This window comes from uncultured Halorubrum sp., assembly GCF_937146585.1.
GTDB lineage: Archaea > Halobacteriota > Halobacteria > Halobacteriales > Haloferacaceae > Halorubrum > Halorubrum miltondacostae.
The window spans coordinates 1-54767 of sequence record NZ_CAKZRO010000141.1 but is presented as its reverse complement, the minus strand read 5'-3'; the positions used below and the strand labels follow the sequence as shown (position 1 = coordinate 54767).

Below are 54767 nucleotides of genomic sequence, written 5' to 3'. Positions count from 1 at the left end.
CCAGCGCCACGCCTTCGGCGTGATCGACTCGCCGACCGTGCCGAGCAGGCGGATCGACGAGAGGTCGTGCGACTCGGGGTACTCCGCGCCCCACTTCATGAACGACCGGATCGCCGTCGGCGAGGTGTAGAAGACGCTCACCGCGTTGCGCTCGATCAGGTCCCAGACGCGGTCGCGGTCGGGGTAGTCGGGCGACCCCTCGTACAGCACCGTCGTCGTCCCGGCCGCGAGCGGGCCGTAGACGCCGTAGGAGTGGCCGGTGATCCAGCCGATGTCGGCGGCGCACCAGTAGGTGTCGTCCGGGCGCACGTCGAGGACGTTCCGCGTCGTCCACGCGACGTGCGCGAGGTAGCCCCCCGTCGCGTGCTCGACGCCTTTCGGCCGCCCGGTCGTGCCCGAGGTGTACATCACGAAGAGGAGGTCCGTCGCGTCGCGGGCGACCGGCGCGACCGTCTCACCGTCGTGCGCGCCGACGAGCGCCTCGTACTCGTGCTCGTCGTCGCCGAGCGAGACGGCCAGCTCGTCGCCGAGGCGGTCGACGACGACCGCGGCCGACAGCTCGCTCTCGGCGCGGATCCGGGCGTTGTCCGCCTTCGACTTCTGGTTGAACGCGTCCTCGCGGCGGTAGTACCCGTCGCAGGTGATCAGGTACTCGGAGTCGGCCGCGTCGATCCGGGTCGCGAGCGCCTCCGCGGACAGCCCCGCGAAGACGACGTTGTGCGGCGCGCCGATCCGGGCGCACGCCAGCATCGCGATCGGCAGCTCCGGGACCATCGGCAGGTACAGCGTGACCACGTCGTCCTCCTCGACGCCGAGGTCGCGCAGTCCGGCCGCGAGCGCGTTCACCTCGCGGTGGAGGTCGAGGTAGGTGTACGACCGGCGCTCGCCCCGCTTGCCGAACCACCGGATCGCGAGCTGGTTCCGGCGGTCGTCGAGGTGGCGGTCGACGCAGTTCGCCGACGCGTTCAGCCGCCCGTCCGGGAACCACTCGTAGAAGGGGGGCTGAGAGTCGTCGAGGACGGTCTCGTACTCGCGGTCCCACGTCAGGAGGTCCGCGGCCGCCCGCCACGCTTCCGGGCCCTCGCGGTCGAACCGCTCGTACACCGCGGGGTCGCTCGCGGCGGCGCGATCCCGAAAGTCGGCCGGCGGCGGCACGGCGTCCTCGTCGCCGTCGACGGGCCGGCCGGCGTCCCCGGAGTCGTCCATGGAACCCAATGGCCGGCGCAGAACCGTATACTTTGTCCGGTCACCCGCGGACCGAGCGCCCCCCGTCGAGGGGCGTCGATTCTTCGCGCGGTCCGGCGGTCAGACCGACTCCTCCGGCGGCGACGTCGAGATGTCGGCCGCCTTCGCCCGGGCGCGGGCGACGATGGACGGCTTGGCCTCGAAGTCGACCGTCACCTGGTCGCCGGCGTACGTCTCCTCGGCGACGTACCCGTGGTCGTGGACCCACGAGACGAGGCTCATGGACTCGTCGGAGACGGGGAGGACGAGGCGCTCGCGCTCCCAGTCGGGGAGCGCTGCTTCGACCCGATCGCGGAGCTCGGCCACGCCCGCGCCCGTCTTCGCCGAGACGGCGATCGGGTCGGGCGCGACGCCGGAGAGCGCGGCGCGCTTGTCCGCGAGCGCGCCCGGTTCGAGCCGGTCGATCTTGTTGAACACGGTGACGACCGGCGCCTCGTTGCGCTCGTAGAGGGTGTCGTGGCTCGTGACGAGCTTCTCGCGCATCGCCTCGACCGACTCGCTGGCGTCGACGACGAGGAGGACGAGATCCGCGCGGTACACCGAGTCGAGCGTCGACTCGAACGACTCCACGAGCCAGTGGGGGAGGTCCGCGATGAACCCGACGGTGTCGGTCAGGAGGACGTCGCGCTTCTCCATCTCCGCGCGGCGCGTGGTGGTCCCGAGCGTCGTGAACAGCATGTCCTGCGACTCCGCGGTGGTGTCGAGGTCGCGGTGGCGCTCGGCGTTCTCGTCGACCGCCAGCTCGTCCGCGAGCCGGCGCATCAGCGTCGACTTCCCGGCGTTGGTGTAGCCCGCGAGCGCGACCAGGTCGAAGCCGGAGTCGCGGCGCTGCTCGCGGCGCGCCTCCTCCTTCTCCGCGATCGACGCCAGCTCGTCGCGGATCTCGGAGATCTGCCGTTTGATGTCGCGCTCGACGCTCTCGTCGTACTCGCCGAGCCCCATGAACCCGGGGCGCTCGTCGCGCTTCGCGAGGCTCGCCTTCGCCTCCGCCCGGGGGAGCTCGTAGCGCAGCTCCGCGAGCTCGACCTGGAGCTGCGCCTTCCGCGTGTTGGCGCGCTGGCCGAAGATCTCGAGGATGAGCGTGAACCGGTCGACCACCTCGACGCCCTCGGGGAGCTTCCCGCCGATGTTGAACGTCTGGTACGGCCCCACGTCGTTGTCGATGATCACCGCCTCGGCGTCGGCGCGCCGGACGAGGTCGCGCAGCTCCGCGACCTTCCCCTCGCCGAACATGAACGCGGCGTCCTCGGTGCGGGTCTGGGTGAGCTCGCCGACGACCTCGTAACCCGCCGCCGCCGCTAGCTGGCCGATCTCGGAGAGGTCGGCCGCGCCGGAGTCGACGCGCTTGGCGACGACCGCTCGACGCCCCTCCCCGGTCGGTTCGGAATCGACGCGGACCTCGGCGCCGTCGCTCATCGGAGGAGGTCCCGAGCGGCGTACGCGGCGTGGTGTGCTGCCTGCACTGTCTCGCGCTCGCCTATGCTCTCGACGTATTTAAACTCGGGCTGGAAGCTCAGTCCGACGCGGCTCGCCGGCTCCTCGTAGAACTCGCCGCCCTCCGCGACGATGTGGCCGTCGGGCGGCGTCGGGAGGTCGCCCACGGCGTCCGCGGCGAGCGCGACGATCGCCTCCAGCGTCGGCCCCTCGCGCGCGGCGGCGAACCCGATCCCCTCAACCGAGCGGATCCGCGCGGAGTCGATACGCGCGTGGACCGCGGCCGCGACCATCAGGTACTCGCCGTCCTCCTCGTGGCGGCCGCTGATGTCCACGCCGACGACCTCAGGGGCGGGAGCCGTCCACCACCGTTCGGTCGGGTCGCCCGTCTCCCTCGACCGCTTGCCTGTCCATACCACGCCGTATGCGGCCCGTCGAATTGAACGTTTTCGTGGGTCGCCGCGGGGAGGGGCGCGGCGACCAGAACGCCTCGGTCAGTTCCGGAGGTCGTCGACGACGGCCGCGACGCGGTCGACCGCCTCGTCGACGTCGCCCTCGTCGACGTCGAGGTGCGTGGTGAACCGCGTCGTGTAATCGTCGAACTCGACGCAGCCGACGCCGGCGTCCTTACAGCCCGCGTAGAGCGACTCGGCCGGGATGCCGGCCGCTTCGGTGTCCGCAACGACGATGTTCGTGTCCGGCGCGGGCGCGTCGACGCCGTCGAGCGCGTCGAGGCCGGCCGCGAGCCGCTCCGCGTTTGCGTGGTCCTCCGCGAGGCGGTCGACGTTCTCCAGCGCGCGGAGCGCCGGCGCGGCGATCATCCCGGCCTGGCGCATCCCGCCGCCGAACAGCTTGCGGACCCGGCGGGCGTCCTCGATAAACGCCTCGTCGCCGGCGAGGATCGAGCCGACCGGCGCGCCGAGCCCCTTCGAGAGGCAGAACGTGACGCTGTCGGCGGGGGCGACGACCTCGCTCGCGTCGACGCCGAGCGCGACCGCGGCGTTGAACACGCGCGCGCCGTCGAGGTGGACCGGCACGTCGGCGTCGCGGGCGACATCGGCCGCGGCCGCGATGCGGTCGACGGGGACCGCGACCCCGCCGCGGTAGTTGTGGGTGTTCTCGACGGCGAGGAGGCCGGTCCCGGGGCGGTGGAGGTCCTCGTCGACGAGTCCCTCGCGGACCGCCTCGGGGGTCGGGACGCAGCGCTCGCCCGCGTCTATCGTCCGGGTCTGGACGCCCGAGAGCTTCGCCGCGCCCGCGAGCTCCCAGCGGTAGATGTGCGACTCGCGCTCCAAGAGGAGCTCCTGACCCGGCTCCGTGTGCGCGTGGACCGCGATCTGGTTCGCCATCGTCCCCGAGGGGACGTACAGCGCGGCCTCGGTTCCCACCGCCTCGGCGGCCCGTCGCTCCAGCTCGTTGACCGTCGGGTCGTCGCGGTACACGTCGTCGCCGACCTCGGCGGTCGCGGCCGCGTCGCGCATCTCGTCCGAGGGCGTCGTGACCGTGTCGGACCGCAGGTCGATGAAGTCGTCGTGGGACATCCGTTGTAGGTCCTTCCGCGGCGGCGGGCATATATCCCGCGCTCGGCGAACAGCCGCCGCAGCGAGCGCTGGCGGGGGATCAGGGTTCGACGCTCGGTTCCGCGTCCGGTCCCTTCTTAACGACCGGGATCGATTCGTGACGTATGGCAACGGAAGCCGCGCCAGACGAGTCAGCGAGCGCACCGGACGCCTACGAGGCCCTGCTCGACCGCGTCCAGCGGTGGAATGCGGTCGGCAGCGCCTCCGGGGTCCTCGGGTGGGACCAGCAGGTGATGATGCCCGAGGGCGGTACTCCCGCCCGGTCGAAGCAGCTCTCGGCGCTCTCCTCGGTCCACCACGACATGGTCACCGCCGACGAGACGGGCGAGCTGCTCGACGAGCTCGACGACGCCGACCTCACGGACGAGCAGGCCGCGGTCGTCCGCGAGGTCCGCCGCGAGTACGAGCGCGCCGACGCCGTCCCGGTCGAGCTCGTCGAGGAGATCTCCGAGACCGGCTCCGAGGCGCTCCAGGCGTGGGAGGAGGCGAAGGCGGAGGACGACTTCGATGAGTTCGCCCCCTACCTCGAGAAGCACGTCGAGCTGAAGCGGGAGTACGCCGAGCACATCGACCCCGACCGCGACCCCTACGAGGTCCTCTTCGAGGAGTTCGAGCCGTGCCTGTCGATGGAGCGCGCCGAGTCGATCCTCGCCGAGCTCCGCGAGGCCCTCGTCCCGATGATCGAGGACATCCGCGAGTCGGACGTCGAACTCGCGGTCGACACCTTCGAGGGGACCTTCCCCGAGGACGAGCAGGAGGCGCTGTCGCGCGACGCGCTCGAACTCGTCGGCTACGACTTCGACCGCGGCCGCCTCGACGTCTCCTCGCACCCGTTCACCTCCGGCAACCAGTTCGACTGCCGGGTGACGACCCGGTTCGACGAGACCGACCCGCTCGGCGCTGTCGGCTCAACGGTCCACGAGTTCGGTCACGCCCAGTACAACCTCGGCCTCCCGCAGGAGCACTTCGGCACGCCGCTCGGCACGTCGCGCGACCTCTCCGTCCACGAGTCGCAGTCGCGCCTCTGGGAGAACCACGTCGGGCGCAGCGAGGCGTTCTGGCGGGAGTTCCTCCCCGTCTTCCAAGAGCACTTCCCGCAGACCGAGGAGGCGACGGTCCGCGACGCCTACGAGGCGTTCAACCAGGTGTACGAGGACAACCTCATCCGGGTCGAGGCCGACGAGCTCACCTACCACCTCCACATCGTCATCCGGTTCGAGATCGAGCGCGACCTGGTCCGCGGCGACCTCGACGTCGAGGACGTGCCCGGGGTCTGGAACGACAAGTACGAGGAGTACCTCGGCATCCGCCCCGACACCGACAGCGAGGGCTGCCTCCAGGACATCCACTGGAGCCACGGCAACTTCGGCTACTTCCCCACCTACTCGCTCGGCTCCGTGATGGCCGCGCAGCTGTTCGAGGCCGCCGAGGCCGAGATCGACGACCTCGACGCGAAGATCGCCGAGGGCGAGTTCGACGACCTCCACGACTGGCTCGGCGAGAACGTCCACCGGCACGGCTCCCGCTACGAGACGAACGAGCTCGTCAAGCGCGCGACCGGGGAGGACTTCTCGGCCGACGCCTTCCTCGACTACGTCGACGAGAAGTACGGCGAGCTGTACGGGATCTGAGGCGTCGTCGAACGCTCCGAACCGGCTTTTTCTGCCACCGCGGACGGTTCTCCGCGGGAAGCGTCCGCGCGTCAGAACGACCGATCCGTCGCGGCGGCCTCCGCGTCGAACGCGCCGACCGTCTCGACGGCGGCCGCGCCGGCCTCGTTGCCGATCGTCGCCAGTCGGCGGAGGTCAGACGCGCCGCCGTGTCGCGCGGCGAGGACCGCGCCCGCGAACGCGTCGCCGGCGCCGGCCGTGGTCGCGACGCTCGCCGACGGAGGCGCGACGCTCACGCGCTCCGTGACGGCCCCGTCGTCGATCCGGAGCGCCCGCGTCGCCTCGCCGCCGTCGGTGACGAACGCCGTCGCGGAGTGGTCCGCCGGGAGGAGTTCGAGCAGCCCCGCCGGCGTCGGTTCGACGCCGGCCACCGCGAGGTCGTCCGTCCCGGCGAACAGCAGGTCGCAGCGCGGGAGGACTTCCCCCAGCGCGCCTCGGTACTCGTCCGGGGCCGACCACTGGTTCGGACGCCCGTTGAGATCGAACGCGACGCGAGCGTCGCGCTCCGCGGCCGCCGCGGCGAGGCGACGGACCGCCGTCCGGTTCACCGCGGACGGTAGCGTCACTCCCTCGAGGAGGATCCAGTCGTAGGGGGTCGCGAACGACGCCGGATCGTCCGGCGGGGTGAACCCGTAGCAGCTCCCGGCCACCCACGCGTTCCACGCCTCTTCGCCTGCTCCTCCGGTGTACATCGTCAGCGGCGACGGGGCGTCGACCCGCGCGACGCGCCCCGTGTCGACCGGGCCGCTCGCGAGCCGTCGGGCGGCCGCCGCCCCGAGCACGTCGGTCCCGACGTTCGTGACGAGGTCGACCTCGCAGCCGAGCGCGGCCGCCCACCGGGCGGCGTTCGTCGCCGTGCCGCCGACGTGCCACTCGAAGCCGCTCCCGGGCGCGATCGGTCCGCCGTCCGTCGGGTAGAGATCGACCGTCGTGTCGCCGACGACCGCTATCTCTCGCTCGCCGTCACTCACTGTTTCTCCGTGGATGGAACGCTGTGCCGGTACCGGCATGAATCTACCCACTCGACGTCGCCTCCGAGCGTCGGCCGCGAATCGCCCGTCCGCTGGGTGAGTGGCGTTCGCGTGCGGCTGTGGGATATTTCCGGCCGGAGGGCGTCCCTGATAGACATGACACAGACGCACCCCGAAGTCGACCTCAAGTCGGACCTGACCGACGACGTCGCCCTCGTCACGGGCGCGACCCGCGGCATCGGCGCCGAGATCGCCGCGGGCCTCGCGGAGCTGGGCGCGACCGTGTACGCCGGGGCCAGAGATCCGGCCGACGTCACCGCGGCGGACCAGCGGGCCGTCGAGTTGGACGTGACCGACGACGAGCAGATCCGCGCTGCGGTCGACCGGATCGAACGGGAGCAGGGATCGCTGGACGTGCTGGTGAACAACGCCGGGATCTTCCCGCGGTCGGGGCCGCTCCACGAGATGGACGACGCCGACTTCGACCGGACGATGGCCGTGAACCTCCGCGGGCCGGTCCTGCTGACGAAGGAGGCGCTGCCGCTGCTGTTGGACGGTCCCGGCGGGCGCGTTATCTCCATGTCGTCCGGGCTCGGGCAGTTCACGAAGGGGCAGATGGAGGGCGGCTATCCGCCGTATCGGCTGTCGAAGGTGGGGCTCGGAGGACTCACGGCGTACCTCAACGGCGAGTACGGCGAGCAGGGGCTCGTCGCCAACGCCGTCTCCCCCGGGTGGGTCCGGACGGACATGGGCGGGGACGGCGCGCCCCGCCCGCCGTCGAAGGGGGCCGAGACCCCGGTGTGGCTCGCCCGGTTCGCCCAGGGGAGTCCGGGGGGACTGCTCTGGAAGGACCGGGAGCGGATCCCCTGGTAGGCGCAGCGCGGCTCTCCGGGGGATGCGCGCACCGTCCGCACCCGGCGCTCACCCCAGCCGGAACCCGGTCATCATGACGATGATCGCCAGCATCATCGCCGCCTCGAACAGCCCGACGACGAGGTTCTTCTTCTCGATCGATTCGAGCCGCGAGGCGTCGGGGTCCGGCGACAGCGTCTCGTAGTACGCGCTGAGGTGGAGCCGGTGGGGCACGGCGATCCCGAACGCGAACAGTCCCCAGCCGAGCGCGAGCGCGGCCCCCGACCACGCGCCGCCGAAGCCGTAGCCGAGGCCGAGGTCGGTCGTGAGCAGCACCGTCCCGGACAGCACCGTCGTCAGCGAGAAGCCGACGAGGAAGAAGACGGCCTTCGGCACCAGCGTCGTCGTCACCGCGGCCGACGCCTCCTCGTCCAAGCCGCCGAGCGTCGGGCCGATGACCGCCGGGAAGATCAGCGCGAAGCCGAACCAGATCGCCCCCGCCGCGACGTGGGTGTAAAAGAGGAGCTCGGTGCTCGCGAGCGCGAGGCTCGCCCCGAAGAACGCCAGCGGGACGAGGAGGCTCCCGGCCGCGAACGCCGGGTTCGCGGCTTGGGCGAGGTGTTGGACCCGATCGAGGAACCCCTGCTCGACGACGCGCCGGTCCGCCTCGTTAGCGAATGCCATGACATTAGATCGCAATCAACCACAAAATTCGTTCTGGTCGACACGAACACCGCCGGTTTCGGCCGCGAACGCCGCCGCGCCGCGGGATCACTTCTCGATGATGCTCTCCTCGACGGCCTCGCCGAAGTGGCGCGCGACGTCCTCGTAGTAGACGAGCGCCTCGTCGCCCGGCTCGACCTCGGTGACGGCCTTGCGCCCCTCGCTCGTCGCGATCTTCACGGTCTCGGCGTTCTGGATGAGCGTCTCGATGCGGTCGGTCCCGTCCTCCGTCTCGACCTCGGCCTGGATCCGGAACATCGGGCGCTTCTCGATCTTCACCCGGCCCACGACCGCTTCCCGGGTGTGGCCGTCGGTGTCGACGATCTGGACCTCGTCGCCGCTCGACAGTTCGGCGAGGTAGTTGGTGCCGCCCTCGGAGTTGCGGACGTACGCGTGGACCGCGCCGGCGTTCACGCGGAACGGGCGGGAGGCGACGTACGGCGACTCCGCGGTCTCGGCGTGGACGAAGAACAGTCCCCGCGACATCGACCCCACGAGCATCCCCTCGCTGTCGTCCATCAGCGACCCGGTGTCGATACAGACGCGGTCGGCCATCCCGGTCTGTTCGATCTCGGTCACCGCGGCGTGCCGGAGGTCGAGCGTCTCGCGGTCGGCGGCGTCGCGGGCCTCGACCGCCCCGCGGATCTCGTCGGGCGAGTCGGAATCGAGGAGGACGCCGTCGGCGCCGATCTCCAGCGTCTCGAAGGCGGTCCGGGCCTCCGCGGCCGTCGTCGCGCCCGCGACGAGGTGGGTCTCCTCGCCGACGCGGGCGATGAGGTTCTCCAGCGGGATGATCGACCAGTCCTCGCCGACGATCACCGTGAAGTCGGCGTCGTCGGCCGCGGCCTCCGCGAACGCCTCGTACTCGGTGCCGAGGACGCGCACGTACGCCCCCTGCGCGCGGTCGTCGCGGCGGCGCAGCGTGGTGAGGTCCGCGGAGCCGGAGAACTCCTCGGGCATCGAGATGGTCCCGTCGCCCTCGCCGCCCTTGCCGACGAAGTAGGCGTCCGCCTCGACGTCGCTCTCGGCGTCGTCGATCACGTCGGCGTCGGAGCGGAAGGCGGCGACGTTCACGTCGCCCAGCTCCCGGACGCGGCCGACGTCGCCCTCGTCGACGAGCACCCAGTCCGCGCCGGCCTCGATGGCGGCCGTGACCCGTCGCTTCCGCGCCTCCCAGTCCCCGACGTCGCCGTCGGCCTTGACCCAGACCGTGCGTGTCATTACCGGGAACTCGCGGCGGGGCGGCTTGAAAACTGCGGAAGGGTCGTGTGCTGCGGGCGACCCGACGCGGCGACGACAAAGCACTTATCCTCTTTTCGCAATTGTCAGTCGAATGTCGTCGCCCGCGGATCGCCCCTCGGAAGCCGGGTCCCGCTACGCCGCCGCCCGCGAGTCCCTCCGCGAGCGCGTCGCTCCCCACCTCGGGATCGACCCGCGGGCGCTCGGCGCGTTCCGCATCGGGGTGGCGCTCTTCGTCCTCGCCGACCTGCTCGTCTATCGGCTACCGGCGGTGGGGGCGTTCTACGCGGACGGGGGCGTCCTCCCGCGATCGACGCTGGCCGAGAGCTTCCCGCTGTTGGCGGAGGCGTCGCTGTACGCGATCTCCGGGTCAGCGCGGGTACAGACCGGGCTGCTCGCGGTCGGGGTCCTCGCCGCCGGCTCGATGCTGGTCGGCTACCGCACGCGGGCGGCGACGGGTCTCACCCTGGCCCTGCTCGCGTCGCTGTACGCGCGGAACCCGTACGTGATCAACGGCGGGAACACGATCCTGGTCGTGTTCCTCTTTCTCGGCCTCTTCCTCCCGCTCGACGCGCGCTGGTCGCTCGGCGCTGACTCGCGGAGCGGTCGGGCTGCCCGGGAAGAGACCGAGAGGCGAGGAGACGACGCTCCGGAGAGCGCCCTCGACTCGCGGGTCTGTTCGGTAGGGACGGCGGTCGCGCTCCTGACGCTCGTGTCGATATACGCGGCGAACGCGGTCTCGAAGTACCGGAGCGACGCGTGGATGTCCGGCGTCGCCGTCCCGCGGATCTTCCAGTTGGGCGAGTTCACGGTGGGGCTCGGACCGCTCCTCTCGGAGCGGGCCGCGCTGCTGACGGCGATAAACTGGTCGTGGATCGCGCTCCTCGCGGCGTCCCCCGCGCTGATCGTCGCGACCGGGCGGCGCCGGACCGGCGTCGCCCTCGCGTTCGTCGCCGCGCACCTCGGCATGGCGGCGACGATGCGGCTCGCCGTGTTCCCGTTCGTCATGACCGCGATCCTCCTCCTGTTCCTCCCGCCCGGCGCGTGGGACCGCCTCGAGGCCGTCACGGCGAGGCTCCGCGAGTCGACGCGGCTCGCGGACCCCGTCCGTGCTCACCGGAGCGACGGCGGGACGGAGCCCCGCGCCGTGGACCCGACTCCGTCGCGCGCTCGGCGCGCGATGAAGGTGGGGACGAGCGCGCTGCTCGTGGGGTTCTTCCTCGCGCTCGTCTGGTGGCAGGCGGCGGGCGTCGGTCTCGTCGATCTCCCGGCGTCGGAGACGACCGGCGACCTGTCGGAGGTGAGCTGGTCGTTCTTCGCGCCGAACCCGCCGGACGCCTCGAGCTGGTACGTCGTCCGGGGGACGCCCGAGTCCGGCGATCCGATCGACCTGCGAGACGGCGAGCCGGCCACCTACGACCGGCCGCCCGACGCGGCGGAGACGTATCCGTCGACCCTCTGGCACCAGTTCGGATTCAGGATGAAGCACGCCGGCGAGTCCCGGTACCGCCCGGTCGCGTCGTACCTCTGTGAGCGCGCGGACCGCGACGTGGCGTCCGTGACGGTGTTCCGCGTCGAACAGTCGGTCGACGCGACCGGGCCGGTCGACGAGCCCGAGGCGGAGAAACAGATACGCGTCGCCTGCTGACCCGGACCGGTAACCGACCGGCCTCAGGCCTCGACGAACCCGCCCGCCCGCAGCGCCTCCTCGACGGTGGCGTCGTCGTGGACGATCGCCGACACCGCCCGCGCGATCCCCTCGGGGTCGTCGTGCTGGAAGATCGACCGCCCCATCGACACGCCGGCGGCGTCGCCGTCCATCGCGCCGCGGACCATCTCGACGGTCTCCCGGTCCGTCCCCTTCGAGCCGCCCGCGATGACGACCGGGAGCCGCGTCGACTCCGTGACGCGGGCGAACGAGTCGCCGTCGCCGGAGTAGCCCGTCTTCACCACGTCGGCGCCGAGCTCCTCGGCGAGCCGGACCGCGTGGCCCAGCGACTCGGGATCCGTGCTGTCGACGCTCGGGCCGCGCGCGTACGCCATCGCGAGGACCGGCAGCCCGAGCCGCTCGGCGTCCGCGGTCAGCTCGGCGAGCTCCTCGATCTGCTCCGGCTCGTGCTCCGAGCCGACGTTGATGTGGAACGAGACGGCGTCGGCGCCGGCGCGGACCGCGTCCTCGGCGGTGCCGGTGACGCGCTTGTCGCGCTCGTCGGGGCCGATCGTCGTCGACCCGTTGAGGTGGACGATGTAGCCGGCGTCGTTCTTGTTGTCGTGGACGCGGTCGGCGATCCCGCGCTGCGTGAGCACCGCGTCCGCGCCGCCGCGCGTGACGCCGTCGATCGTCGACTCGATGTCGACGAGCCCCTCGACGGCCCCCATCGTGATCCCGTGGTCCATGGGGACGACGAGGTAGCGGTCGTTCGTGGAGATGCGGTCGAGTCGTGCCGAGAGTCCTGCTGTCATGGTGGGGTGGGTCGTTGTGTGAGAGTGTGGCAATCGGAGGTAAGTCGGTTTCGTTCGGGGACGTATTGGATCGTTTCGGCTCAGGCGGACTCGACGGGCTCGGTCCGCGAGCGGTGCCCGCGCTCCGCGCCCGCTTTCAGCTCGCGGGAGAGCGCCTCCAGTCGGTCCGCGACTTCCGCGGACGAGCGGTCCTCCGCGACCCCCTCGGCGACGATGTCGACGAGCGCCGAGCCGACGATGATCCCGTCGGCGCCGCCCGCGACGATGCGCTCGGCGTGCTCGCCGGTCGAGATGCCGAACCCGACCGCCTTCGGCACGTCGTACTCGCGGAGCCGGTCGAGGCTCTGCGTGGTCTGGTCCGAGACGTCGTCGCGCGCCCCGGTCGTCCCCAGCCGGGCCTGGACGTACACGTACCCCGACACGCGCTCCATGAGGCGGTCGAGACGGTCGTCGCGCGTCGTCGGCGCGACGATGAAGACGAGGTCGAGCCCGAGGTCGTCGCACGCCTCGCGCAGGGGGTCCGCCTCCTCGGCCGGCAGGTCCGGGACGACGAGCCCTTGGATGCCGGCCGCCGCGGCGCGCTCGACGAAGGGGCGCGGCCCCTCGCCCTCGCCGTACTGGTAGATGAGATTGTAGTACGTCATACACACCAGCGCGGCGTCGACGTCGAGCTCCTCCGCGAACTCGAAGAAGCGAGTGGGCGTCATCCCCGCGTCGAGCGACCGGACGAGCGCCTCCTGTATCGTCGACCCCTCGGCGATCGGCTCGGAGAACGGGAGCCCGAGCTCGATCACGTCGGCCCCGCCGCGGTCGAGCGCCTCGACGTACGCCTTCGACGACTCGTAGTCCGGGTCGCCGACGACGAGGTACGGCACGTAGGCGGGGCCGTCGTCGAACGCGGCGGCGACGGCCTCGGAGTTCGCCATCTACATTCCCCCCGTGAACATCGACATGTCGGGCGCGTTCGCCACGTCCCGCTGGTCGGTCTCCTCGATGGCTGCGTCGAGGTCCTTGTCGCCGCGCCCGGAGACGTTGACGACGACGCGGTCGCCAAGCTCCTCGTGGTGCTCCTCGAGGTAGCCGAACGCGTGCGCCGTCTCCAGCGCCGGGATGATCCCCTCCGTGTTCGAGAGGCGGTGGAACCCCTCCAGCGCGGCGTCGTCGTCGACGGCGACCGGGTCGACGCGACCCTCGTCGACGAGGTACGCGAGCTCCGGGCCGACGCCGGCGTAGTCGAGGCCGGAGGAGATGGAGTGGCTCTCCATGATCTGCCCGTCGGAGTCCTGGAGCAGCTTCGTCCGCGCCCCGTGGAGGACGCCCTCGTCGCCGGTGTACAGCGACGCGGAGTTCGGCGCGACGCCCGCCTCCTCGTCGACGTCCAGCGTGGAGCCGCCGGCCTCGACCGCGCGGAGCGCGACGGACTCGTCGTCGACGAAGTCGGCGAACGTGCCCATGGTGTTCGACCCGCCGCCCGCGCAGGCGACCACGTCGGTCGGGAGCCCGCCCGTCTGCTCGATCGTCTGCTCGCGGGCCTCCTCGGAGATGATCGCCTGGAAGTCGCGGACCATCACCGGGAAGGGGTGCGGGCCGACGATGGACCCGATCACGTAGTGGGTGTCCTCGACCGTCTCCGCCCAGTCGCGCATCGTCTCGGAGATGGCCTCCTTGAGGGTGCCGCGGCCGGTCGTGACCGGCTTCACCTCGGAGCCGTTCAGCTTCATCCGGAAGACGTTGGGACGTTGGCGGTTGATGTCGCGCTCCCCCATGTAGATCGTACAGGGCATGTCCAGGTGCGCCGCCGCCATCGCGGTCGCGGTGCCGTGCTGCCCCGCGCCGGTCTCCGCGATGATGCGCTCTTTGCCCATGTACTTCGCCAAGAGGACCTGCCCGAGCGCGTTGTTCAGCTTGTGCGCGCCGCCGTGGAGCAGGTCCTCTCGCTTGAGGTACACCTCCGTGTCGTAGCGCTCCGAGAGCCGGTCCGCCCGCTGGAGCGGCGTCGGCCGCCCGCCGAAGTCGGCGAGGCGCTCCCGGAACTCGTCCACGAAGCCGTCCTCGTTGTCGAGGACGTAGCGCTCGTAGGCGTCGGCCAGCTCCTCGATCGCGGGCATCAGCGCCTCCGGGACGTACTGGCCGCCGTAGCGGCCGAACTTCCCGTCGTCGCGGCCGCGCTCGCGGCCGGGGCGTCGACTCATCTCCTCCGTCGTCCGCGTGTCGGTCTCGCTCATGTGGGTGTCTCCGTCGCGTCGGTGGTATCGCTTTCGCCGCTCGCGCCGCCGTCTCCCGCCTCCGCCCGCACCAGGTCGCGGGTGTTCGCCTCGACGTCGCCGTCCATGATCGCGCTGCCGACGAGCAGGGCGTCGGCGCCCGCCGCCCGCATCCGGCGGACGTCCGCGGGCGCCCCGATGCCGCTCTCGGCGATCAGCGTCACGTCGTCAGGGACGTGGGGCGCCACGGACTCGAAGGTTCCGAGGTCGACGACGAGCTCCGCGAGGTCGCGGTTGTTCACGCCGATCGTCGTCGCGCCCGCGTCGACGGCGCGCTCCAGCTCCGCCCGGTCGTGGACCTCCACGAGGACCTGGAAGCCGCGCTCGCGGGCGGCCGCCAAGAGGCCGGCGAGGTCGTCGCCGACGAACCGGGCGATGAGCAGGACGACGTCGCTCTCGGCGGCGTCCAACTGCGCCTCCTCGACGACGAAGTCCTTCCGGAGCACCGGCACGTCGACCGCGTCGCGCACGCGTTCGAGGGTCTCGACGCTCCCGCCGAAGTGCTCGGGCTCGGTGAGCACGCTCAGGGCGGCCGCCCCGCCGGCGACCATCCCCTCGGCGAGCGCGACCGGGTCGTCCTCGCGGGCCCCCTCGGTGGTCGGGCTCGTCGGTTTCACCTCGGCGATCAGCGGCACGCGCCCGTCCGCCGCCGCCCGCTCGAACGCGGCCGAGAGGTCGCGCGGGGCGACCGAGACGGTCGCCCCCGCCCTCGCGTCGGCGCGGTCCCGGGCGGCGGACAGGATCGATCTGACCGCCGGCGCCAGCTCGTCTGGATCGTCCATTACTATACACTAATGTACGTATCTGTTCATAAGACTTGCGGGGGATCGGGTCGCCTCACGCGCCCACAGAGCGGCGACGCGAGCCGCGCTCGCGGGAGATGTTTTAAGTGAACCACCCGCCCAATGAAGGGTATGAGTATGGCCGGCACGTCCGGCGTCTTCGCCCGGGAGTTCGACGAGATCGACCGGACCGTCCAAGTGGGGTTCGCCGGCGGCCGCGTGATCTCGCTGTCGTTCCCCGCCGAACCGCCGAGCGACGCCGACGGCGACCACGAACTGCTGGACAGGATCGACGTGTACCTCGACGGCGAGCGCGACGAGTTCGCCGAGGTGGCGCTCGGCCTCACCGTGCCGACTGACCAGCGGGAGGTGCTGGAGGCCCTCCGGAGCGTCCCCTACGGCGAGGAGGTCTCCGTGAGCCGGCTCGCGCGGCTCGCCGGGTTCGACCCCGACGACGCGGACGACTTAGAGACCGTCACCGGCGCGCTCGCCGACAATCCGGTCCCCGTCCTGCTCCCCGACCACCGGGTGAGCGGCGGCCCGTACGCGACGCCGGGCGGCGTGCGGGGCGAGCTGCGCCGCGTCGAAGGGCTCTCTCGGTGAGGTCGGGCCGCTCCGAGCGCGCGGACCGGAAGAACCCGGCAAAATAATCCTTTGCTATCGTTCGGTACCGATACACGACCGAGCCAGGTCTAAGACGGCCGCGCCCCGCCAGTTCCGACTGTGGTTGGTGATTCGACATGAACGGTGAGAAGCGCACGGAGGCGGAGAGCGACGGACCGACGGGCGGGATGCCGCGGCGCGGCGCGCTGCGGTTCCTCGGCGTCGCCGGGTTCGCCGGGGTGTCGAGCGCGACCGCGAGCGCGAAGGGAGCCGACGGAAACGGGGGCGGAAACGGGAACGGGCCCGACGCCAGCGCGGAGATCAACGTCCTGACGAACCCGAACTTCATTACGGACGCGGCGGGAGAGACGGCGCCGTTCGCCCCGGCCACGGAGCTGTTCGACCCCGGTCCGGTGTCCATCCCGCTCGACGAGATCATCGAGGGGAGCGACGAGTACGACTCGACGCTCGGCCGCCCGCTGAACGACGGGAAACACCAGGTCGTCCGCCCGCCGGAAGGGTACGACCGCGACGCCGGCTACGACGAGCCCTGGGTCCCGGTGACGTGGGGCGAGTACAGCGACGTCGGCGGCACGGCGACGGTCGGGGGCGTCAAACCCGCCGGGGGTTCTAACGGGAACGGCAAGGGCGGAGCTACGGGGACGCGCGTCAACATCAACGTCCGCGGCGCCCTGCCGAACGGCCAGTACACGATCTGGGTCGTCAAGTTCGCGGCGCTCGCGGACGACAGCGAGCTCGGCCCGGAGGACCCGTTCGTCACGCCGGCGGGGAACGGGCTGGTCGGGTTCCACAACCTCGGGCAGAAGTCCGGCGACGACGGCGACTCGGAGAACGACTTCGTCGTCGACGAGAGCGGCGACGGCGGCATCCGCGTTTTCAACGAGGGAGGAGCGCTGACCGGGATCCCGGGGTTCGAAGAGCCGGGGTACCCGTTCGTCGGCGAGGCGGACGACTACGAGCAGAGCGCCAGTCGCCTGAGCGAGGTCGCCAACGACCTGCGCGAGGAGGACGAGATCCACTTCGTCGGCGCGTTCCACTACGACGACCAGGTGTGGGGCGTCTACCCGGGGCCCTGGCACGTCAACCACTTCAGCGCCGTCTTCCGGTTCTGACGGCGGCGACCGGCCGTCGGTCGCGGCCGCTCAGATCTCGAAGTCGGGCGTGTCGAACGCGCCCTCGTCGTCGTCGACGTCGTAGCGCTCGATCCCGGTGAGCGCGAGGTCGAGCGTCGCCTCGGCGTCCCACCGCCCCGTGTTGATGACCAGGTCGTAGATGGAGCGGTCCGACAGGTCGATCCCGTAGTAGGACTTGTAGCGCTGCTCTTCGATCACCTCGCGGACCTGCATCTCGGAGGTCATCTCCTCGCGGTCGACCGTGCGGTCCGCGCGGACCTCGTCCGGCGCGTCGAGCCAGATCCGGATGTCGGCGCGGTTGCCGGCGATCCAGCCCGCCAGCCGCGACTCCAGCACGAACGCCTTGTTGGCGGTCCCCCACTTCTCGGCGATGCGGCGGAGCCGCTCGTCGAGCGCGCGGTCGATCTCCTCGGACTCGCCGGTCTCGGCGATGAGCTGCGAGAGGCTCATGTCGCGCTCGGCGGCGATCTCGCGGAACAGCTCCCCCCCGGAGACGTAGCCGCAGTCGAGCGATTCGGCGATCCCCTCGACGAGGGTCGTGGCCCCGCACCCCGGCGGCCCCGAGACGGTGACGAACAGGTTGCGGTCGATCCCTCGGTCGGGCTCCGGCGAGGTGCCGCTCATGCGTGTGGCGACACGAAAGCGCGGGGGATAAACGGGTCGGTCGCGCGAAGTTCCGCGGGGCCGACGGACGACGGGTCGGTCGCGCGAAGTTCCGCGGGGCCGACGGACGACGGGTCGGTCGCGCGAAGTTCCGCGGGGCCGACGCAACCGATTTCCCTGCCCGAGCCCTCGTAGAGTTCGTGAGCGAGACCACGGACCGCGGCGAGGAGGCCGCCGCGCGGGCGCTCCTCCGGGACGCGATCGATCGGGGCGCGATCGAGGCCCCCGAGTTCGACCCAGAGACGGTCCCGATCGCGGACGCCGACGTCCTCGCTCGGCTCTCGCCGCCGGTCCGGCGCTGGTGGGTCGAGCGGTTCGGCGCGTACGTCGGCGAGAACGGCGGCTTCTTCACGCCGCCGCAGCGCGAGGCGATCCCCCACGTCGACGGCGGCCGGAACTGCCTCGTCGCGGCGCCGACCGGCAGCGGGAAGACGCTCGCCTCGTTCCTCGCGGTCCTCGACGACCTCTTCGCCCGCGACCGCGACGGCGAGCTGGAGAACTCCGTCTACTGCCTCTACGTCTCGCCGCTGAAGTCGCTCGCGAACGACATCGAGCGCAACCTCGAGACCCCGCTCAACGGGATCGGCGAGGCGGTCGCCGCCGCGGAGGCGGAGAGCGCGCCCCACGACGCGGAAGGGGACGCCGAGGCGGCCCTGGGCGACGCCTACGACCCCGGCGTCAGGCAGGCGATCCGCCACGGCGACACCTCGAAGGCGGACCGGCAGGCGATGCTCTCGGAGACGCCGCACGTCCTCAACACCACGCCCGAGACGCTGGCGATCCTGCTCAACTCGCCGAAGTTCAAGGAGAAGCTCCGCACCGTCGAGTACGTGATCGTCGACGAGATCCACTCGCTGGCGGCGAACAAGCGCGGCACGCACCTCTCGGTGTCGTTGGAGCGGCTGACAGAGCTGACGCGCAACGAGGGTCCTGACGCGGACGACGCGGGCAACGGTCCGGAGCCGCACGCGCCCGGCGATATCACCCGGATCGGCTGCTCGGCGACCGTCGAGCCGCTCGACGGGATCGCCTCGTTCCTCGTGGGGCGCGAGCGCGCCGCGGGCGCGGTCGGCGAGTTCGAGGGGTTCGAGACGCGGCCCTGCGAGGTGGTCGACGCCCGGTTCGCCCGCGAGTTCGACCTCGAACTCCGGACGCCCGCGGCCGACCTCGTCCACACGCCGCGCTCGACGGTGACCGACCGCTTCTACGAGTCGCTTCACGACCTCGTCGAGGGCCACGAGAACACGCTCGTGTTCACCAACTCCCGGTCGGGGGCCGAGCGCACGCTCCAGGAGCTCCGCCAGCGGTTCGGCTACGACGAGTCGGACTCGGGCGTCCACCACGGGAGCCTCGGCGAGGCGCAGCGGACGCGCGTCGAGGAGGGGCTGAAGTCGGGCGAGCTCGACGTGGTCACCACCTCGACGAGCCTCGAGCTCGGCATCGACATGCCGCACCTCGATCTGGTCGTCCAGGTCGGCTCGCCGAAGTCGGTCGCGGCGCTGCTCCAGCGCGTCGGCCGCGCTGGCCACAGCCCGGGCGAGACAGTCGAGGGCCGGGTGTTCGCCCTGGACCGCGACGAGCTGATCGAGTGCGCGACGCTGCTCGCGCGCGCCGAGGACGGGTTCGTCGACCGGGTGTTCCCGCCCGAGGGGGCGTACGACGTGGCCGCGCAACACGTCTACGGGATGGCCATCAACCGGATCCGTCCCGACCGCGAGATCCGGGAGGTCCTGCGCCGCGCGCACCCGTACCGCGGCTTCGACGACGAGGCGTACGAGCGGCTGTTCAGGTACCTCACCGGCGACTACGACGGGTTGGAGGAGAAGAACGTCTACCCGAAGGTGTGGCGCGACGGCAACGACCCGCCCGACGGCGAGCACCACCACGCCGAGTTCCCGGTCGGCGAGACGCTCGTCGGGAAGCGCGGGCGGCTCGCGCGCGTCATCTACATGACGAACGTGGGGACGATCCCCGACTCGTTCACCTGCGACGTGTTCACGCGGAACGACGAGTGGGTCGGCACGCTGGACGAGTCGTACCTCGACACGCTGGAGTCGGGCGACGTGTTCGCGCTGGGCGGCGAGCGGTTCGCGTTCCGCTACCGCCGCGGCTCGAAGGTGTACGCCGACCGGACGAGCGAGCGCCCGACAGTTCCCTCGTGGTTCGCCGAGCGCCTCCCGCTGTCCGCGGACCTCGCCCGGGAGGTGTTGGCGTTCCAGGCCGATCTCCTCGACCGGCTGGCCGGCGACGACCCGAGCGCCGGTCCCGCGGCGGTCCGCGCGTGGCTCCGCGGGTTCCCCCTCGACGGGAACGCCGTCCGCGCGCTCGCCCGGATGTACGACGAGCAGGTCCAGTACGCCGGCCCCGAGTCCGTCTCGACGCCCGACCGCCTCGTCGTCGAGGAGGAGCTCGACCGCAGCGAGTACAAGCGCCGCTTCTACGTCCACTCGACGTACGGGCGGCGGTTCAACGACGGCCTCTCGCGGCTCGTCGCGGCGGCGGTGGCGAACCGGACCGACGCCAACGTCGCGGTCGCGGTCGCGGACCGCGGGTTCAGCCTCGCGCTCCCGCTGAACCGCAAGGTCGACGTGGCGCAGATCCTCGCCGACCTCGACCCGGAGACGGTCCGCGAGGACCTCCGCGAGGCCGTCCAGGGGACCGATCTGCTCCAGCGGTACTTCCGGATCGACGCCGGGCGCGCGCTGCTCATCCTGAAGCGGTACAAGGGGTACGAGAAGTCGGCGGCCGAACAGCAGGTCTCCGCCGAGATGCTGCTGTCGTTCGCGGCCGACTTGGAGGAGTTCGCCGTGTTGGAGGAGACGTACCGCGAGCTGCTGGAGGACCGTCTGGACGTCGCGGGGATCCGCGACGTCGTCGGCCGGATCGCGGCGGGCGACCTCGCGGTCGAACACCGCGTCGTCGACTCGCCGAGCCCGCTCGCGTTCGGGCTGGCGACGCTCGTCGACTCCGACACGGTCATCGCCGACGACGAGTCCGCGGTCCTGCGCGAGTTCCACGCCCGCGTCATGGAGGAGATCGGCGAGGAGCCGCGGGGCGCCGACCGCGACCGGAGCGACGGGAGCGGCCCGCCCGAGGACGGCGGAGACGGGGAGCGCGACCCGCCCCCGAACCGGGAGGACGACTGAGATGGCCGACTCCGAGTCGCCGCCGGTGGCGTCTCCGCGCTCCCGGCTCCGGATCCGGTTCGCCGGCGCGGCGACGCTCGGCGCGCTCGGGCTCGCCGCGCTGTGGCGCACGTTCGGTACCGCGTGGGTCCTCGCCGCGGCCGCGCCCGGCGCGTACCAGGCCGCGTACGCGTGGACCAACCTCTCGGCGAACCGCCGCCCCGGCGACGACCGCCCGGAACCGCGGCTCGGCCCGGCGAACGCGATCACGCTGTTCCGCGGCTGGCTCGCGTCGGTCCTCGCCGGCGCGCTGGCGGCCGCCCCGCCGCACCCGTGGGTCCCGATCGCCCTGTTCGCGGGCGCGGTCGGCCTCGACGCGGTCGACGGGGCGGTCGCCCGCCGCACCCGGGAGACGGTACTCGGCGCTCGCCTCGACGGCGCGACGGACGCGCTGGCCGTCCTCGTCGGGGCCGCGGTCGCCGTCGCGCTCGGGGCGCTCCCGGCGTGGTACCTCCTCGCCGGCGGCGTCTGGTACGCCTACGCCGGGTCGCTGTGGCGGCGGCGACGCGCCGGGACGCCCGTGTACGAGCTCCCGCCGAGCCGGATCCGCCCGTTCGTCGGTACCGCGCAGTTCGCTGTCGTCGCGCTCGCGCTCGTCCCGAGCGGGGCGGGCGAAGGGTCGCCGCTCACCGCGTTCGCGGCGCTGGCGCTCGCGGCGCTGCTGGCGAGTTTCGCCCGCGACTGGGCGGCCGCGACGGGGCGGCTCGGCCGCGAGGACCCGCCGATCGCGGCCGGCCGGAGCCGCGACTGACCGGACCCCGTGGCGCGGGGCGACGCCGACGGACGCCGAGCCCGGGTGTCGCGCGGTCAAAGACGCCCCCGCCGTCGGCGCGTTGCGGCCGTCAGGACTCCCGGGACAACAGGACCGCGAGGACGGCGATCAATGCGATCTGCGCGACCTTATCGACGGCGCCGTACACGCCGATGTCGGCCGGGAACGAGTACGTCCCGAAGACGAAGTTGATGAGGTACCACAGGACGATCTGCCCGGCGGTGAACGGGATCCCGAGCGCGTACACCAGCCGCCGGCGGTACCCCGAGACGATCGCCGTCACGCCCGCGCCGAAGCCCAATGTCGCGAAGAAGAACGAGATCCCCAACGCTCCCCCGACTAAGAAGCCGAGAGCGACGTGGACGATCCCGGACACGGTCGCGGCGAGGATCCCGATCCAGTGGAGCGGAGTCAACGGTTCGACGTCGACGCCGGTGTCGGTGCGTGCCATGAATGTCCGACCCACGGACTCGGTCGGCTTATGTCTACTCCCGCCCCGAATCGACGGCCGACGGGGGGACGCCCGCCGTCGCCGCCGTGGGTTTATGACCTACCGGTCCGTGGTATCGCTAATGCCACACCGTCTCAGTCGTCGCCCGCGGACGGGTGAGTCCGCGTGAGCGACGGCGACGCCGGACGGGCGGTCGAGTTCGTCGGTCCGGAGCGCGTCGAGGTCGTCCCGACGGAGGCGCCCGTCCCCGCCCCCGACGAGGTGGTCGTCGACGCGTCCGTCTCGGCCGTGAGCGCGGGGTCGGAGCTGCTGGCGTACCGCGGCGAACTCGACCCCGAGACGGTCGCCGACGAGGAGCTGGCCGCGCTCGAGGGCGACCTCTCGTACCCGCTCCGCTACGGCTACGCGGTCGTCGGGAGCGTGACCGCGGTCGGCGACGCGGTCGACCCCGCGTGGCGCGGCCGGACCGTCTTCGCGTTCAACCCCCACGAGACCCGGTTCGCCGTCGCCCCGGACGCCCTGCGGCCGGTCCCCGACGGGATCGACCCGGAGACCGCGACGCTGTTCGCGAACGCCGAGACCGCGGTCACGCTGACGCTGGACGCCGCCCCGCGGATCGGCGAGCGCGTCGCGGTGTTCGGCGAGGGCGTGGTGGGGCTGCTCACCACCGCGCTGCTCGCGCGGAGCGGCGCGGAGACCGTCGTCGCGGTGGAGCCGAAGGAGCGCCGCCGGTCGCTCGCCGCGGAGTTCGGCGCCGACGCCGTCGTCGACCCGAGCCGGTACGACGGGCGGGCGGGCGTCGTCGACGCCGTGCGCGAGCACACTGGCGGCGTCGACCTCGCGGTCGAGGTGTCGGGCCGGCCCGAGACGCTCGAAACCGCCGTCGAGACCACCCGGTTCGACGGCCGGGTCCTCGTCGGGTCGTGGTACGGGACCAAGCGCGCCGACCTCGGCTTCGGCGACCACTTCCACCGCGGGCGCGTCACCGTCCGCAGCAGTCAGGTCACCACCATCGCGCCGGAGCTCCGCGGGCGCTGGGACCGCGACCGCCGCCGCGAGACCGCCTGGCGCGAGCTCCGCCGACTCGACGACGAGATCGACGTGACGGACCGCCTCGTCACCGATCGCGTCCCGGTCGGCCGGGCGGCGAGCGCGTACCGCCGGCTCGCCGACGAGACCGAGCCGACCCTCCAACTCCTCTTCACTTACCCATGTACGAACTGACCGTCACCGAGTCGTTCGTCGCACAGCACTACCTCACCGTCCCGAACCCGCCGGCCGACGAGGCGCAGCTCCACTCGCACCGCTTCACCGCGGAGGCGACGTTCCGCGGCCCCGAGCTCGGCGAGTACGGCTATCTGCTCGACATCGACCTCGCGCTCGACGCCCTCGCGGACGCCGCCGACCGCTACCGCGACGAGACCCTCAACGACCACCTGGAGGGCAACCCGAGCGCCGAGCGCCTCGCCCGAGCGCTGTTCGAGGCGCTGGCGACGGTCGACGCCCCGGCCGCGACGGAGCTGACGGTGAGCGTCCGCGAGGACGACGTCGCGAGCGTCTCCTACACCGGCGAGCTCCGGTGACCGCCGGATGCGCGTCGCCCTCGTCCTCGCCGGCGACGTCGAGTCCGAGTCCGGGGGGTTCTACTACGACCGGCGGCTCCGCGACCGGCTCCGCGAACGCGGGCACTCGGTCGAGGTCGTCTCGCTCCCGCGGGGCTCGTACCGCCGGCGCCTCGCGCCGAACCTCCGCGCGAGACGGCTCGCGGACCGCTTGTCGCGGTTCGACGTGGTCGTCGAGGACGGGCTGGCGCACCCGTCGGTGCTGCTCGCGAACCGCTGGGTCGACGCGCCGACCGTCGCGCTCGTCCACATGATCGCGTGGCGTGCGCGGGCGGCGACGGGGGAGAGCCCGGACGCGTCGGGCGCCGTCGAGCGCGCCCGCTCGGGCCTCTCGCGTCGCCTGGCCGCGGCGGTCGAGCGGCGGTTCCTCCGGAGCGTCGACGCCGCGGTGTACAACGCCGAGGAGACCCGCCGGGACGCGGCCGGGTTGGGCGGTCCGCGGCGATGCGCCGTCGCGCCGCCGGCCGGCGACCGGTTCGATCCGCTCGTCTCCGCCTCCGAGATCGAAGCGCGGGCGCGGGACGGCCCGCTCGAGGTGACCTTCCTCGGGAACGTCGTCCCGCGGAAGGGGCTCGACGTGCTCGTCGACGCCCTCGCGCGGCTCGGCGGGGGCGACGTCGACTGGCGAGCGACCGTCGTCGGCGATCAGACGATCGCGCCCGACTACGTCGAACGCGTCGCGGACGCGATCGCGGCGGCCGGGATCGGCGACCGGGTTCGGTTCGCCGGTCGACTCGACGACGAGGCGGTCGCGGCGCGGCTCCGGGACACCCACGTGTTGGCGGTTCCGTCGCGCTACGAGCCGTTCGGCATGGTGTACTTGGAGGCGATGGGGTTCGGCTGCGTCCCGCTGGCGACGACCGCGGGCGGCGCGGGCGAGTTCGTCCGGGACGGCGAGTCGGGGGTCCTCGCGCCGCCGGACGACTCGCGCGCAGTCGCCGCGGCGCTCCGCGATCTCGACGACAGAGCGCGGCTGGCGGCGATGGGCGTCGCCGCGCGGCGCGACTACGAGGCGCAGCCGGGGTGGCCGGAGACGCTCGACCGCGCGATCGACTTCCTCGCGGCGGAACACGCCCGGAACGGGGAGAGCGAGCGCCGCGGCGGCGGGGGGACCGAGCGGCTCGGCGCTGGAGAGAGTGACCGCGGCGAGGACCGGCGGGGTGAGCGGGCGTGAGCGACCACGCCGCGTACCTCGACGCGAAGCGCGCGCTCGACGACCGCTCGCTCGACCGCGGGGTGCTCGACCGGTTCGCCGCCGAGCTCCCGCCGAAACCGACGGTCCTCGAAGTCGGTGCCGGCACGGCGACGATGGTCGAGCGCCTCGTCGACTGGGGCGTGCTCGACGGCGGCCGATGGGTCGCCGTCGACGCCCACGAGGCGGCGCTCGCGGCGGGCGAGGCCCGGATCGGTGACGCGTGCGGCGACGTCACCGTGGAGTTCCACGCCGCCGACGCCTTCGACTTCGCGGCGGAAGCCGCGGCCGCGGGCGAGCGGTTCGACGCCGTGGTCGGCTGCGCGTTCTTCGACGTGGTCGACGCGGCGCCGGCGGTCGACGCCTTCGCCGACGTCGCGCCGGTCGCGTACGCGCCGATTACCTACGACGGCGAGACGTGCTTCGCGCCCGCCGACCCCGACGACGACGCCGTCCTCGACGGCTACCACCGGCACATGCGAGAGTTCCGAGCCGGCGGGCCGGACGGTGCGGCGGCCCTGGCCCGCGAGGTGACCGTGATCGCGGAGGGGGCGTCGCCGTGGGTGATCGAACCGCCGTACGAGTCTGGCGAGCGGAGGGTCCTCTCGCACCTGCTCGACACCGTCGAGGGCGCGGTCGGCGAGACCGGCCTCGACGCGAGCGACTGGGCGGATCGGCGGCGAGCGGCGCTCGAGGACGGGCGGCTCCGCTACGAGGCCGCGAACCGCGACCTGCTGGTCCGCCTCGACTGACGCCCTCTATCGACGGAGGGGTCCGGTCCGGCCCGGTCTATCCTTGTCGGGGGACGAACTATGGGCCGATCGGCTCGGTCGGAATCGGCTCCGGGAGCCCCTCGAGCACGAGCGTCGTGTAGTGGAGGAAGACCGCCAGCGCCGCGATCGACAGGAGCAGCAGGAACAGCAGGATCATCCGCTCGTTGCTGCGGACGAGCCCCGCCCTGTCCGCGAGGAAGCGGACCCAGACGCGGCGCTCGGGCATGGTCGTGACGTTGCGGCCGCGGTCGCTTAAAAGTAGCCGGCGGGCCGAGTCGGCGCGGTCCCCGCGCTCAGTCGTCCGAGGGCGACGGGCGGGACCGGGTGAGCGGCTCGCCGTCGACGGGCTCGTCCGGGTTCGCGTCGACGGCCGCCTCGCTCAGCCCGAGCCGCGCGTCGACGTCGACGTCCTCGCGCACGTGGACGGTGCCCCGGTGGACCGCGATGGCGTCCGCGAGGTGGAGCCGCACCGCGTCGAGCAGCACCTCGGCCTCCAGCGGCTGGCCGCGGCGCTTGATCTCGTCGACGTCGGCCCCCGGCGGCACGTCGAAGGCGCGCTGGGCGATCACCGGGCCCTGGTCGAGGTCCGTCGTGACGTAGTGGGCGGTGACGCCCGCGACGCGGACGCCCGCGTCCTTCGCCTGCCGGTACGCCTCCGCGCCCGGGAACGCCGGGAGCAGGGACGGGTGGACGTTGACGATGCGGCCCTCGTACCGGAAGACGACCTCGGGCGAGAGGATCCGCATGTAGCGGGCCAGAGCGATCAGGTCGACCTCGTACTCGGCCAGCAGGTCGAGCAGGCGGTCCTCGTCGGTGTTGCCCTTGCCGTCGCCCACGTCGTAGAACGGCTTGTCGTACCGCTCCGCGAGCGACCGGAGGTCGCCGCGGTTGCCGATGACGACCGGGATCTCCGCCTCCGCACCGTCGTCCGCCAGCTCGCCGTTGGCCTCGGCCTCCAGGAGCGCCTCCGGGGCGTGCGTCTCCTTCGTGACGAGCAGCGCGACGCGGCGCGCGTCGCGGTCGCTCGGGAACCGGACCTGGATGTCGACGTCGAGCTCGCGGCCGAGCTCGGCGAGCGCGCGGCGGAGCTCGCCGCGGGACGTCTCCATCTCCGCGGCGTCGACGCGGGTCGTCATCCGGAAGACGCCCTCGCGGACGGCCTGGTCTAAGTCCTCGATGTTGATCCCCCGCTCGAACAGCAGGGAGGTGACCCGCGCGATGAGTCCGGTCTTGTCTCCTCCGACGACCGTGATCTCGGTCAGTTCGCGGGTCATGCGACGATCACCTCCACGGGTTCGAACGGCTGCATACACCGCCTTCAACAGCCGGAGGGGTTTGCCCCTTTCGTTCCGCGCGGTCCCTGCCTCCCGCACGAACGACCGATCTATATCCACGAACGTGTGTAGAAATGGCGTTCCAAAACGGTTTTTACACACGACTCCGCACCAACGCACATGACCGCATACACGGCGACGGTGACGGTCCGGCTGAAGCGGGGCGTCCTCGACCCCGAGGCCGAGACGACCCAGCAGGCGCTCGAACGGCTCGGGTTCGATCTGTCGGACCTCCGGTCGGCCGACCGGTTCGAGGTAGACCTCGACGCCGCCGACGCCGACGAGGCGGCCGACCGCGCCGACGAGATGGCCGAGCGGCTGCTCGCGAACCCCACGATCCACGACTACGACGTGGCGGTCGCGGAGCGATGACGGTCTCTGTGATCCAGTTCGGCGGCTCGAACTGCGACCGCGACGCGGTCCGCGCGCTCGATCACCTCGGCGTCGACGCCGAGCGCGTCTGGCACGCGGACGGTCTCCCGGCCGACACCGAGGGGATCGTCCTCCCCGGCGGGTTCTCCTACGGCGACTACCTCCGCGCCGGTGCGATGGCCGCGCGCGACCCGATCCTGAACGAGGTCCGCGCCGCGGCCGACGAGGGCGTCCCCGTGATCGGGGTCTGTAACGGCGCGCAGATCGGCTCGGAGTCCGGGCTGACGCCCGGGGCGTTCACCACGAACGCCTCCGCGCGCTTCCAGTGTGAGCCGGTCCGCCTGCGCGTCGAGCGCGCGGACACGCCGTGGACCGCCGCCTACGACGCGGGCGACGTGATCGAGGTCCCCATCGCGCACGGCGAGGGGCGCTTCGAGATCGACGACGACGCCCACGCCGACCTCGTCGCCGACGACCGCGTCCTCTTCCGCTACTGCGACGCCGACGGGAACGTCACCGATGCCGCGAACCCGAACGGGTCCACCGACAACATCGCGGGCGTCCTCGGCGAGCGCGAGACGGTCGCGGTGCTGATGCCCCATCCCGAGCGCGCCACGCTCCCGGACCTCGGACGCAGCACCGACGGCGCGGGGATCCTCGAAGCGTTCGCCTGACCGACTTCCCGGTCCTACCGCGCCCGCTCCGTCTCCGTCGCCGGATTCGGCTCGCCGACCGCCACCGTGCCGGCTTCGGTCGTCCCGTCGCTCGCCAGTTCGCGCTCCAGCGCCCGCTCGAACTCCGCCTCCGTGAGTTCGCCCTCCGCGTACCGACGCTGGAGGCGCTCGACGGCGGTCTCGGTCGGTTCCGTCGACCTCGATCTCTCGTCGGAATCGCCGGCCACCCTCCAGATGCCCACGGCGCCCGCGACGACCAGTGCCGTGAGAGCGAGGACAGCGACGAGCGGAACGAGGCCCATCGCGCCGCCCATTCCGCCCATCCCGCCCGCGAGCGGTATCGCCGCGGAGAGTTCGAGTACAGACATGTGCGACGGTTACACGTCTACGCATAAGTGTACCGTGCGCGTTCGCAGTTCGCAGGACTGCGACGCGGTCGCCGGTCGCCGCGTCGCCGGTCGGACGCGGACCGGCGGCGTCCCGCCCAACGACTTTTGCGGCCGGCCGCCGAATCCCCACCCGTGAAGGCACGCCACATCGACCACGTCAACCTCCGCATTCCCGAGGACGGCGCCGGGGACGCCCGCGAGTTCTACGGCGGGGCGCTCGGCTTCGGCATCGAGGACGCGCTGTGGGCGGCCGGGGAGAAGCCGTTCTTCGACGTGCGCCTCTCGGCGACCGCAGTGATCCACCTGTGGCCGACCGACGAGTTCGAGCGGCCGACGAAGACGAACTACGATCACGTCGCGGTGGTCGTCGAGGAACCGGTCGAGGAAATCGAGGCCGAACTGACGGGAGCAGGCGTCGAGATCGAGAAGACGCTCGATTCGCCGCTCGGCGCGACCGGCGAGGCGGGCGCGGTGTACGTCCGGGACCCGTTCGGCTACCGGGTGGAGCTGAAGGCGCGGGTGTGAGCCGCGACGCGACCGCGGTCAGTGCGGGCCGCAACCGAACCCGTTCGCCCCGCCGAGCAACCATCGCCCCGACGCGGCGGTTTAATACCCCCGAGCGACAGGGGCGAGTATGAGCGAACAGCAGTCGCGATCCGACGACGAGCGCCGTCGTCGCCGGGAGGACGCGGACCGATTCGCCGGGACGAAAGACGAAGATCTGCCGAGCCGCGAGGTCACCGAGGGACCGGACAAGGCGCCGCACCGCGCGATGTTCCGCGCGATGGGGTTCGACGACGAGGACCTCTCCTCGCCCATCGTCGGCGTGCCGAACCCGGCGGCCGACATCACGCCGTGTAACGTCCACCTCGACGACGTGGCGGACGCCGCGCTCGACGGCATCGACGCCGCCGGCGGGATGCCCATCGAGTTCGGCACGATCACCATTAGCGACGCCATCTCGATGGGGACGGAGGGGATGAAGGCGAGCCTGATCTCGCGGGAGGTCATCGCGGACTCCGTCGAACTCGTCTCCTTCGGGGAGCGCATGGACGCGCTCGTGACCGTCGCGGGCTGCGACAAGAACCTCCCCGGGATGATGATGGCCGCGATCCGGACGGACCTGCCTAGCGTCTTCCTCTACGGCGGCTCGATCATGCCCGGGCAACACGACGGGCGCGACGTGACGATCGTCCAGGTGTTCGAGGGCGTCGGCACGTACGCGCAGGGCGACATGGACGCCGACGAGCTCGACGACCTGGAGCGGCACGCCTGCCCCGGCGCGGGCTCCTGCGGCGGCATGTTCACCGCGAACACGATGGCGTCGCTGTCGGAGGCGCTCGGGCTCGCGCCGCTCGGGTCGGCCTCGCCGCCCGCCGAAGACGAGGAGCGCTACGCGGTCGCGGAGCGCGCCGGCGAGCTAGCGATGGACTGTATCGAGAACGACCGCCGCCCCTCCGACATCCTCTCGCGGGAGTCGTTCGAGAACGCGATCGCGGCCCAGACCGCGATGGGCGGGTCGACGAACGCCGTCCTCCACCTGCTCGCGCTGGCGGCCGAGGCCGACGTCGACCTCTCGATCGAGGACTTCGACGAGATATCGCGGCGCACCCCGAAGATCGCGAACCTCCAGCCCGGCGGGAGCCGCGTCATGAACGACCTCCACGAGGTCGGCGGCGTGCCGGTCGTGCTCCGCCGGCTGCTGGAGGCCGACCTGCTCCACGGCGACGCGATGACCGTGACCGGCCGGACGCTCGCCGAGGAGATCGCCGAGCTGGAGGCGAGCGGCGCGCTGCCGGACGACGACGAGATCGACGCCGACTTCCTCTACACCGTCGACGACCCGAAGGAGCCGGAGGGCGCGATCAAGATCCTCGACGGGAACCTCGCGCCGGACGGCTCGGTGCTGAAGGTGACCGGCGACGACGAGTTCTACCACGAGGGCCCCGCCCGCGTGTTCGAGAACGAGGAGGACGCGATGGAGTACGTCCAGTCCGGCGGGATCGAGTCCGGCGACGTGATCGTCATCCGCAACGAGGGGCCCCGCGGCGGCCCCGGGATGCGCGAGATGCTCGGCGTCACCGCCGCGGTCGTCGGCGCGGGCCACGAGGACGACGTGGCGCTGCTCACCGACGGCCGCTTCTCGGGCGGGACGCGCGGCCCGATGATCGGCCACGTCGCGCCCGAGTCCGCGGTCGGCGGCCCGATCGGCCTCATCGAGGACGGCGACCACGTCACCGTCGACATCCCCGAGCGCGACCTGACGGTGGACCTCTCCGAGGCGGAGCTCGCCGAGCGCCGCGAGTCGTGGGAGGCCCCCGAACCGCCCTACGAGGGCGGCATCCTCGCGAAGTACGGCCGGGACTTCGCCTCGGCCGCCGAGGGCGCGGTGACGAACCCGCGGCTCACGCGGGACTAACGGCCGGCACTGGCGAGGCGTCCGGCTCGGGCACAGCGACTCGGCTCCGGTACCTCAGCGGACGAGCACCACCGGGACGGGCGCGCGCTTCGAGACCGTCTCGGCCACGTTGCCGACGAGGAAGCGGCGCGTCGCGCGACCGCGGTCGGCCCCGTGCGCGCCGATCACGACCGTGTCGTACCCCTCCGCGCGGTCGATGATGTTGCGAGCGGGGTGTCCCACGCCGACGACCGTCTCGATTTCGCGGTCGCGGTCGGCCGTCAGCTGTCGAGCGCGCTCGAAGACGGTCGCCGCGCGTTCCTCCGCGGCCGCCTCGAAGTCGTCGGCGAGCGCGAGCGACGCCGCCTCTCCCATCATCGCCGACGGCGTCCCGACGACGTGGACGACGGTGACGCTGGCGTCAGGAAAGCTGTCCAGCGCGTACGCGAGCGCCCGTTCGGCCTGTTCCGAGTCGTCCATCGGCACGAGGATTCGTTCGACCATGTCGTCCCCGTGATCACGGACCCACCTAACTGCTCGCGTCAGGCGACGCCCGGGACGAGGACGAAGAACGCGTAGGCCAGCAGGGTCGACACCGACGGGCCGATGATCCACATCGAGACGTATTTGAGCACCGCCCGGGGGTTGAACAGGTCCCCCGCGCTCAGCACCGCCTCCGGCTCGGCCTCGCCGATCGGCGCCGACTGCTCCTCCTCGTCCCCCGAGACGGTGATCGCCCCGGTGACGATCTCGTTGTCGCCCGTCTTCCGGGAGACCGCCTCCTGAACGGTCACCGGCCGCGTCGCGCGCCCCCAACCGATGCCGACGATCGTCATCACCGTGCCCATGACGAGGCTGATCGGGATGCCGAGGTACGAGAGGACCGTCGTGATCGTCGACGCGGTCGCCATCACGAAGAGGGCGGCGAGCAGGGGGATGTCGCTGAGCTCGCCCCCGACCGACTCCATCGTCCGGCGGGCGATCGTGAAGCCGCCGAGCCCGATGGCGACCGTGGCGATCCCGATCGCGGTGTCGTCGGGCAGCCCGCCGACCCCGCTGACCAGCGGCGCGGCGGCGTTCGGCACGTTACTCGCGCCGGCGCTGAACGCCATGTAACACCCGATCACGAGGACGACGACCGTGCTCACGAGCTCCGTCACCGTCGTGTTCGGTCCGAGCGCGGGGGTCGGCAGTCCGCCGTCGCGGTCGAGGCGCAGCAGCGGCCCGGGCGACTTCTTGATATCTACCCGCCGGTTCACCGCCGGGTAGACGTACCGCCCGATCACGAGCCCGATCCAGAACCCGATGATCGGCGTGACGATCCACCAGGAGACGATCCGCGAGACCGTGGCGTAGTTCAGCGTGTCGGTCGCCAGCCCGAGCCCGGCGATCGCCCCGACCGTCGTCATCGACGTCGGCACCGGGACGCCGAAGACGTTCGCGATGAGGATCCCGAAGCCGATGAAAAACAGGATCGCGACGCCCGCCGAGAGCGGCAGCTCGGTCGTGACGATCCCGCCGCTCAGGGTGTCCATCACGTTCCGACCGACCGTCCAGCCGCCGAGGAAGACGAACACCGTCATCAGGGCCGCGGCGGTCGTCTTCGTCACGATGCCGGCTCCGACCGGCGGCCCCCACGCGATTCCGGTTGAGGATCCGCCGATGTTGAACCCGACGAACAGCGAGGCCACGATCCCGATAGCGAGCAGCGTCTCGACCATCACCCGGGCCTACTCTCATCGGTCGCAAATAGGTGTCGCAACGGCCGGCAGCGTCCCGGCGGCAGCGTCCCGGGCGGCGACTGCCTCGTAGGAAGAGATTCGGGGCGTAGACGCCGGTTACCGGCGCTCGCCGCCGTCGGTCTGGGCCGGCTTGACCGACTCGGCGCACCAGACGTTGCTGCGACGCCCCGCGCGAGACAGTTCCATCCGGACGACCGAGCCGACGGGCAGGTCCGCGACGCGCTCCCGGGCGTCCTCGTCGGCGTAGTCGACGATGTGGAACGTCTCGTTGCGCGGATGGGCACGTACGGTGGTACATTCGTGATCGTTCTGTGCGGAAATGACGGTGTACGCGTTTGATTGCGACATCTTAACCCGTTATTGCTGGACATCCTACTTCAAACCTCCGTATATTCACTACGGTCGTCAGGCAAGACGTAATATCGATATAAGGTGTTGAAGTCCCGAAACGAACCGGCGGGTTCGGGCCCGTCGTCGCACCCCGCCCGCCCCGCGGATCACCATACATATCTCTCGCGACGGCGAAGGCGGGCCATGGACCGAGGCGACGGGCCGGCGAGCGAGACGACCGACGACGGCGTCGCGAGCGGCGACGCCGAGACGCGCACGGACGGTGCGAGGAACCCCGGCGCGGACGGCGAGAGGGACCACAGCGCGGACGGCGAGACGGACCCGGACGCGGACGGAGTCGCGCTGTTCGTCGACGGCCCCAACGTGTTGCGCGAGGAGTTCGACGTCGACCTAGACGACGTGCGGTTGGCGGCCGAGGCCGAGGGGCCGCTGGTGGCGACGCGCCTCTACCTCGACGAGCACGCGACGCCGGGGCTGATCCAGGCCGCGGAGGCCCGCGGCTTCGAGGTCGTGGTCACGAGCGGCGACGTCGACGTGAAGCTCGCGGTCGACGCCGCGCGGCTCGCGGCCGAAGGGGTGATGGACACGCTCGCGATCGCCTCCCGCGACACGGACTTCAAGCCGGTCGTGGAGACCGCGAACGGCTACGGGATCCGGACGCTCGCCATCGCGCCCGGCGAGTTCGGCCGATCGGACGCCCTCCGCAACGCCGCCAACGGCTCGGTGACGCTCGACGGCGACGAGGCGGTCGCGCCCGACGACGGAGAGGCGTCCCCCGAGTCCCCCTCGTCGTAGGCGGACGGACGCGCCGCCTCTCGACTCACCGTCGGTCGCCGGGTCGGACCCGCCCGATCAGCAGCGCGCCGACGCCGCCGACCAGCCCCGCGAGGCCGACGAGCACGACCCCCGTCGCGACCCCGCCGTACCGCGCCGCCGCCGCGTCGACCCCCACGCGGACCCAGCCGAGGTTCGGCACCGCGAACAGCGCCTTCCCGGCGATCCACTCCTCGGGGACGACTGGCGCGATCCCGGCGCTCTGATCGTACAGCCCGTTCGCGTCGCCGCGCGTGACGTAGCCGTCGTACGGGGCCGGACAGGTGGCGAGCTCCGCGCAGTCGGCCGCGAGGAGGTCGGGGTCGCCCCGATCCGTCCAGTCCTCGCCGGCGTCGACGGGGAACGCCAGCCGGTGGAACACCGGTCTCCCCCGGACGCCCGGCACCGCGTAGACGACCACGTCGCCGGGACCGCCCAGCCGCGTCGGCGCGTCCGCGTCGGCGGCGGTCGAGAGGTCCCCCCACGGGGCCCGGTCCGCCGCGGTGACGACGACCAGGTCGCCGCGCTCGACGCCGGGGGTCATGCTGCCGCTCTCGACCGCCACGAACGGCGGCCAGGTCCCCACGAGCGCGCCCAGCAGGACCGCGATCAGGACGACCGCGACCGCGGGGGCGATCGGACCGGAGCCTGCGGGGCGTCGACTGCTCACGGCCGATAGGGGGACCGGCGACCGCTTGAGACTGTCGGCCGAGCGGGACCGCGCGGACCGCCGATGTCACAAAGCCTTAGGCTCGTCCCGGAGTGGTGCGCGTATGACCGACCGACACCCTCCGCTCCACGGCGCCCACGAGGCGCGCGGTGCCAAGTTCACCGACTTCGGCGGCTGGCAGATGCCCGTCGAGTTCGACTCGATCCGGACCGAACACGCCGCGGTCCGCGAGTCCGTCGGCGTCTTCGACGTCTCGCACATGGGCGAGATCGAGGTGGCCGGCCCGGAGGCGACCGCCCTCACGGACCGGCTCACGACCAACGACGTGAGCGCGCTCGACCCCGGCGACTCGCAGTACGCCGCGATCACGGACGAGGAGGGCGTGATGCTCGACGACACGGTCGTCTACCGGCTCCCCGACGGGACCCCGGCCGGCGAGGGGGCCGCGTCGCTCGCCGACGTGGAGCGCGACCACGACGGCGACCTCGACGCGCCGGGCGGCGACCCGGCGTACCTCTTCGTGCCGAACGCGGGCCACGACGGGCAGATGGAGGACCGCTGGACCGCGCACCGCGACGAGTGGGGGCTCGACGCGACCGTCGCGAACGCCACGGCCGACTGGGCGATGCTCGCGGTCCAAGGGCCCGACGCGGCCGACGCCCTCGACGAGGCGACCCCCCGCGACCGCGTCGGCGACCTCTCGAAGTTCGAGGCGACGACGGCGGCCGTGGCGGGCGTCGAGAGCTGGGTCGCGCGCACGGGCTACACCGGCGAGGACGGCTTCGAGGTGATGTGTCCGGCCGACGCCGTCGAGTCGGTCTGGGCGGCGTTCGTCGACGACCGCGAGGCGCAGCCGTGCGGCCTCGGCGCGCGCGACACGCTCCGGACCGAGATGGGGTACCTGCTCTCCGGCCAGGACTTCGACCCCGAGAGCGATCCCCGGACGCCGTACGAGGCGCGGATCGGCTTCGTCGTGAAACTCGACACGGAGTTCGTCGGGCGCGACGCGCTGGAGGCGCAGAAGGAGGCGGGCGTCGACGAGAAGTTCGTCGGCGTTAGACTCTCCGAGCGCGGGGTCCCGCGCGGCGGCTACGCGGTCACCGACGGCGACCTCACGCGCGTCGGTAAGCTGACCTCGGGGACGATGAGCCCGACGCTCGACGAGCCGATCGGGCTCGGCTACCTCCACGAGTCGTACGCCGACGCCGGGACGGAGGTGAGCGTCGTCGTGCGCGGCGACGAGAAGCGCGCCGAGGTCGTGATCCCGCCGTTCCTCGACCGCTGAGGGGGGTCACCAAGGACCGAACAAGGCTCATACGACCCGCCGGAGAAGCGCCGCGTATGGCGCCGACCGACCCCGCGAGCGACGCGACCGCGGCCCCGAAGTCCGACCTCGCCGTCGCGCGAGCGAGCGAGCCGCGACCGATAGCGGACGTCGCGGCCGCGGTCTCGACTCCGACGACGTCGAGCGCCGCGGCGAGGGCATCGCGAAGCTCACGCACGCGGCGGTCCGCGACGCCGTCGGCGGCGTCGACGAGCCCGACGGGACGACGGTCCTCGTGACCGGCATGTCGCCGACGCCGAAGGGCGAGGGGAAGACGGTCACGTCCGTCGGGCTCGGCCAGGGCTCGCCGCGCTCGGCGAGCGGACCGCGGTCGCTGTCCGCGAGCCGTCGCTCAGCGCCCCTATTCGTCCACGCGCTCCTTCCGTTTCTCCGCCACTTCGACGTCCGCGATCCGCGTGTCCGGGTACCCCCCGTCGGCGTCCTTCTCGGCCGCCTTCACCATGTCCCAGACGGTGTTGAGGCCGGTCGTGACGCCCTCTAGCGCCTCCATCTCGCAGCCCGTCTTCCCGGTGGTCTCGACGGTCACGGTCAGCGCGATCCGGTCGTCGCCGACCGCGAACTCGGTGTCGACGTTCGTGATCGGGATCTGGTGGCACATCGGGATCGTCTCCCAGGTGTGTTTCACGGCCTGAACGGCCCCGATACGGGCGGTCGCGAGCACGTCGCCCTTCTCGACCGCGTCGGCCTCGACCGCCGCGATCGTCTCCGGCGTCAGTCGGATCTCGCCGCGCGCGACCGCTCGCCGGCTGCTGTCGGGCTTCGCGCCCACGTCGACCATCTGGACGTCGCCCGACTCGTCGGTGTGGGTCAGCTCGTCCGGGCTCCCGGCGGCGGACGCCGCGGGTTCCTCGTCACTCATCACGCATCGCCTCCGGCAGCCGGTCGGGTAAGTCCGTCGCCACCAGCCCCGCGCCGTTCGCCTCCGCGGCCGCGTCGCCGGCCCGCCCGACGACGTACGCGCCGACCGCGGCCGCGCGGAACGGGTCGGTCACGGCCGCCAGCGCGCCGACCGTCCCCGCCAACACGTCTCCGGTCCCGCCGACCGTCATCCCGGGGTTGCCCGTGCGGTTGAGCCGCACGCCGCCGCCGTCGGCGACCACGTCGACCGCGCCCTTCACGAGTAGGGTGTGGCCCAGGTCCGCGGCGAACTCGCGGACCAGTTCCGCGCGCTCGTCCGGGTCCGACGCCGTCTCGCCGCCCATGCCGACGAGTTCGCCCTGATGCGGCGTACAGACCAGCTCGGCGTCGGTGTCGACGTCGGGGACGATTCGGAGCGCGTCCGCGTCGACGACCGCGCGCCCCTCGAACGCCGTCAGGAACTCGCGGACGAACGCCTCGGCCCCGTCGCCGCCCCCGAGCCCAGGTCCGAGGACGACGACGTCGTTCTCCGCCGCGAGCGACGCGACCCGCTCGACGTGGGCGGGACCGACGCGGTCGCCGGGCAGCGGGCGGACGATGAGGTTCGGCGAGAACCCCTGGACCGCGCCCGCGACCGACTCGGGGCACGCCACGCGCACCAGGTCCGCGCCCGCCCGGAGCGCGGCCAGCGCGGACAGCGTCGGCGCGCCGGTGTACGGCCCCCCGCCGACCACCAGCACCTCGCCGTTGTCCCCCTTGTGGGAGCCCGGGTCGCGCCCGAGTCCGAGGAGGTCCCCCGGGCCAGTGTACCGCTCCGCGGCGGCCGGGATCCCGATGTCCGCGACCGTGACCGCGGCGTCGAGCGACCCCAGTCCCGGCTTCTCGTCGTGGAACGTGACGACGCGGTCGGCCTCGACGGCGGTCGACCCCGACCCGCCCGGCGGCTCGCCGGTGTCGGCGTCGATCCCGGAGGGCACGTCGACGGCGATCGCGGTCGCGTCGGTCGCGTTGATCGCCTCGGCCGCCGTCCGCTCCGGCTCGCGGAGCCCCCCGGCGATCCCGGAGCCGAGCATCGCGTCGACGACGACGTCGGGGGCGTCGCCGTCGGGGCCCGCGAGAGCGAAGTCGCGCGAGTCCGTCACCGTCTCGGTCGGGACGTCGGCGTGCGCGAGCGCGGCCCAGTTCTCCCGCGCGATGTCGGTGCGGATCGTCTCGGGGCGGCCGAGCAGGTGGACCGCGACGTCGTACTCGTCGAGGAACCGCGCCGCGACGAGGGCGTCGCCGCCGTTGTTCCCCCGGCCGCAGACGAGCGCGACCGCCGCGCCGGGCTGCGCGACCGCCCGGACCTCGCGGGCGACCGCGTTCCCGGACGACTCCATAAGCTGTTTGCGGGGCACGCCGAGCGCGGCCGCGTTCGCGTCGACGGCCGCCATCCGGTCGGTCGTGATCATGGTCGGCCGTTCGGACGCCCGGGGATTAAGCGGGCGGGGTCGGCCCCGTCGGCGCGACCGTTCCCGGGCGTCGAACGCGCTCCGAGCCCCGCAACGGGTCGCGCTTCGGGAAATGAAAATGTTGAAGCGGTCCGGTGGAGAACCTCGCAGGTAACTGTGGTATCGGCACTCTCCGTCGTCGCGACCGCCTCGGTAGCGCCCCGCGCGCCCGACGGACCCGGTCCGTTCCCTCCCCTCGACGTCCGCCGCGACGGTCGCGGCCGACCGCTCGACAGACAGACGCCACCATGAACATCGGATTTTTCACCGACAGCTACTTCCCCGGGATCGACGGCGTCACGTACACCATTCAGGCGTGGCGCGACCGCCTCGAGTCCCGCGGCCACGAGGTGTACGTCGTGTATCCGGAGAGCGGCCACGAGCCCGACGACCACGAGATCCCGGTCCCTTCGCTGCCGAACCCCTTCTACCGGCAGTACCGCTTCCCGACGTACCGCCGCCTCTCGACGCTGCCCGACCTCGACGTCGTCCACTGCCACGGTCCGGCGTCGACGGGGCTGATGGGCCTCCGCTACGCGAAGCGGTACGGCGCGACGTCGGTGTACACCCACCACACCCCCGTCGAGGACTACTTCGTCCAGGGGCTCAAGTCGGAGCGGCTCGCCGCCCTCGCCGGGCGGGCGTACGTCGCCTACGAGAACCGGTTCCTGAACGCGTTCGACTGCGTCACGGCCTCGACCTCCCGGATCCGCCGCGACGTGGATCCGGTCAAGCTCCCGGTCGGGATCGAGATGGGCCGGTTCCGGCCGGGCGAGAGCGACCGGGTTGCCGCGCTCGCGACCGACGGCGGCCCGACGGCGGCCGACGCGCCGGTGGTCGGGTACAGCGGCCGGATGGCTCACAAGAAGAACGTCGACGAGATCCTCCGGCTCGCGGAGCGGCTCCCGGAGGTGCGGTTCGAGCTCGTCGGGGAGGGGCCGGTCCGGGCCGAGCTGGAGGCCGACGCGCCGCCGAACGTCCGGTTCCACGACTTCCTCCCGCGCGGGGACCTCCCCGGGTTCTACGCCGCGCTCGACGTCTTCGTCACCGCGTCGACCTGCGACACGCTCGGGCTCTCGACGCTGGAGGCGAACGCCTGCGGCACCCCGGTCGCCGCCGCGGACGTGGCCCCGTTCGACGAGACGATCGAGTCCGAGAACGGCGCGCGGTTCGCGCTGGGCGACCTCGAAGATATGGAACGCGCCGTCCGGGACTGCCTCGACGGCGACAGGGACACGCGCGCCGCCGTCGAGCAGTTCTCCGTGGAGCGGACGATAGACGAGCTCGAGTCGATCTACGGGGTGACCGGCTAGATGGGCGCGGACAACGTCGACGCGTTCCAGCGGCTCGTGTTCTCGGTGCCGCGGCTCCGGGTTCAGGCGGCCGCGCTCGTCCTCCTGAGCGGGGTGTACGGCGTCGCCACGGTCGCGGCGATCACGCTCTTCACCCCGTTCGTGCCGGACCCCTCCCGCATCGTTCCCGTCGCAGTCCTCATCTTCTTCGTCCCGTTCGCGGTCGCCGCCGAGCTGTTCCCCCGCGTCCTCGACGGCTACCCGCGGCCGTGGAGCTACTTCCTCGCGCTCACCTCGCAGCTCGTCCTGTTCGTCTACGCGCTCGTGCTCTCCGGCGCGGACAACGTCGGGAACGCCTGGAGCATCATCTGGCTGAGCTTCATCACCCTGTACCTGATCAACATCCTGGTGCTCGTCGTCTCGACGGGGATCGACCGCTCCGACCGGATCCTCCTCGCGTCGCTCGCCGAGCCGGCCCTGCTCATCGCCGCCTTCTACGCGCTGGGCGGAAGCGAGCTCGGCTTCTCGACGTACCGGCACGTGTTCGCGTTCGCCTCGCTGCTCATCGCGGCCGGCTTCCTCGTCTTGGTGCTCCTCGTCGTCGACTACCTGATCCGGAGCAACACCGACGTCTCCGCGTTCGAGCTCACCTCCGGGCTGCTCCGGAACGACCGCGAGTCGCTCGAATTGGGCGTCGAGGCCCGCCCGGCCGTCGAGACGTTCGCGGTCGACAACGGGGACCGGCTCACCGTCGCGGCCCCGTGGGTCCACCCCGGCCCGCTCGGCGGGTTCGGGGGCGGCCAGCTGAGCGGGAGCCTGATCGACGCGCTGAACGAGGGCAGCGGGGTCGACGCGGCCGACCGCGCCGCGGTCGCGGCCGACGGCGGGACCGGTACCGCGGAGGGCGACGCCGGGTTCTTCTTCCACGTCCCGTGTACGCACAAGGAGGACCTCTCGAACCCGGCGGACTCCGAGCGGATCCTGGACGCGGTCGCCGACCCGGACCGGACCGACCGCGCGTCGCGGCTCGTCACCGAGTCGTACGGCGAGCGCGAGGGGTACGCGGACGTCAGGTTCCACGGCCGGCGGATCGGCGACCGGCAGGTGATCGTCCTCCACGGGGAGGGGATCGACGACTACGACACCGGCGTGTTCATGCGCGACGTCGACCACGACGAGGTGCTGCTGATCGACCAACACAGACACGACATCCAGCGGGGGCCCGACGTGGAGATCCAGTACGGCTCCGCCGAGGCGGACCGCCTGAAGCGCGCCTTCGACGACTTCCGCGACCGGCTCGCGGCCGCCGACCTCGCCGACGACTACGCCGCCGGGTTCTCGGTGACGCGGGACAGTCAGGACGCGCTGGCGATGGTCGAGCGCGTCGACGGGCAGGAGGTCCTCTGGATCGGGGTCGACACGAACGGGCTCACCCCCGACGTGCGGGCGACCGCGGACGCGTACCGCGACGAGTTCGACGCCGTGATCCCCTTCTCGACGGACACGCACGCGTCGATCCACGAGCTGGCGAACATGCGGCAGTCGGACACCGACGCCATCGAGCGCGCGGTCGACCGCGCCGTCGACGACCTCTCGCCCGCGACCGTGGGGTTCGAGAGCCGACGCGCGGCCCCCGTGAAGCTCCTGAAGAACGACTACAACGGGCTCGTGTTCAGCGTGAACATCCTCATCCGGCTGACGGTCATCTCGCTGGTGACGCTGTACGTGCTGCTCGTGTTGTGGCTGTTCTTCTGAGACGGGGGTACCCGGGCGAAGTCGCACCCGCCGTTTTTGTGCGCTCTCTCCGAGACCCCGATATGGTCTCCCGGGCCCTCCTCCTCAGCACCGATCGGACTCCGAAACGCGCCCTCGGCGTCGTCGCGGCCGCGTTCGTCGCCGCCTCGATCCTCGTCGCCCTCCCGTGGGAGCCGATAGGAGCCGCCGGACGCTATCCCCTCTGGGCGGCCCTCATCGCCGTCGCGGTCGGCGCAGCCGGGTGGGCCGGGCGACACCGCGGCGGCCTCCTCGCAGGCTGGGGAGCCGTCTTCCTCGCGACCGTCTGGGTTTTTGTCGTCCCGCCACTCGCTGCGCTCGCCCGCGGCGATACGCTCGGCGACGGCGGCTACGCGGTCCCGCGTCCGTCTATTGTCGCTCTGAGTCCCCGAGCCGAACTGCTGACCGGGGTCCGGATCGCCCCGGTCGTCGCTCTCGTGATCGCTCTCACGCTCGGGAGCGCGGCATTCCTCGCCGGCGCGGCGATGCGCAGACGGACGGATCGGCCATGACGACCCGCGTCACTCGAACGCCTTCACGCCGAGCGCGGAGGCCGACGCCCCGCCGATCAGCATCGGGAGCCAGTAGACCGCACCGCGGAAGACTAAGACCGCGGCGGTGATCGCGGAGGCGGCCACGCCGGTCGTGGGGACGAGCAGGCCGACGAGCGCGGCCTCGATGCCGCCGAGTCCGCCGGGGAGCGGCGTCGCGCCCGCGACGTACGACAGCGGGACGACGAAGACGGGGACAAGCGGCGAGATGGGGTGGCCGACCGCGGCGAACGCGACCGTGAGCGCGGCCGCCTGAAACAGCCAGCCGACGAGCGATAAGCCGACGATGCCGAGGAGCCGGGCGCGGTCCGTGCCGACGCGCTCGATGTCGGCGAAGAAGTTACCCAGCCGGTCGGCGAGCCCCGCCTCGATGGTCTCGGCGTCGAAGCGCTCGAACCGCCCGAGGAACGGTCCGACGGCGCCGGGGACGCGGTCGACGACGGCGGTGCGGTAGCGCCAGATGAAGGCGATCGCCGTGACGATCGCGGCGATCAGGCCGACCGCGCTCGCGACGGCGAACCCGACGCGGTCGCCGACCGCGGTGGTGGCCGCGTACGACCCGACGCCGAGGAACACGAGCGAGACGGAGGGGACGACGTTGAGCACGTCGACGCTCGCGATGCCGACGAGCCCCGTCTCGTAGCGCGCCTCGCCCACCTTCGAGATGAGCGCGGCGGCGACCGGCTCGCCGCCGGCCTGGCCGAACGGCGTGACGTTGTTCGCGAACGCGGCCCCGCTGTACACGAGGAACGCGGTCGGAACGGACATCTCGACGTCGAGCGCGCCCAAGACCGCGCGCAGCATGAGGCTCCACGCGGCGAGCCAGCAGAGGCCCAGCCCGGCCGCCGCGGCGACGAGGGGCGGGTCGGCGGCCGCGAGCGCGCCGACCACGGGGTCGACGCCCACGACGACGAACAGGACCGCGAGGAGCAGGACGGCGCCGCCCGCCCCGAGGATCAGCGCGCGCCGTTGTGGGCCTTCCATGGACGAGGTGACACCGTAGCGAACTTGAAACGTCTGCTTCGCGTCCGTCGCGCGGCGGCCGCCGCGACCGAGGGCCGGAATGAGAATACATACGTACCGGCGGGCCGACGACTCACCCAATGGAAGATCAGCGGTTCCTCGAGTCGGAGTGGGACTACTGTCTGGTGCTCGACGCGTGCCGGTACGACGTGTTCGCGGACGTGTACGACGAGTACCTCGACGGGACGCTCGAGAAGCGCGAGAGCGTCGGCTCGTCGACGCCGGAGTGGGCCTACCGCACGTTCACCGGCGAGCACGACATCGCGTACTTCTCCGGGAACCCGTTCATCAACGACCTCGGGATCCCGCTGAACGAGCTCAAGTGGGGCGCGAGCTGCGACTACGAGTGGACCGCCTCCGAGCACATCAGCGACATCCACGACGTCTGGAAGACGCAGTGGGACGACGACCTCGGCACCGTCCCGCCGGAGGGGCTCACCCGCGCGTACCGGAACAACCGCGACGCGGTCGAGCGCGCCGACCGCACCGTCCTCCACTACATGCAGCCGCACGCCCCCTACCTCTCGCGGGGGAAGGGCCAGAAGCTCAAACAGATCCAGAAGGGGATCAGAGAGCAGGGGGAAGAGGAGGGGAGCGACGCCGCAGACGACGACGGCGGGCTCCTCTCCTCGCTCAGCGACACCGTCCGGCCGAAGATCGAGAGCCGACTGGACGACAGCGAGTTCGCCCAGAAGGCGGGGCTGTGGCTCGAGCTCGACCCGAAGGACCTCGTGAAAGACGGCACCCGCGTGACGGCGCTGTCGATGTACGAGGAGAACCTCCGGATCGCCTTGGAGAGCGTCTCGGAGCTCGTCGAGGAACTCGACGGCGACGTCGTCGTCACCGCCGACCACGGCGAGGCCTTCGGCGAGGAGGGCGTCTGGGAGCACCACATCGAGACGTACATCCCCGCGCTGATGGAGGTCCCGTGGCTGGAAGTCGAGTGACCAAGCCCGTCCGGGTCCGTTCCCGCTGACGACGATGAAGGTCAGCCACTACTTCGAGTTCGAGGAGCACGTCACCGGCGGCATCGCCGCCTCCGTCGACCACCAGCGCAAGATGTTCGATCTGGCGGGGATCGAGTACACGACCGAGCCGACGCTCGACGCCGACGCGCTCCATCTCAACCTCATGGGGCCGCGCTCGGTCTGGTACGCGCGCCGAGCCCGGAAAGCGGGCGTGCCCGTCGTCGCGCACACGCACGTCACCGCTGAGGACTTCGGCGACAGCTTTCGGTTCACGAACGCGCTCGCGCGGCCGCTCGAGCCGTACCTCCGGCGGGCGTACGGGCTCGCCGACCGGCTGGTCTGCCCCTCCGAGTACAACCGCGACCTGATCGAGGGGTACGCGGACGTCCCGACGACGGTCGTCTCGAACGGCGTCGACCGCGGGAAGCTCGACGGCTTCGAGTCGCTGGAGGAGGAGTACCGCGAGCGCTACGACCTCGACCCGCCGACGGTGTTCATGGTCGGCCACGTGATCAAGCGGAAGGGGTTAGAGACGTTCGTCGAGACGGCCCACCGCATGCCGGACGTCGACTTCGCGTGGTTCGGCCACGTCGACCGGTCGCTGAAGGGCCGCGAGACGAAGCGACTCATCGACGAGGCGCCGTCGAACTGTACGTTCACGGGGTTCGTCGACGACATTAGGGGCGCGTACGCCGCGGGCGACGTGTTCTGTTTCCCGACCCACGAGGAGAACGAGGGGATCGCGCTGCTGGAGGCGATGGCGGCCGGGAAACCGCTCGTCGTGCGCGACATCGAGACGTTCTCGTGGCTGGCCGACGGCGAGGAGTGCCTGAAGGTGGGCGACGAGCGCGACGGAGACGGGGCCGCGGGCGCCGTGGCGGCCGACGCGCCCGGCGACAACGTCTCCGGGTTCGTCGAGGCGATAGACGAGCTGCGCGACGCGGACCGGCGGGCGGCGCTGGGTGCGACCGCCGCCGAGCGCAGCGAGGCGTTCGCCCTCGACGCGATCGCCGACCGGTACCGGTCGCTGTACGCGGAACTGGCGTAGGACCCCCGCTGCGACCGTCTCGCGGCGGGCGCGCGGAAAATTGCGAAAACCGCAGTTGGTATGTCCGGTGACCGAGTTCGTAGGGCCAAATGGTCCGAGTGAGCGTTATCGGCTGCGGCAACATGGGTGGGGCCCTGCTCAGGGGGTTGGCCCGCGCGGAGGGGTACCACCTCACGGCGATCGACCTCGACCCCGAGGCGCTCGCCGCGATCGAAGACGTCGTCGACGAGACGACCGAGGACGTGGCGGCGGCGCGCGACGCCGACATCGCGGTCCTCGCGGTGAAGCCGGACGTGGCCCCGGCGGTGCTCGACGAGCTCGCCCTCCGAGCCGACCAGCAGCTCGTGACGCTGGCCGCCGGTCTCCCCCGCGAGTTCGTCGCCGAGCGCACGGACGCGTCGGTCGTCCGCATCATGCCGAACCTCGCGGCCGAGACGGGCGACATGGCCGCCGCGGCGACGAACGCGGGCCTCACCGACGAGGTCCGGGCGATGCTCGACGACGTCGGCGAGTTCGTCGAGGTCGACGAGTCGCTGATGCACGTCTCGACGGCGGTCAACGGGAGCGGCCCCGCCTTCGCGTTCTACCTGATCGACGCGATGAAGCGGGGCGGGGTCGAGAGCGGACTCGACCCCGAGCAGGCGGAGACGCTGGCCGCGCAGACGTTCAAGGGCGCGGCGGAGACGGTGCTGCGCGACGACCGGAGCGTCGACGAGCTGATCGACGCGGTCTGCTCGCCGAACGGCACCACCATCGAGGGGATGGACGTGCTGTGGGACAGCGACGCCGACGCGGCGGTCGAGGCGGCCGTCGCGGCCGCGGAGCGTCGGTCGCGCGAGCTCGCCGAGGCGTTCGACGATGGCTGAGGACGCCGGCGTCGAGCGGGTGGGCGCGACCGACGGCGAGCGCGTCGAGGCCGCTCGGCGGGAGGCGGCGACGGCGGACCGGGTGATCGTCAAGGCCGGGACGAACTCGCTCACCGACGACGACTCCCGGCTCGACCGCGTGAAGCTCGACAAGCTCGTCGCTGACGTGATGGACCTCCGCGAGCGCGGGACCGAGGTCGTGCTGGTGTCGTCCGGCGCGGTCGGCGCGGGGACCGGGCGGCTCGACGTGGGGCCCGAGTCCCGAGACGGCGTCGACTCGATCGCGGAGAGTCAGGCGCTCTCGACGGTCGGACAGGGGCTACTGATGCGCCACTACACGCAGAGCTTCGAGCGGTTCGACCAGGACGTCGCGCAGATCCTGGTCACCGGGACGGACCTCGACGCGCCCGACCGGTTCGACAACTTCACGAACACCGTCGAGACGCTCCTCTCGTGGGGCGTCGTCCCGGTCGTCAACGAGAACGACGCGGTGGCGACCGACGAGCTGCGGATCGGCGACAACGACATGCTGTCGGCGTCGATCGCGATCGGCCTGGACGCCGACCTCCTCGTGACGCTCACCGACGTCGACGGCGTCTACACTGGCAACCCGAAGCGCGACGCGGGCGCGGAGCTGATCGAGGCGGTCGACGACGGCTACGACCGCCTGCGGGAGATCGTCGGCGACGGCACCGAGACCGCCTTCGGCGGGATCCGGACGAAGGTGGAGGGGGCCCACGACGTGAGCCGCCACGGGATCCCCGCGATCATCGCGGGGTCGGCCGAGCGCGACGTGTTAGAGCGGATCGCAGCGGGTAAGCCGACGGGCACGCTATTCGTGCCGAAGACTGGTGACGACGATGAGTGACACCGACACGGAACCGGAGACCGACGTTGAAGCCGACACCGACGACCTGGCCCGGCGGGCTGAACGCGCCGCGCTTCGGCTCGCGAACGCCGACGAGGCCACCCGGAACGGGGCGCTCCGGGCCATCGCCGACGAGATCCGCGAGCGCGAGGCGGAGATCTTGGCGGCGAACGCGGTCGACGTCGAGGAGGCGGAGGCGATGCTCGCGGACGGCGAGTACACGCAGGCCCTCGTCGATCGCCTGAAGCTCGACGAGACGAAGGTCGAGGAGATCGCGTCGATGGTCGAGTCGGTCGCCGAACAAGACGACCCGCTGGGGGAGACGCTCGCGGCCCGTGAGCTCGACGACGGGCTGGAGCTGTACCGCGTCGCCGTCCCGATCGGCGTCGTCGCGACCGTGTTCGAGTCGCGGCCGGACGCCCTCGTCCAGATCGCGGCGCTCGCGCTGAAGTCGGGCAACGCGGTCGTCCTCAAGGGCGGCAGCGAGGCCAGCGGGTCGAACCGCGTCCTCCACGAGGCGATCGTCGACGCGACCGCCGACCTCCCCGACGGCTGGGCCGCGCACATCGAGGCGCACGAGGAGGTCGACCGCCTCCTCGAGCTCGACGACCGCGTCGACCTGGTGATGCCGCGCGGCTCCAGCGAGTTCGTCTCGTACATCCAGGAGAACACCCAGATACCCGTGTTGGGCCACACGGAGGGGGTCTGCCACGTCTACGTCGACGAGGCGGCCGACTTGGAGATGGCCGAAGACGTCGCCTTCGACGCGAAGGTCCAGTACCCGGCGGTGTGTAACGCCGTCGAGACGCTGCTCGTCCACGAGTCCGTCGCCGACGCGTTCCTCCCCGACCTCGTCGAGCGGTACGAGGAAGCCGGCGTCGAGGTGCGCGGCGACGAGCGGACCCGCGAGGTCGTCGACGTCGCCCCCGCGACCGACGACGACTGGGACACCGAGTACGGCGACCTCGAACTGTCGATCAGGGTCGTCGGCGACGTCTACGACGCGGTCGGACACGTCAACGACCACGGGTCGAAACACACCGAGTCGATCCTCACCGAGGACGCGAAGACGGCCGAGACGTTCATGACCGGCGTCGACGCCGCGAGCGTCTTCCACAACGCGTCGACGCGGTTCGCGGACGGCTACCGCTACGGCCTCGGCGCGGAGGTCGGCATCTCGACCGGGAAGATCCACGCCCGCGGCCCGGTCGGGCTGGCGGGACTCACCACCTACAAGTACTACCTGGAGGGCGACGGCCACCTCGTCGCGAGCTACAGCGGCGAGGACGCCCTCCCCTTCACGCACCGGGAACTCGACGGCGCGGAGTGGACGCCGGGCTCGCTGTCGACGCGATAGCGACGGCGCCGATACCCCGCCGGTCCGATCGCCGCCGGTCGGCTCGGCCCGTCACTGCGCGGGCCGTGAGGGGCGGGCGGCCGACCCGCACCGGTCGCTCACTCGCCCGAAGCGCCGGGGACGATCGTCACCGGCACCGATGCCCCCTCGGCGACGGAGAACGCGGTGTTCCCCTCTCGGAGCGACGCCAACTGGCCCTTCGACCGGTGGCCGATCACGATGTGCTCGACGGCGACGTCGTCCGACATATCGACGAGCTGTTTCCCGACCGCCGTTCCGGACCGAAGTCCGCTCCGGTCGAGGTGTTCGAGCGTGACCGTCGTCTTCACGTCGACGCCTTCGAGGAACGACTCGATCTCGTCGCGGAAGCCACGCTCCGCGCCCGAGGCGGTCGCGTTGGCGGTGACGTGGGCGACCGTCAGCGACTGTCCTGTCGCCCCGGCCAGCCGCGCCGCGGTCTCGATCACCGCCTCGTACCGGTCGTCGTCGCTGATGGCAGCGAGAATAGCCATACGCGTCTCACGTGTCAGATAATATTAACGGTTGCTCCGGTCGAGGTCGGCCACCCGTTCGCCCCGCTCGTCGCCCGCTGGCGCGACCGTGACGGGCCGGGATCCTCCCGATCAGGCGTCGAACTCCGGTAGCCGCCCGCCGTCGACGGCGACGTTCTCGCCGCTGACGTACGCGGCCGCGTCGCTCAGGAAGAACCGGAGCGGCGCGGCGACGTCCTCGAAGTCCGCCGGGCGGCCGCGGGGGAAGTCCTCGACGCCGGCCTCGGTGTTCGAGACGGCGAACGGCGAGACGGCGTTGACCGTGATCCCGTCGTCGCTGGTGTCCGCCGCCAGCATCCGCGTGAACATGAGCACGCCCGTCTTCGCGACGAAGTAGGGGAAGTTCACTGGGTGAGCGTGCATCCGGTCGCTGTCGGCGAACCCGAGGTTCACGATCCGGCCCCACCCCCGGTCGCGCATGGCGGGCAGGGCGCGACGCGAGCAGAGCACCGTGCCGTAGAACGTCGTCTCGACCACGTTCCGCCACGACTCCCACCCGATGTCGCTCCAGTGGCGAGCGTCGAAGTCGCCGACGTTGTTGACGAGGACGTCGACGGACCCGAGCTCCGCCTCGACCGTGTCGAACAGTTCGTCGACGGCGTCCGGGTCGGTGATATCGCCCTGAGCGGTGACGGCGGTCCCGCCTCGCTCCCGGACCTCCTCGGCGGTGGCGGTCGCCGCCGCTTCGCTCTCGTTGTAGTGCACCACGACGTCGGCGCCGCAGTCGGCGATCGAAAGCAGTAGCTCGCGGCCGACGCGCTTCGCGCTGCCGGTCACGAGGGCCGTCCGTCCGCTCAGATCGGGGCGTAGCTCCATGTGGGATCCATGTACCGGATCGCCCCTAAGCGTTCCTCACGGATCACGGCGCCGGCGGTCGAGGGGTTGGCATCGGCTCGAAAAGGCAGTGGCGCAACGGGCACCGGCGAGTCGACCGCCGGGCTACTCGTCGTCGCCGCCGTCCGTGAGGATCTCGACGTCCGTCGCCTCGTCGGGTTCGGACAGCGACGGGTCTTCGGCGGCCTCCTCGGTCGTCTCCTCTTCGTCTCGCGTCCACTCTCGCGGAGTGTGTCCGTGACACATGGTACAGTATATCATACCAATTGCGAACGAATAAATCCTCGGTCGCGATCGGCCCGCATCGACCGCGAAAGGCCCTCTGAGCCGGTCGGCGGCTCGTTACGCGACCGGTGCCGACGCGGGTCCGGCGGAGTGATTGCTGGGGGGAGGCCGGCGGTGGGAGGTGGACGAGCGGCGACACACGCGTCGCCCGAACGTTCCCGGAGGAGACCGCGTCACTGGGAGCCGCCGTACGCGTCGGTCCTGCTCACCCCTGAAGCAGGTTCAGGACCTCGTCGGCGACGTCCGGCTCGACGGCGACGATGTAACGCTTCCCCGGCGTGAGCGTCGTGTCGGAACGGGCGACCCGCTCGGCGTCCGCGGCGGAGACGACGAGCGCACCGGCCGGGAACCGGATCTGCGTGAGCGATTTCCCGGCGGCCGGCGCCCCCTCCGCGACGCGGACGAGCATGATGTCGAGGTCCCCGGTCACGTCCGCCAGCGTCTGGACGTCGTCGCCGATGACCTCGTTCGCCGCCACGCGGGCGCCGGCCCGCTCCGGGAACAGCACCGCGTCGACGAACCGCGTGTACTCCTTCCCGGCGGCCCGGTCGATGCGGGCCACCGTGCGGACCTCCGGCGCCAGCTCCCTGGCGGCCAGGCAGACGGCGAGGTTCAGCCCGGTCTCCCCAGTGAGCGCCGCGACGACGTCAGCCCGCTCGATGCCGGCCTGCTCGATGATGTCGGGGTTCGTCGCGTCGCCGCGGACCACCGTGGCGACGTACGCGTCGGCGATCTCGGAGACGACGCGTTCGTCGCGCTCGACGATCGTCACCTCGTGGCCGCGCTCCGCGAGGATCTCAGCCGTTTGGAAGCCGACACGCCCGCCGCCAGCGATCACGATGTCGAGTGAGCTCGTCATGGGTTCAGTCCTCCGCCCCCGGCGCGGGGGCCGCCTCCGCCGCCGGTGAGTCCGCGTCCGGTTCCGCCCGCAGTCGGTTGAGCGCGAGATACGCGACGCCGCCCAGCAGGATCCACGCCGCGCTGAGCCCCAGCGCCAGCGGGTCCGTCCGCAGCAGGTAGTCCACGAGCACCCCGGTCAACACCAGGTTGAGCGCGATGCCGATCAGCGGCGGCGCCGGGTAGAACGGCATCTCGTAGGGACGGTGCATGTTGGGTCGCTCGCGGCGCAGCCTGATCGCCGCGACGTTGACGATGACGAACGAGAGCAGGAAGAAGAGGCTCGACATGTTCCCCGCGCTCTGGGTCGGCAGCGCAACGGAGCCCAGCATGACCACGGCGCTCGCGAGGATCGCGACGAACGGCGTCCCGTACCGATGGTGGATCTGCCCGAACGAAGGGAGCAGCTGTCCCTCGCGCCCCATCGAGAACGCGACCCGCGAGGAGGCGATCACGACCGCGTTGAGCGCCGTCAGCGTCGAGAACACCGCGCCGAAGACGACCAGCGCGCCCCCGTTCCGGATGATCGGCAGTCCGGTCGGCATGAACGAGGTCGCCGCCGTGGCGATCCCGGCCTCACCCGCGTCCGCGAGCCCCTGGGCCCCGAGCGTGCCGACGGCGACGGAGACCACGGCCAGGTAGACGACCACGGTCACGGCGAGGCTCACGAAGATCGCCTTCGGGATGTTCTCTCGGGGGTTCTCCACCTCCTCAGTGACCGTCGTGATGAGGTCGTACCCCTCGAAGGCGATGAACGTGAGCCCCATCGCCGGCAGGACCGCTCCCGCCCCGCTGCCGGCCGGGAACAGCGGCTGGAACTCCGCGCTCGAGAACATCGGCGAGGCCAGCCCGAAGATGACGAACACCACCAGGATGCTCACCTTGATGATGGTGAACACCGTCTCGGCCTTCCCGCTGGCGGCCGTGGAGACGGCGTTGAGCGCCACCAGCCCGAAGACGGCGACGAACGCCAGCAGGAAGCCCGGGCTGAGCTCCGCGCCGACGACCGGGAGGGCGACGGCCCCGATCTCGTCCGGCGGGGCGACGGCCCCGTAGACGTGGAGCAGTTCGAGGAAGTTCGGGGCGAATCCCAGCGCGTAGAGGGCCCCAGCGATCATGTACGCGAACCAGAGCATCCAGCCCATGATGAACGACGAGAGGTCGTCGAATATCTCACGGACGAACGCGTACCCGCCGCCGCTCTTCGGGATCGAGCTGGCGAGCTCCGCGTACGACAACCCGGTGAACGCCGTGACGACCCCGTTCAATGCGAAGACGAGGATCGCCGCCGGGCCGGCGATCTCCGCGGCGAGTCCGGTCAGGACGAAGATGCCGGCACCGATCATCGCCCCCATGCCGATCATCGTCGCGTCGAGCAGTCCGAGTTCGGCCTCGGGGGAGCGGGTCTTGCTTCCACTCATCTGTCGGGAACGTCGCATCCCGTGTCGTTCATCGTACGCCCAATGTTCCGTATTCTTGCCACTTTATCTCTCGGGTGAGTTGGGCTGTCTCAGAATCGCAGGGCGACCGCATACGTCCGCCTAGCGGGATGCGCACGGGCGGCCGTTTCAGACGCACGGAATTTCAACCTGGATTAAAGGAGTCGGGGCCCGAGACACGACACGATGACCCAGACAAAGCGATTCATCATCGCCGGCGGCGGGCGCGTCGGACTCCAGGCCGCGGAGAACCTCACCGAACAGGGTCACGAGGTGTTGCTGATCGAGGTCGACGCCGACCGCGTCGAGGAGCTGTCCGACGCGTACCTCGGGCCGGTGATCCACGGCGACGCCACCGAGCAGTCGATCCTCAGGCAGGCCAACTTGGAGAACGCCGACGCGATCGCTGCGCTGACCGACGAGACGGGGACGAACACGGAGATCTGTCTGACCGCCCACCACCTCGCGCCGACCATCCGGACTCTGGCCAGGTCTGAGGACCGGACGGGCGGCGATTACGGCGAGGTCGTGGACGCCACGCTGCTGCCGCAGTCGCTCGGCGGCGACCACGCGGCCGACATGCTCACCGGCGAGGAGATCCGCACCCTCGTGTTCCCCACCGCCGACCTCGACATCATCGAGGTGACGGTCGCCGAGTCGGCCCCCGTCGCGGGACGCCGGCTCGACGAGATCGCGCTGCCCGCCGGGAGCCTCCTCATCTCCACGGCTGACCGCGAGTCGCTCGCCGGTCCCGACACGCTGCTCGAATCGTCGGAGCAGTACATCCTCGCCGTCGAGTCGGACGTCGTCGACGAAGTCGTCAAGCTCTTTCGCGGGTGACCGCTGCGCGGCGGTAGCGACGTCGTCGCGCCGGTTCTGGGTCCGGTTCTGAGCAAGCGTTCCTCACGACCTCGGAGGACGTGTTTGATGCGTGCTTTATTTTCACGGCTATCGGGTGGTTATCCACTGAGGGTATGCGTGATCAATCGCCGTCGTGGTCGACTAGTTGACCGTGTGGACCGCGTTTCGTGACCCCCTGTATCGACCACGGCCGAACAAAATGCATCACCCCGGAAGAGTTTCAACAGAGCCGAATCGACCTAAGCCATCAGCAGCGAAGCGCAACCTTACGATCCACTCTGATATCGTAACTCCGTTACAACCTTGTAATTCGATAGCATCGAACAATCCTCGACCGATTGTGTCGAATTCGACTTGCTCAAGCGCAGGTCAATTATCTACCGTGGCTACATATCTTCAGTACCTGCTGCGGACAAAATCTCAGGATACCGGTTCCGTATCGTCATCTCGCTCACGTCTGCGCTACGAGCGATATCGGCCTGCCGGAGAGACTCATCGCATCGTTTAGCAGCCGCATACAGTGCACCTGCGGCGATGCCTACCGGGTGTTTCCCACTGTGAACGCCGTTTTCCACCGCCGCTCCGGCGAGACGTCGTGCCTCTCGCTCCGTTGCGTCCGTACACTCTACGTCCGACGCGATCCGTCCAATGAACGACCGGGGGTCTGTCGGAGCGATTTCCAATTCGAGTTCACGTGAGAGCTGTCGATACGCCCGCTCAACGCGAATTTGTTCGACGCGGCTCACCGTTGAGACCTCATCGAGAGAACGCGGGGTCCCATCTATGCGACTTGCCGCGTACAGCGCAGCAGTAGCGACACTTTCAACCGCTCGACCTGGCAGGAGTCCGTCCCGAAGTGCGCGCCGGTAGACGGCGCCTGCTGTCTCTCGGGCGCTGTCAGGCACACCGAGCGCGGAAGCCATGCGATTGATCTCACCGAGCGCATGCATGAGATTCCTATCCGTCGATGAACGCCGCTGAAACCGCTCATTCCACCGTCGAAGGCGACGCATTTGTTGTCGACGTTCTCCCGACAGCGAGTTTCCCTTTGCGTCGGTGTCTTGCCACCCTATCTCCGTTGACAATCCCTTGTCGTGTAAGAGATTCGTGCTCGATGGCCCGAGGCGAGAGCCCTGATCGCTGGTTCCGCTCGGCGTGTATCGTTCGGGACTCGTATCAAGCGTCGCGTCCGGGACAACGAGTCCACAGTCGTCACAGACCGCGTCCGCGCTATCGCCGGGTCGACGAAGTCGTCCTTGACACTCCGGACATGTCGTTTGAGTGTGCTGTCCGTCTCCACCCTTCTGTGAAACTGCATCGGTAACGGATCGTCTCTCGTTAGCTTCGCTCGATGATGGCCTCTCAGTCCCATCCTTTTGAGAGTCTGTGTTCGGCCGCTCTTCGCTAGTGCGTTCGTTCACCAAGTGACATCACCTCTCGTGCCCGAGACAGAGCAGACACGACCGACTGACTGTCCATCGTATGCTGTTCATCACGTGCTTTGAGCTGGCGTTGAATCGCTGAGCCTGATCCCGTGCGCGGTAACTCTCGTAGCGACGGCAGCCGGGACTGACCACACCGTATCAGTGGGTACCGCCACTCCGTCAATGGCGAGACAGACGAGTTCTCCCCGCCCGCGACGCGCCGAAACGACAAACTCGAAGCGACGAGAGTGGGCATCGACCGCTGTCACGTGGATCGTCGAGAGACTACTGGCACTCTCCCACGTTGTCGTGTCGACGACGGTGAGTTCGCCTGCCGGCGTAACGACTGACGAGCCGCAGGCCGGACAGGAGCCCTCGTGCGGTGTCGTTCCAAGATACCCGTAGTCACTGTCACATGCGAAGCAGTGTTCCATCGTTCGCTACGAGCGACGGGATAACACGGTCTCTGCGATGTTTGCCTTATTAGAACACGCCGGACAGGCAACTACGTCACCACCGTCTAACCCGAACACAGTCACAAACTGTTGTGAGACGTGTGCTCCGCAGTTTTCGCACTCCGGCATTAGATCACCCCAGCGAGCCCTCCATCTCGAGTTCGACGAGCCGGTTCAGCTCGACGGCGTACTCGATCGGCA

The 54767-nt window shown here is 71.2% G+C and carries 55 protein-coding genes and 1 pseudogene (1 of these 56 running past the window's edge); 27 read left to right on the top strand and 29 right to left on the bottom strand.

Annotated elements, in window-relative coordinates:
* From acs to Q0116_RS11685, 4 genes are all read right to left on the bottom strand, one after another.
* Positions 1-1206, bottom strand: partial view of an acetate--CoA ligase gene (gene acs / locus Q0116_RS11700; protein WP_297888423.1) — the 5' portion only. It extends 756 nt beyond the left edge of the window; only the first 1206 of its 1962 coding nucleotides appear in the window; its start codon is at positions 1204-1206; the stop codon falls past the left edge of the window.
* Positions 1207-1305: 99 nt separating this feature from the next.
* Positions 1306-2661, bottom strand: a complete 1356-nt coding sequence (gene hflX, locus Q0116_RS11695) for a GTPase HflX (protein WP_297888420.1) — start codon at positions 2659-2661, stop codon at positions 1306-1308.
* Entirely contained in the window at positions 2658-3014 is a 357-nt protein-coding gene (locus Q0116_RS11690; protein WP_297888432.1) for a DUF2209 family protein, read from the bottom strand. The genes hflX and Q0116_RS11690 overlap by 4 nt, the downstream gene beginning before the upstream one ends.
* A gap of 159 nt (positions 3015-3173) precedes the next feature.
* A complete protein-coding gene (locus Q0116_RS11685; RefSeq protein WP_297888417.1) occupies positions 3174-4220 on the bottom strand; it encodes a low specificity L-threonine aldolase in 1047 nt (348 codons plus the stop codon).
* 143 nt (positions 4221-4363) lie between these two features.
* On the opposite strand from Q0116_RS11685, the gene Q0116_RS11680 reads away from it, so the two are divergent.
* Positions 4364-5890 (top strand): carboxypeptidase M32, encoded by a 1527-nt coding sequence (locus Q0116_RS11680; RefSeq protein ID WP_297888414.1) that lies wholly within the window; start codon positions 4364-4366, stop codon positions 5888-5890.
* Positions 5891-5961: 71 nt separating this feature from the next.
* Here the strand turns inward: Q0116_RS11680 and Q0116_RS11675 are convergent, their stop codons facing one another.
* Positions 5962-6900: a carbohydrate kinase family protein gene (locus Q0116_RS11675; protein WP_297888413.1), complete on the bottom strand. Its 939-nt coding sequence runs from the start codon at positions 6898-6900 to the stop codon at positions 5962-5964.
* A gap of 156 nt (positions 6901-7056) precedes the next feature.
* Between Q0116_RS11675 and Q0116_RS11670 the strand changes: the two genes are divergently transcribed.
* Positions 7057-7773 (top strand): SDR family NAD(P)-dependent oxidoreductase, encoded by a 717-nt coding sequence (locus Q0116_RS11670; protein WP_297888411.1) that lies wholly within the window; start codon positions 7057-7059, stop codon positions 7771-7773.
* Between the two features lie 48 nt (positions 7774-7821).
* Here the strand turns inward: Q0116_RS11670 and Q0116_RS11665 are convergent, their stop codons facing one another.
* Both Q0116_RS11665 and Q0116_RS11660 read right to left on the bottom strand, forming a co-directional pair.
* Positions 7822-8436, bottom strand: a complete 615-nt coding sequence (locus tag Q0116_RS11665; protein ID WP_297888408.1) for a hypothetical protein — start codon at positions 8434-8436, stop codon at positions 7822-7824.
* A gap of 87 nt (positions 8437-8523) precedes the next feature.
* Complete coding sequence (locus tag Q0116_RS11660) at positions 8524-9696, bottom strand: 3-dehydroquinate synthase II (protein ID WP_297888406.1); 1173 nt, start codon at positions 9694-9696, stop codon at positions 8524-8526.
* Positions 9697-9808: 112 nt separating this feature from the next.
* On the opposite strand from Q0116_RS11660, the gene Q0116_RS11655 reads away from it, so the two are divergent.
* A complete protein-coding gene (locus tag Q0116_RS11655; RefSeq protein ID WP_297888404.1) occupies positions 9809-11362 on the top strand; it encodes an HTTM domain-containing protein in 1554 nt (517 codons plus the stop codon).
* Between the two features lie 23 nt (positions 11363-11385).
* Here Q0116_RS11655 and Q0116_RS11650 read toward each other — a convergent pair whose 3' ends face one another.
* The 4 genes from Q0116_RS11650 to trpC form a co-directional block, all read right to left on the bottom strand.
* Entirely contained in the window at positions 11386-12177 is a 792-nt protein-coding gene (locus tag Q0116_RS11650; RefSeq protein WP_297888401.1) for a 2-amino-3,7-dideoxy-D-threo-hept-6-ulosonate synthase, read from the bottom strand.
* An 80-nt stretch (positions 12178-12257) separates the two neighbouring features.
* Entirely contained in the window at positions 12258-13103 is an 846-nt protein-coding gene (gene trpA, locus Q0116_RS11645) for a tryptophan synthase subunit alpha (RefSeq protein ID WP_297888398.1), read from the bottom strand.
* The gene (gene trpB, locus Q0116_RS11640) at positions 13104-14402 is read right to left on the bottom strand and encodes a tryptophan synthase subunit beta (RefSeq protein WP_297888395.1); all 1299 of its coding nucleotides are present in this window, start codon (positions 14400-14402) and stop codon (positions 13104-13106) included. It lies immediately after the preceding gene.
* Positions 14399-15223 (bottom strand): indole-3-glycerol phosphate synthase, encoded by an 825-nt coding sequence (gene trpC / locus Q0116_RS11635; RefSeq protein WP_297888392.1) that lies wholly within the window; start codon positions 15221-15223, stop codon positions 14399-14401. The genes trpB and trpC overlap by 4 nt, the downstream gene beginning before the upstream one ends.
* A gap of 132 nt (positions 15224-15355) precedes the next feature.
* Here trpC and Q0116_RS11630 point away from each other — a divergent pair, with 132 nt between their 5' ends.
* Together Q0116_RS11630 and Q0116_RS11625 are read left to right on the top strand one after the other, a co-directional pair.
* A complete protein-coding gene (locus tag Q0116_RS11630) occupies positions 15356-15826 on the top strand; it encodes an MGMT family protein (protein WP_297888389.1) in 471 nt (156 codons plus the stop codon).
* A gap of 137 nt (positions 15827-15963) precedes the next feature.
* The gene (locus Q0116_RS11625; RefSeq protein ID WP_297888386.1) at positions 15964-16959 is read left to right on the top strand and encodes a hypothetical protein; all 996 of its coding nucleotides are present in this window, start codon (positions 15964-15966) and stop codon (positions 16957-16959) included.
* Between the two features lie 30 nt (positions 16960-16989).
* On the opposite strand, the gene cmk is transcribed toward Q0116_RS11625, so the two are convergent.
* Positions 16990-17604, bottom strand: coding sequence for a (d)CMP kinase (cmk, locus tag Q0116_RS11620; protein WP_297888384.1), 615 nt, complete (start codon positions 17602-17604; stop codon positions 16990-16992).
* 179 nt (positions 17605-17783) lie between these two features.
* Between cmk and Q0116_RS11615 the strand changes: the two genes are divergently transcribed.
* Complete coding sequence (locus Q0116_RS11615; RefSeq protein WP_297888381.1) at positions 17784-20789, top strand: ATP-dependent helicase; 3006 nt, start codon at positions 17784-17786, stop codon at positions 20787-20789.
* A gap of 1 nt (position 20790) precedes the next feature.
* Positions 20791-21579, top strand: a complete 789-nt coding sequence (locus tag Q0116_RS11610; protein WP_297888378.1) for a CDP-alcohol phosphatidyltransferase family protein — start codon at positions 20791-20793, stop codon at positions 21577-21579.
* Between the two features lie 91 nt (positions 21580-21670).
* Here Q0116_RS11610 and Q0116_RS11605 read toward each other — a convergent pair whose 3' ends face one another.
* Entirely contained in the window at positions 21671-22051 is a 381-nt protein-coding gene (locus Q0116_RS11605) for a hypothetical protein (RefSeq protein WP_297888374.1), read from the bottom strand.
* Positions 22052-22216: 165 nt separating this feature from the next.
* On the opposite strand from Q0116_RS11605, the gene Q0116_RS11600 reads away from it, so the two are divergent.
* The 4 genes from Q0116_RS11600 to Q0116_RS11585 are packed head-to-tail and all read left to right on the top strand — an operon-like array spanning position 22217 to position 25617.
* Complete coding sequence (locus tag Q0116_RS11600; RefSeq protein WP_297888371.1) at positions 22217-23275, top strand: zinc-binding alcohol dehydrogenase; 1059 nt, start codon at positions 22217-22219, stop codon at positions 23273-23275.
* Positions 23263-23634 carry a 6-carboxytetrahydropterin synthase gene (locus Q0116_RS11595; protein WP_297888369.1) on the top strand — a complete coding sequence of 124 codons (372 nt, stop codon included), beginning with the start codon at positions 23263-23265 and terminating at the stop codon, positions 23632-23634. Before Q0116_RS11600 ends, Q0116_RS11595 begins: the two co-directional genes overlap by 13 nt.
* Before the next feature lie 7 nt (positions 23635-23641).
* The gene (locus Q0116_RS11590; RefSeq protein ID WP_297888367.1) at positions 23642-24847 is read left to right on the top strand and encodes a glycosyltransferase family 4 protein; all 1206 of its coding nucleotides are present in this window, start codon (positions 23642-23644) and stop codon (positions 24845-24847) included.
* On the top strand, positions 24844-25617 hold the full coding sequence (locus tag Q0116_RS11585) for a class I SAM-dependent methyltransferase (RefSeq protein ID WP_297888364.1): 774 nt from the start codon (positions 24844-24846) through the stop codon (positions 25615-25617). The genes Q0116_RS11590 and Q0116_RS11585 overlap by 4 nt, the downstream gene beginning before the upstream one ends.
* A 58-nt stretch (positions 25618-25675) precedes the next feature.
* On the opposite strand, the gene Q0116_RS11580 is transcribed toward Q0116_RS11585, so the two are convergent.
* Together Q0116_RS11580 and Q0116_RS11575 are read right to left on the bottom strand one after the other, a co-directional pair.
* The gene (locus Q0116_RS11580; RefSeq protein ID WP_297888361.1) at positions 25676-25864 is read right to left on the bottom strand and encodes a hypothetical protein; all 189 of its coding nucleotides are present in this window, start codon (positions 25862-25864) and stop codon (positions 25676-25678) included.
* A gap of 67 nt (positions 25865-25931) precedes the next feature.
* Entirely contained in the window at positions 25932-26912 is a 981-nt protein-coding gene (locus Q0116_RS11575) for a formyltransferase family protein (RefSeq protein WP_297888358.1), read from the bottom strand.
* Between the two features lie 180 nt (positions 26913-27092).
* Between Q0116_RS11575 and purS the strand changes: the two genes are divergently transcribed.
* Together purS and purQ are read left to right on the top strand one after the other, a co-directional pair.
* Entirely contained in the window at positions 27093-27344 is a 252-nt protein-coding gene (gene purS / locus Q0116_RS11570) for a phosphoribosylformylglycinamidine synthase subunit PurS (protein WP_297888355.1), read from the top strand.
* Positions 27341-28018, top strand: coding sequence for a phosphoribosylformylglycinamidine synthase I (purQ, locus tag Q0116_RS11565; protein ID WP_297888352.1), 678 nt, complete (start codon positions 27341-27343; stop codon positions 28016-28018). Before purS ends, purQ begins: the two co-directional genes overlap by 4 nt.
* Positions 28019-28032: 14 nt before the next feature.
* On the opposite strand, the gene Q0116_RS11560 is transcribed toward purQ, so the two are convergent.
* A complete protein-coding gene (locus tag Q0116_RS11560; protein ID WP_297888349.1) occupies positions 28033-28386 on the bottom strand; it encodes an SHOCT domain-containing protein in 354 nt (117 codons plus the stop codon).
* A 153-nt stretch (positions 28387-28539) separates the two neighbouring features.
* Here Q0116_RS11560 and Q0116_RS11555 point away from each other — a divergent pair, with 153 nt between their 5' ends.
* Positions 28540-28932, top strand: coding sequence for a VOC family protein (locus tag Q0116_RS11555; protein ID WP_297888345.1), 393 nt, complete (start codon positions 28540-28542; stop codon positions 28930-28932).
* Positions 28933-29041: 109 nt separating this feature from the next.
* Entirely contained in the window at positions 29042-30826 is a 1785-nt protein-coding gene (ilvD, locus tag Q0116_RS11550; RefSeq protein ID WP_297888342.1) for a dihydroxy-acid dehydratase, read from the top strand.
* A gap of 54 nt (positions 30827-30880) precedes the next feature.
* Here the strand turns inward: ilvD and Q0116_RS11545 are convergent, their stop codons facing one another.
* From Q0116_RS11545 to Q0116_RS11535, 3 genes are all read right to left on the bottom strand, one after another.
* Positions 30881-31309: a universal stress protein gene (locus tag Q0116_RS11545; protein ID WP_297888340.1), complete on the bottom strand. Its 429-nt coding sequence runs from the start codon at positions 31307-31309 to the stop codon at positions 30881-30883.
* A 38-nt stretch (positions 31310-31347) separates the two neighbouring features.
* Positions 31348-32526, bottom strand: coding sequence for an inorganic phosphate transporter (locus Q0116_RS11540; protein ID WP_297888338.1), 1179 nt, complete (start codon positions 32524-32526; stop codon positions 31348-31350).
* A gap of 117 nt (positions 32527-32643) precedes the next feature.
* Positions 32644-32895, bottom strand: coding sequence for a hypothetical protein (locus Q0116_RS11535; RefSeq protein ID WP_297888336.1), 252 nt, complete (start codon positions 32893-32895; stop codon positions 32644-32646).
* Between the two features lie 186 nt (positions 32896-33081).
* Between Q0116_RS11535 and Q0116_RS11530 the strand changes: the two genes are divergently transcribed.
* Positions 33082-33693 carry an NYN domain-containing protein gene (locus Q0116_RS11530; RefSeq protein WP_297888333.1) on the top strand — a complete coding sequence of 204 codons (612 nt, stop codon included), beginning with the start codon at positions 33082-33084 and terminating at the stop codon, positions 33691-33693.
* Between the two features lie 25 nt (positions 33694-33718).
* Here Q0116_RS11530 and Q0116_RS11525 read toward each other — a convergent pair whose 3' ends face one another.
* Positions 33719-34381 carry a S26 family signal peptidase gene (locus Q0116_RS11525; RefSeq protein ID WP_297888331.1) on the bottom strand — a complete coding sequence of 221 codons (663 nt, stop codon included), beginning with the start codon at positions 34379-34381 and terminating at the stop codon, positions 33719-33721.
* Positions 34382-34484: 103 nt separating this feature from the next.
* On the opposite strand from Q0116_RS11525, the gene Q0116_RS11520 reads away from it, so the two are divergent.
* Positions 34485-35666, top strand: a complete 1182-nt coding sequence (locus Q0116_RS11520) for a glycine cleavage system aminomethyltransferase GcvT (RefSeq protein ID WP_297888328.1) — start codon at positions 34485-34487, stop codon at positions 35664-35666.
* 56 nt (positions 35667-35722) lie between these two features.
* Positions 35723-36059: pseudogene (locus Q0116_RS14330) on the top strand (formate--tetrahydrofolate ligase); the annotation flags it as partial.
* 7 nt (positions 36060-36066) lie between these two features.
* Here Q0116_RS14330 and moaC read toward each other — a convergent pair.
* The gene (moaC, locus tag Q0116_RS11510; protein WP_297888325.1) at positions 36067-36585 is read right to left on the bottom strand and encodes a cyclic pyranopterin monophosphate synthase MoaC; all 519 of its coding nucleotides are present in this window, start codon (positions 36583-36585) and stop codon (positions 36067-36069) included.
* A complete protein-coding gene (locus Q0116_RS11505; protein WP_297888323.1) occupies positions 36578-38035 on the bottom strand; it encodes an NAD(P)H-hydrate dehydratase in 1458 nt (485 codons plus the stop codon). Before Q0116_RS11505 ends, moaC begins: the two co-directional genes overlap by 8 nt.
* Before the next feature lie 287 nt (positions 38036-38322).
* On the opposite strand from Q0116_RS11505, the gene Q0116_RS11500 reads away from it, so the two are divergent.
* From Q0116_RS11500 to Q0116_RS11490, 3 genes are all read left to right on the top strand, one after another.
* Positions 38323-39387: a glycosyltransferase gene (locus Q0116_RS11500; protein ID WP_297888321.1), complete on the top strand. Its 1065-nt coding sequence runs from the start codon at positions 38323-38325 to the stop codon at positions 39385-39387.
* Positions 39388-41121: a DUF2070 family protein gene (locus Q0116_RS11495; RefSeq protein ID WP_297888319.1), complete on the top strand. Its 1734-nt coding sequence runs from the start codon at positions 39388-39390 to the stop codon at positions 41119-41121.
* Positions 41122-41183: 62 nt separating this feature from the next.
* Positions 41184-41651 (top strand): hypothetical protein, encoded by a 468-nt coding sequence (locus tag Q0116_RS11490; protein ID WP_297888317.1) that lies wholly within the window; start codon positions 41184-41186, stop codon positions 41649-41651.
* Between the two features lie 9 nt (positions 41652-41660).
* On the opposite strand, the gene Q0116_RS11485 is transcribed toward Q0116_RS11490, so the two are convergent.
* Entirely contained in the window at positions 41661-42674 is a 1014-nt protein-coding gene (locus tag Q0116_RS11485; protein ID WP_297888315.1) for a lysylphosphatidylglycerol synthase transmembrane domain-containing protein, read from the bottom strand.
* Positions 42675-42793: 119 nt separating this feature from the next.
* Here Q0116_RS11485 and Q0116_RS11480 point away from each other — a divergent pair, with 119 nt between their 5' ends.
* From Q0116_RS11480 to Q0116_RS11460, 5 genes are all read left to right on the top strand, one after another.
* The gene (locus tag Q0116_RS11480) at positions 42794-43660 is read left to right on the top strand and encodes a hypothetical protein (protein WP_297888312.1); all 867 of its coding nucleotides are present in this window, start codon (positions 42794-42796) and stop codon (positions 43658-43660) included.
* 34 nt (positions 43661-43694) lie between these two features.
* Entirely contained in the window at positions 43695-44729 is a 1035-nt protein-coding gene (locus Q0116_RS11475) for a glycosyltransferase family 4 protein (RefSeq protein WP_297888309.1), read from the top strand.
* A gap of 89 nt (positions 44730-44818) precedes the next feature.
* Positions 44819-45595, top strand: a complete 777-nt coding sequence (proC, locus tag Q0116_RS11470; RefSeq protein WP_297888306.1) for a pyrroline-5-carboxylate reductase — start codon at positions 44819-44821, stop codon at positions 45593-45595.
* Positions 45588-46463 (top strand): glutamate 5-kinase, encoded by an 876-nt coding sequence (gene proB / locus Q0116_RS11465; RefSeq protein ID WP_297888303.1) that lies wholly within the window; start codon positions 45588-45590, stop codon positions 46461-46463. The genes proC and proB overlap by 8 nt, the downstream gene beginning before the upstream one ends.
* Positions 46447-47820 carry a glutamate-5-semialdehyde dehydrogenase gene (locus Q0116_RS11460; protein ID WP_297888301.1) on the top strand — a complete coding sequence of 458 codons (1374 nt, stop codon included), beginning with the start codon at positions 46447-46449 and terminating at the stop codon, positions 47818-47820. The genes proB and Q0116_RS11460 overlap by 17 nt, the downstream gene beginning before the upstream one ends.
* Before the next feature lie 98 nt (positions 47821-47918).
* Here the strand turns inward: Q0116_RS11460 and Q0116_RS11455 are convergent, their stop codons facing one another.
* From Q0116_RS11455 to Q0116_RS11435, 5 genes are all read right to left on the bottom strand, one after another.
* Positions 47919-48332 carry a universal stress protein gene (locus Q0116_RS11455; RefSeq protein WP_297888299.1) on the bottom strand — a complete coding sequence of 138 codons (414 nt, stop codon included), beginning with the start codon at positions 48330-48332 and terminating at the stop codon, positions 47919-47921.
* Between the two features lie 111 nt (positions 48333-48443).
* Complete coding sequence (locus Q0116_RS11450; RefSeq protein ID WP_297888296.1) at positions 48444-49187, bottom strand: SDR family NAD(P)-dependent oxidoreductase; 744 nt, start codon at positions 49185-49187, stop codon at positions 48444-48446.
* Between the two features lie 123 nt (positions 49188-49310).
* Positions 49311-49451 (bottom strand): hypothetical protein, encoded by a 141-nt coding sequence (locus Q0116_RS11445; RefSeq protein WP_297888293.1) that lies wholly within the window; start codon positions 49449-49451, stop codon positions 49311-49313.
* 244 nt (positions 49452-49695) lie between these two features.
* Positions 49696-50349, bottom strand: coding sequence for a TrkA family potassium uptake protein (locus tag Q0116_RS11440; RefSeq protein ID WP_297888291.1), 654 nt, complete (start codon positions 50347-50349; stop codon positions 49696-49698).
* A 4-nt stretch (positions 50350-50353) separates the two neighbouring features.
* On the bottom strand, positions 50354-51808 hold the full coding sequence (locus tag Q0116_RS11435) for an APC family permease (RefSeq protein WP_297888289.1): 1455 nt from the start codon (positions 51806-51808) through the stop codon (positions 50354-50356).
* Positions 51809-52012: 204 nt separating this feature from the next.
* Here Q0116_RS11435 and Q0116_RS11430 point away from each other — a divergent pair, with 204 nt between their 5' ends.
* Entirely contained in the window at positions 52013-52666 is a 654-nt protein-coding gene (locus Q0116_RS11430; RefSeq protein ID WP_297888287.1) for a TrkA family potassium uptake protein, read from the top strand.
* A 407-nt stretch (positions 52667-53073) separates the two neighbouring features.
* Here the strand turns inward: Q0116_RS11430 and Q0116_RS14345 are convergent, their stop codons facing one another.
* Positions 53074-54108 carry a TFIIB-type zinc ribbon-containing protein gene (locus Q0116_RS14345; RefSeq protein WP_343230110.1) on the bottom strand — a complete coding sequence of 345 codons (1035 nt, stop codon included), beginning with the start codon at positions 54106-54108 and terminating at the stop codon, positions 53074-53076.
* Positions 54109-54767: the final 659 nt, after the last annotated feature.

What these genes read in the sequence shown, in the direction of transcription:
- hflX (WP_297888420.1), bottom strand. Translation starts at nt 2,661, where the DNA reads ATGAGCGACGGCGCCGAGGTCCGCGTCGATTCCGAACCGACCGGGGAG.
- Q0116_RS11685 (WP_297888417.1), bottom strand. Translation starts at nt 4,220, where the DNA reads ATGTCCCACGACGACTTCATCGACCTGCGGTCCGACACGGTCACGACG.
- Q0116_RS11680 (WP_297888414.1), top strand. Translation starts at nt 4,364, where the DNA reads ATGGCAACGGAAGCCGCGCCAGACGAGTCAGCGAGCGCACCGGACGCC.
- Q0116_RS11670 (WP_297888411.1), top strand. Translation starts at nt 7,057, where the DNA reads ATGACACAGACGCACCCCGAAGTCGACCTCAAGTCGGACCTGACCGAC.
- Q0116_RS11665 (WP_297888408.1), bottom strand. Translation starts at nt 8,436, where the DNA reads ATGGCATTCGCTAACGAGGCGGACCGGCGCGTCGTCGAGCAGGGGTTC.
- Q0116_RS11660 (WP_297888406.1), bottom strand. Translation starts at nt 9,696, where the DNA reads ATGACACGCACGGTCTGGGTCAAGGCCGACGGCGACGTCGGGGACTGG.
- Q0116_RS11655 (WP_297888404.1), top strand. Translation starts at nt 9,809, where the DNA reads ATGTCGTCGCCCGCGGATCGCCCCTCGGAAGCCGGGTCCCGCTACGCC.
- Q0116_RS11650 (WP_297888401.1), bottom strand. Translation starts at nt 12,177, where the DNA reads ATGACAGCAGGACTCTCGGCACGACTCGACCGCATCTCCACGAACGAC.
- trpA (WP_297888398.1), bottom strand. Translation starts at nt 13,103, where the DNA reads ATGGCGAACTCCGAGGCCGTCGCCGCCGCGTTCGACGACGGCCCCGCC.
- trpB (WP_297888395.1), bottom strand. Translation starts at nt 14,402, where the DNA reads ATGAGCGAGACCGACACGCGGACGACGGAGGAGATGAGTCGACGCCCC.
- trpC (WP_297888392.1), bottom strand. Translation starts at nt 15,223, where the DNA reads ATGGACGATCCAGACGAGCTGGCGCCGGCGGTCAGATCGATCCTGTCC.
- Q0116_RS11630 (WP_297888389.1), top strand. Translation starts at nt 15,356, where the DNA reads ATGAGTATGGCCGGCACGTCCGGCGTCTTCGCCCGGGAGTTCGACGAG.
- Q0116_RS11625 (WP_297888386.1), top strand. Translation starts at nt 15,964, where the DNA reads ATGAACGGTGAGAAGCGCACGGAGGCGGAGAGCGACGGACCGACGGGC.
- cmk (WP_297888384.1), bottom strand. Translation starts at nt 17,604, where the DNA reads ATGAGCGGCACCTCGCCGGAGCCCGACCGAGGGATCGACCGCAACCTG.
- Q0116_RS11610 (WP_297888378.1), top strand. Translation starts at nt 20,791, where the DNA reads ATGGCCGACTCCGAGTCGCCGCCGGTGGCGTCTCCGCGCTCCCGGCTC.
- Q0116_RS11605 (WP_297888374.1), bottom strand. Translation starts at nt 22,051, where the DNA reads ATGGCACGCACCGACACCGGCGTCGACGTCGAACCGTTGACTCCGCTC.
- Q0116_RS11595 (WP_297888369.1), top strand. Translation starts at nt 23,263, where the DNA reads ATGTACGAACTGACCGTCACCGAGTCGTTCGTCGCACAGCACTACCTC.
- Q0116_RS11590 (WP_297888367.1), top strand. Translation starts at nt 23,642, where the DNA reads ATGCGCGTCGCCCTCGTCCTCGCCGGCGACGTCGAGTCCGAGTCCGGG.
- Q0116_RS11580 (WP_297888361.1), bottom strand. Translation starts at nt 25,864, where the DNA reads ATGCCCGAGCGCCGCGTCTGGGTCCGCTTCCTCGCGGACAGGGCGGGG.
- Q0116_RS11575 (WP_297888358.1), bottom strand. Translation starts at nt 26,912, where the DNA reads ATGACCCGCGAACTGACCGAGATCACGGTCGTCGGAGGAGACAAGACC.
- purS (WP_297888355.1), top strand. Translation starts at nt 27,093, where the DNA reads ATGACCGCATACACGGCGACGGTGACGGTCCGGCTGAAGCGGGGCGTC.
- purQ (WP_297888352.1), top strand. Translation starts at nt 27,341, where the DNA reads ATGACGGTCTCTGTGATCCAGTTCGGCGGCTCGAACTGCGACCGCGAC.
- Q0116_RS11560 (WP_297888349.1), bottom strand. Translation starts at nt 28,386, where the DNA reads ATGTCTGTACTCGAACTCTCCGCGGCGATACCGCTCGCGGGCGGGATG.
- ilvD (WP_297888342.1), top strand. Translation starts at nt 29,042, where the DNA reads ATGAGCGAACAGCAGTCGCGATCCGACGACGAGCGCCGTCGTCGCCGG.
- Q0116_RS11545 (WP_297888340.1), bottom strand. Translation starts at nt 31,309, where the DNA reads ATGGTCGAACGAATCCTCGTGCCGATGGACGACTCGGAACAGGCCGAA.
- Q0116_RS11540 (WP_297888338.1), bottom strand. Translation starts at nt 32,526, where the DNA reads ATGGTCGAGACGCTGCTCGCTATCGGGATCGTGGCCTCGCTGTTCGTC.
- Q0116_RS11535 (WP_297888336.1), bottom strand. Translation starts at nt 32,895, where the DNA reads ATGTCGCAATCAAACGCGTACACCGTCATTTCCGCACAGAACGATCAC.
- Q0116_RS11530 (WP_297888333.1), top strand. Translation starts at nt 33,082, where the DNA reads ATGGACCGAGGCGACGGGCCGGCGAGCGAGACGACCGACGACGGCGTC.
- Q0116_RS11520 (WP_297888328.1), top strand. Translation starts at nt 34,485, where the DNA reads ATGACCGACCGACACCCTCCGCTCCACGGCGCCCACGAGGCGCGCGGT.
- moaC (WP_297888325.1), bottom strand. Translation starts at nt 36,585, where the DNA reads ATGAGTGACGAGGAACCCGCGGCGTCCGCCGCCGGGAGCCCGGACGAG.
- Q0116_RS11505 (WP_297888323.1), bottom strand. Translation starts at nt 38,035, where the DNA reads ATGATCACGACCGACCGGATGGCGGCCGTCGACGCGAACGCGGCCGCG.
- Q0116_RS11500 (WP_297888321.1), top strand. Translation starts at nt 38,323, where the DNA reads ATGAACATCGGATTTTTCACCGACAGCTACTTCCCCGGGATCGACGGC.
- Q0116_RS11495 (WP_297888319.1), top strand. Translation starts at nt 39,388, where the DNA reads ATGGGCGCGGACAACGTCGACGCGTTCCAGCGGCTCGTGTTCTCGGTG.
- Q0116_RS11490 (WP_297888317.1), top strand. Translation starts at nt 41,184, where the DNA reads ATGGTCTCCCGGGCCCTCCTCCTCAGCACCGATCGGACTCCGAAACGC.
- Q0116_RS11485 (WP_297888315.1), bottom strand. Translation starts at nt 42,674, where the DNA reads ATGGAAGGCCCACAACGGCGCGCGCTGATCCTCGGGGCGGGCGGCGCC.
- Q0116_RS11480 (WP_297888312.1), top strand. Translation starts at nt 42,794, where the DNA reads ATGGAAGATCAGCGGTTCCTCGAGTCGGAGTGGGACTACTGTCTGGTG.
- Q0116_RS11475 (WP_297888309.1), top strand. Translation starts at nt 43,695, where the DNA reads ATGAAGGTCAGCCACTACTTCGAGTTCGAGGAGCACGTCACCGGCGGC.
- proC (WP_297888306.1), top strand. Translation starts at nt 44,819, where the DNA reads ATGGTCCGAGTGAGCGTTATCGGCTGCGGCAACATGGGTGGGGCCCTG.
- proB (WP_297888303.1), top strand. Translation starts at nt 45,588, where the DNA reads ATGGCTGAGGACGCCGGCGTCGAGCGGGTGGGCGCGACCGACGGCGAG.
- Q0116_RS11455 (WP_297888299.1), bottom strand. Translation starts at nt 48,332, where the DNA reads ATGGCTATTCTCGCTGCCATCAGCGACGACGACCGGTACGAGGCGGTG.
- Q0116_RS11450 (WP_297888296.1), bottom strand. Translation starts at nt 49,187, where the DNA reads ATGGAGCTACGCCCCGATCTGAGCGGACGGACGGCCCTCGTGACCGGC.
- Q0116_RS11445 (WP_297888293.1), bottom strand. Translation starts at nt 49,451, where the DNA reads ATGTGTCACGGACACACTCCGCGAGAGTGGACGCGAGACGAAGAGGAG.
- Q0116_RS11440 (WP_297888291.1), bottom strand. Translation starts at nt 50,349, where the DNA reads ATGACGAGCTCACTCGACATCGTGATCGCTGGCGGCGGGCGTGTCGGC.
- Q0116_RS11435 (WP_297888289.1), bottom strand. Translation starts at nt 51,808, where the DNA reads ATGAGTGGAAGCAAGACCCGCTCCCCCGAGGCCGAACTCGGACTGCTC.
- Q0116_RS11430 (WP_297888287.1), top strand. Translation starts at nt 52,013, where the DNA reads ATGACCCAGACAAAGCGATTCATCATCGCCGGCGGCGGGCGCGTCGGA.